Below are 54,732 nucleotides of genomic sequence, written 5' to 3' on the forward strand. Positions count from 1 at the left end.
CGGTCTTGCGCAGGTCGTGCGGCAGGCCGGTGGCGCGCAGGATCGGGCCGGTGGCGCCCAGGGCCAGGCAGCCGGCCAGGTCCAGGAAGCCGACGTCGACCAGTCGGGCCTTGAACACCGGGTTGCCGGTGGCGAGTTTGTCGTACTCGTGCATCCGGGAGCGGAAGGTGCGGACCGCCTCGCGGATCTGGTCGACGGCGCCGGGAGGCAGGTCCTGGGCCAGGCCGCCGGGGCGGACGTACGCGTGGTTCATGCGCAGGCCGGTGACCAGCTCGAAGACGTCCAGGATCAGCTCGCGGTCCCGGAAGCCGTAGATCATCAGGGTGGTGGAGCCGATCTCCATGCCGCCGGTGGCCAGGCAGACCAGGTGCGAGGCGATCCGGTTGAGCTCCATCATCATCACCCGGATGACGCCGGCCCGGTCCGGGACGTCCTCGGTGATGCCGAGCAGCTTCTCGACCGCCAGGCAGTAGGCGGTCTCGTTGAACAGCGGGGTCAGGTAGTCCATCCGGGTCACGAAGGTGGTGCCCTGGACCCAGCTGCGGAACTCCATGTTCTTCTCGATGCCGGTGTGGAGGTAGCCGATGCCGCAGCGGGCCTCCTTCACCGTCTCGCCGTCGATCTCCAGGATCAGCCGCAGCACGCCGTGGGTGGACGGGTGCTGGGGGCCCATGTTGACGATGATGCGCTCGTCGTCGGCCCGGCCGACCGCCTCGACCACCTCGCCCCAGTCGCCGCCGGTGACGGTGAAGACCCGGCCCTCGGTGGTCTCGCGGGCGTCTGCTTCCTCGTAGTGCTGAGTACTCATCAGCTGTACGACCTCCGCTGGTCGGGAGCCGGGATCTGGGCGCCCTTGTACTCGACGGGGATGCCGCCGAGCGGGTAGTCCTTGCGCTGCGGGTGGCCCAGCCAGTCGTCCGGCATCATGATCCGGGTGAGCGCCGGGTGGCCGTCGAAGACCAGGCCGAAGAAGTCGTAGGCCTCGCGCTCGTGCCAGTCGTTGGTCGGATAGACGCTCACCACGGAGGGGATCCGCGGGTCGGCGTCCGGCGCGGTGACCTCCACCCTGATCAGCCGGCCGTGGGTGATCGAGCGCAGGTGGTAGACCGCGTGCAGCTCGCGGCCCCGGTCGCCCGGGTAGTGCACCCCGCTCACGCCCAGGCACAGCTCGAAGCGCAGCGCCGGGTCGTCGCGCAGGATGCGCACCGCCTTCAACAGGTGGGTGCGGTCGAGGTGGAAGGTGAGCTCGCCGCGGTCGACCACGGTCTTCTCGACCACCTCGGCCGGGTCCAGGCCCTGCTCCTCCAGCGCGCCCTCGAACTCGTCGGCGACCTCGTCGAACCAGCCGCCGTACGGGCGTTCGCTCGGGCCGGGCAGCACGATCGGGGCGGCCAGGCCGCCGAAGCCGGAGGTGTCGCCGGTGCCCTCGGCACCGAACATGCCCTGCCGGCGGCCGACCACCTCGACCGGGATCTCCCGGGGCGGCTGCTCGCGGCGGGTCTCGGGTACCTGTTCGCTCATCGCAGCTGCCCCCGCATTTCGCTGATCGGGGTCGCCTTGAGAGCCAGGGCCTCGCCCAACTCCTCGGCGCGGCGCCGGTTCACGCCCAGCGGCTCGTGCTGGATCTTGTCGTGCAGCTTCAGGATGGCGTCCATCAGCATCTCCGGGCGGGGCGGGCAACCGGGCAGGTAGATGTCCACCGGGACGATGTGGTCGACGCCCTGCACGATCGCGTAGTTGTTGAACATCCCGCCGGAGGAGGCGCAGACGCCCATCGAGATGACCCACTTCGGATTGGGCATCTGGTCGTACACCTGGCGCAGCACCGGGGCCATCTTCTGACTCACCCGGCCCGCCACGATCATCAGATCGGCCTGCCGGGGGGAGCCCCGGAAGACCTCCATCCCGAACCGGGCCAGGTCGTAGCGGCCGGCACCGGTGGTCATCATCTCGATCGCGCAGCAGGCCAGACCGAAGGTGGCCGGGAAGAGTGACGCCTTGCGCACCCAGCCGGCGGCCGTCTCCACGGTCGTGAGCAGAAAGCCGCTCGGCAGCTTCTCCTCGATTCCCATCAGATCCCTCTCAATGCCCTCAAGTCCTCTGGTACGTCCGGCGATGCGCCCGCGGAGCGTCCGGGGGAACGTCCGGCCCGTCCGAGCTTGTCCGCTCGTTCACAAGGGCGGCGGCGCCACCCCTGCCTCAGTCCCACTCCAGGCCGCCGCGGCGCCAGACGTAGGCGTACGCGACGAAGACGGTGGCGATGAACAGGAGCATCTCGACCAGCCCGAAGAGCCCCAGGGAGTCGAAGGTCACCGCCCAGGGGTAGAGGAAGACGATCTCGATGTCGAAGACGATGAAGAGCATCGCCGTCAGGTAGTACTTGATCGGGAACCGACCGCCGCCCACGGGCTGCGGGGTCGGCTCGATGCCGCACTCGTACGCCTCCAACTTGGCCCGGTTGTAGCGCTTGGGGCCGGTGAGTGAGGCCATCACGACGGAACCGACCGCGAACGCCGCCGCGATGGCACCGAGTACGAGGATCGGCGCGTAGGCATTCATAGCCCCCGCTCCCTCCGTCCAGTCGTCCTTGACTGCAGATCGGAACCGGCGGGTCACACTGAGGTGAACCCGCGTTCCAGTTCCCGAGATCCACCTCATGTGAGGCAGTTCACAAAGCCTGGAACGAGCGCATCCTATGCCCGGTGGCTTGTGATCTGCGACACGCAGTTCAACGTCATCTTTGTGATCTACGACACCATGTGAATGGTGGCGAATGTGAACATGCCCAGAGTTGTCAACGCAAAGGAGTCAAATGGTCACAAGTAGTCGCATTTATCTTGGAAGCGGCTGGTCGGGGGCGCATTCCTATATCAACTATGCTCCGGGGATAGCAAATTTCGGGGAGTCATGTTGACGTGTTATAGCGGCTCACTCGGAGGGGTGGTGGGGGGAGGAACGCTTGCTTGACCCTTTGTTCACAAGCGCGCGATGTTGTCGTGGGGGTCTCCCCTCCCCCTCCCCCCCACCCGCCCACCGCCCGCCGCCCGCCGCCCGCCGCCCGCCGCCCGCCGCCCGCGCCAGGGTTGCCCACCTGCTGCCGGTGTCACCTGCGCTGGGCCGGCCGGTCCCCACGCGGGGCTGCTGCGCGCTCGCAGCCCTGGCAGCCTGTGGGCCCCTGGGGGCCTGCCCTCCTCCTCCGCCTCCGCTCAACCCGCCGCCCTCGCGGCTCCGCCTCCCGTGTAGGGCAGGCCCAACTTCCCGCTGCGGCCCTCGAATCCCTCGGCCCGCCTCCTCCTCTGCCCTGCCTCCCTCTCGCTCTCGGGCCGCGCCCTGGCTCAGGCCGCCTCCGTCGTTCCGCTCTCGCCCTTCGGGCCAGGGGCCGGCTACCGGTTGCCGACTGCCTGTTCCCACACCCAGGCCGCGATGCCCACCCGGTTACGGGCACCGAGCTTGCGCTGGATGTTGGCGAGGTGGTTCTTCACCGTTCCCGGTGAGATGAAGAGCCCGGCGCCGATCTCGGCGTTGGTCGCTCCATCGGCCACCAGCTCAGCGATCTCCTTTTCCCTCTCGGTCAGTTCTTCCACCGGGCCGGCTATCAAAGGGCCCGGCACGCCTGCCCCGCCCGCGGACCCCGGCACAGGGGCGGCACCCGGCAGCGCCATGTGCTGCAACAACCGCACAGTGACCTGCGGACTGATCAACGCGTCCCCGGCCATCGCCGCCCTGACCGCCTCGATCAGCAGAACCGGCCCCGAGCGCTTGAGCAGGAAGCCCGCCGCACCGTGCCGCAAGGCCGTGTGCACGTACTCGTCCAGGTCGAAGGTGGTCACCACGATCACCTTGCACTGGCCGGCGAGTTGCCGCGTGACCTCCAGGCCGTCGAGCTTCGGCATCCGGATGTCCGCGAGCACCACGTCCGGCCGCAGTCTCTTCGCCTCCTGTACCGCCGCGGCACCGTCCGAGGCCTCGGCCACCACCGTCATGTCCGGCTGGACGTCCAGGATCATCCTGAACGCACTGCGGATGTCCGCCTGGTCATCCGCGACCAGGATCCGGATCGGCTTTGCACTGCTGCTCATCCGCTCATCTCCCCTGCACCCGCACTCGTCCTCATCGGGGTCTCCGGCCGCTCCGGCTCCTCCCGACCTGCCAACGGCAGCCTCGCCGTCACCCGCCAGGCCTCCCGCTCATGCGCTCCCGCCTCGAAGGTGCCGCCGAGTGCCTCCACCCGCGCGGCCAGACCAGGCAGTCCGCTGCCGCCGCCCCGCCTGGGCCGACTGGCCGCCCCCGCCGGCCGACCGTCGTTCGTCACGGTCAGCTCCAGCCACTCACCGACGCGGCGCGCCCGGACGTCGACCCGTGCGGCGCCCTGGGCATGCCGTCGGACATTGGTCAGCGCCTCGACGACGATCCGGTGGACCGTCCCTCCCAGCTCCCTCGGTACCGGCTGCTCCGGCAGTTCCAGCCGGACCTCCGCGCCGCCCGCGGCGGTGAACCGCTCCGCCACCTCCGCGAGTTCCGAAAGCCCCGGCTGTGGGCCGCGCCCGGTCCCCTCCTCCGTGCGCAGCAGCTGGACCGTCCGGTCAAGTGATGCCAGGGCCCGCTGCCCGGCCTGCTCTATCCGTTCGAACATGGCGACCGCTCGGGCCGGGTCGACCGAGGCCAGGTAGGCGCCGGCCTGGGCCTGGGCCACCATGCCGCTGACGTCGTGCGCCACGAAGTCGTGCAGGTCGTGGGCCAGTTCGAGCCGCTGGGCCCGCTTGGCCTCGACCACCGCCTTGGTGCGCCCCTCGTCCAGGCCCCTCAGGTAGAGCCCGATCAGAACGGCCGGCAGGGAGAGCGCCGAGCCGAAGCCGAAGATCGTGAGGACGTCCCCGGGCCCCTCGACGAACGCGAACCTGGTCAGCCAGAGGGCGACCGCTCCGCATGCCGTCCAGGCCGCCACCGCGCACCGCGGGCCGTCCTCGGTGCGCAGGGTGATGACCACCGACAGCAGCAGGACGGCCAGTTCGACCAGGCCGAGCAGGCCGGCCCAGCGGTCGCCCTCCGCCCAGCGGCCGAGGATCCAGACGGCGGCCGTGACCACCGCCGAGGACACCCCGAGCGCCAAGGTCACGGCTGCCGCACCACGGCGGCCCCGCGCCGACCAAGCCGGCAGTGCCAGGACCAGGACGACCCCGGACAGGATCTGAGTCATCGCCATCACCTCTCCTCGACTCATCGACTGCCGTCACATTACGGCGCGGGAGGGACGGCACACCTGTGCCGATCGGCACATTTCAAAGGGCAGTTGAGCAGGAGGAACAGCCCGATCGGCATCTGCCGCCGGCCCTTCCCGGCCGCCAGTCTTGAGTCATCGCACCGGCCACGGGGCCGGAGCCGAAGGGAGTGCACGCCATGTCGAAGCTCGTGATCAACGCCCGCGTATCCGACCACCGGGTCGGGGCGGTCGACGCGGTCGCCCCGGACGTCCCGCCCGCCCCGCGTTGGGCCCGGATCGCCGCCACGGCCGCCGCGCTCAGCACGGTTCCCTCGGGGCTGTGGCGGATCGTCTTCGGCTTCGGCGTCCCGCTCGGTTTCAGCGGAGCGACGGCCGCGGCGTACGCGGAACACCAGCCGGGCTGGGGCACGGTCTACTGCGTGGCGCTGAGTGCGTTGGCGGAGGGGCTGGCGTTCCTGACCCTTGGCCTGGTCCGGCCCTGGGGGCACGTGGTTCCGCGCTGGATCCCGCTGATAGGCGGTCGACGGGTGCGCCCGCTGTTCGCCGTCGTTCCGTCCCTGTTGGGCGCGCTCGTCCTGACCTGGCTCGGGCTGTTCGCCCTGTTCGGCGGCTGGGCCGGGAACCTGGCCGAGGCGGACTCGCCGCACGGCCTCGGTGCCCTGGTGATGACTCTCGCCTACCTGCCCCTGGTCGCCTGGGGCCCGCTGCTGGGCGCGGTCACCATCGACTACGCCCGCCGGACTCTGTGGCGGCGCCAGTGACGAGGGCCGCCGGTCAGACCGAGGCCGGCTCCGGGCTCGGCTCCTCCGCCTCGGGTGCGCTCTCGCCCGCGTTCGCGGCCGGGCGCGGCGCAGGGGCGGTCCGCCGCCCCCACTCGGTCGCGATCAGCACCAGGGCTCCGCCGAGCAGGGCGAGCGGGCCCATCCGGTTCCCGGCCACGGTGAGGCCGAAGACGGCGGCCCACAGCGGTTCGGTGCCGAGCAGCAGGCTCACCCGGGACGGCGAGGTGGCCCGGACGGCCCACATCTGGACGAAGAAGGCGAACAGGGTGCAGAACAGGGACAGATGCAGCAGCCAGGCCCACTGGCCGGCCCCGTACGAGCGTGCGACCGTCCAGGGCGCCGGCCCGACGGACAGCGCCACCACGGCGAACACTCCGGTGGCCGAGGCGAGTTGGACCCAGGTGACGGCGAGCATGTCGGTGTCGCGGACGGCTCGGGTGCGGGCCATCGCCAGGACGTACGCCGAGCGGACGAGGGCGGCGCCCAGTACCAGCAGGTCACCGAGGGTCGGAGGGCGCAGCCCGCCGTCGCCGGTGAGCAGGGCTACGCCGAGCACGGCCAGCCCGGCGGCCGCGAGGAAGGCCCGCGGCGGTGCGGTCCGGCCGAGGGCGCTCTCGCCGAGCGGGGTGAGCACCATCGCGAGGCTGATGATCAGCCCGGCGTTGGTCGCGGAGGTGTGCACGGCACCGTAGGTCTCCAGCAGGAAGATCCCGCTGAGGACCAGGCCCAGCGCGGCGCCGCCGAGCCATTCGGCGCGGCTCAGCTTCCGCAGGGCCCGCCAGGCGACCACCCCGAGCAGCGGCAGCACCAGCCCGAAGCGCAGGACGAGCATCGCCACGACCGTCTCCGGGTCGGCCACCCGCTGGACGGCGAGGAAGCTCGACCCCCACACCACTGCCACGAGCAGGACCGGCAGATCGCGAAGGACCGATGAGGACGAGAACGAGGACAGGGAGGCACGCATGAGGAGGATCCCTCCGTACGAACGGAACCGGCGGGTGCGAGGACCGTACGGCGTCGGACGGACCCGGGAGCTGGGCGTGTGGCTCAGCGGGGGACGGGGCGAGGGGTGGAGCACGGGGGCGCCATCTTCGCGCACCGGGCTGCCGATGATCAATGCCCCTGCCGGGCGCCGGCGGGTCAGGAGGCGAGCAGGCCGTTCGTCTCGGCGATGTCCTCGATGTCGGCTGGAGTACCGGACATGATGGCGCGGACGTGCTCGGTGACGAGCTCGGCAGGCCAGTCCCACCAGGCGGCCCGGAGGAGGCGTTCGATGTCGGCGTCGTCGAAGCGGCGTCGGATCGGGCGGGCGGGGTTGCCGCCGACGATCGTGTAGGGCTCGACGTCGGCGGTGACCACCGCACCGGCCGCGATGATCGCTCCGTCGCCGATCCGGACGCCCGGCAGGACGGTGGCGCCGAAGCCGAACCAGACGTCGTTGCCGACCACGGTGTCGCCACGGCTGGGCAGGCCCGTGACGATGTCGAGGGTCTGCTCGGTCCAGCTGCCGCCGAACATCGTGAAGGGAAAGGTGGAGACGCCGATGGCCGGGTGGGCGGCCCCGGCCATCAGGAAGCGGGTGCCGGTGGCGATCGCGCAGTACTTGCCGATCACCAGTCGTTCGGGGCCGTAGGCGTAGAGGACGTTGCGTTCCTCGAAGCGGGTGGCTCCGTCGGGGTCGTCGAAGTACGTGTACTCGCCGACCTCGATCCTCGGGTCGGTGACGAGCGGGCGCAGCAGGACCACTCGGTCGTGGCCGGCGAGCGGGTGGAGGGCGGTCGGGTCGGGGACGGCGCGGGTGGTCACACAGGCTCCTCTCGTAATGCGACGTGAGTCGCATTAAGATGAGCATGGCACACCCGCCACCCCGCAGCAAGCCTTAATGCGACAGGAGTCGACTTTGAGCGAGGCCGCCACCCCCGACCAGCAGCCACCCCGCACGCCCACCCCGCGCCCGGGCGGGCGCAGCGCCCGGGTCCGCGCGGACGTGGTCGCCGCCACGCTCGCCGAGGTCACCGAGAAGGGGTACGACGGACTCACCGCTGAGGCGGTCGCGGCGCGGTCCGGCGTCCACAAGGCGACTCTCTACCGACGGTGGGGCGGAGTGGACGGCCTGATCGCCGACGCCCTGACCGCCTCCGCCGACCAACCCTGGCCACTGCCCGACACCGGAGACCTCCAGGAGGACCTCCGCCGAATCACCCAGGAGGTCTTCCACGTCTTCACCGACCCGGAGCTGGGTCCCACACCCACCGCGCTGATCTCCGCCGCCCAACGCTCCGACGCCGGCGCGGCCGCCCTTCGCGGGTTCTTCGCGGCCCGCCACCGCCAGGCCGCCGAGGTCGCCGAACGGGCCGTTGCCCGCGGCGACCTGCCGGCCGGGACGGACGGCGCCGAGGTGATCAGGGCGGCCACCGCCCCGCTCTACTACCGACTGTTCGTCACCGGCGAACCGCTGGATTCCGGCACCGCCGAGCGGGCCGCCGACGCCGCCGCCCTCGCCGCCCGAGCCGGACTGTTCACGCCCACCCCGAAGGAGAACTGACACCACGTCATCACCGACGGCCGAAGGAGCCTCAGTCGCCCCACCCCCTACCGAAGGCCCACTCGGCCGTGGATGATTCCTCCATGACAAGTACGCCGTCCACCACCCCCCGGAAGGCCCGTCACGTGAAGCGCACGCACTGGGCGCTGGTCGCCGCCGCCACCGTCCTCCCACTTGCGGCGAGCACCGGCACGGCCGTCGCGGCCCCCTCCGGCGCCACCCCAGCCCCGAGCGCGGCCTGCACCTACACACCCGCCGTCCCGGCCGACAACTTCAAGGGCATCCCGGTCTTCGACGCCGCGAAGGCAGCCCGCCCCTACCAGGCGACCCTGCGGACCAACCAGGGCCCGATCACCTTCGAGGCACTGACCGACAAGGCGCCCTGCACCACCTTCTCGTTCCGCTTCCTCGCCGAGCACGACTACTTCGACCGCAGCCACTGCCACCGACTCACCACCCAGCGGATCTACGTGTTGCAGTGCGGAGACCCGACCGGGACGGGCAGCGGCGGTCCGGGCTACTCCTTCCCGGACGAGAACCTGACCGGAGCCACCTATCCGGCCGGCACCGTGGCCATGGCCAACGCCGGCCCGAACACCAACGGAAGCCAGTTCTTCATCGTCTGGAAGGACACCAAGCTCTCCCCCGCCTACACCCCGTTCGGCCGCGTGACGGCCGGTCTGGACGTCCTGCAGAAGATCGCCGCCGCCGGCGAGGACGACCAGAACGGCCCGGGCGACGGATTCCCGAACGTCCCCGTGAACATCCGCCACGTGAACATCAGCAAGCGCTGATCCACCGGCCGGGCAGGGCGAACACCTGGGGTGGGCCGGACGGCAGCGGTCCGGGTGACAGCGGGCCGGACGGCAGCGGTCCGGCCCGCCCCCCTTGCCGCTCCCGTACGGTGGCAGCACCAACGACACCGCAGGGGAGCAGCGCCGCATGGACAGCCGGATCTGGGAGAGCGTCGACCAGCTGGTCGCGCGGCTGGACGAACAGAGCACCCAATCGCCGCAGGAGGAGCGCCTGCTGCGGCTGCTCAAGCTCTCCGAGGAGATCGGCGAGGTCGGCGCCGCGGTGATCGGCGCGACCGGTCAGAACCCGCGCAAGGGCGTCACCCACACCTGGGAGGACGTCCAGCACGAGCTCTGCGACGTCGTGTTCAGCGCCCTGGTCGCCCTGCGGACGCTCACCCCCGACGCGGCCCGGGTGTTCGACGAGCGCCTCGCCTACGTCGAACAGCGCTCCGCCGCCTCCCGTGACACGGCGGAGCAGGAGACGGCACCGAAGTCGCCCTGAACCGGGCCGCGCACCCGCACCCCAGGCGCGCCCCCACGCCAGGCGCGCCAACGCCCCAGACGGCCCAGGCACCCCGGTCGCTCCAATACCCCGGCACCCCGGTCGCCCCGAGCACCCCCGGGTGCCCCAAGCACCCCCAGGCACCCCGCCGCCTCAGGCGTTCGGCGCGACCCTCGCCAGCCCGTTGATCACGCGGTCCATCGCGTCGCCGCCCTGCGGGTCGGTGAGGTTGGCGAGCAGCTTGAGGGTGAAGCGCATCAGCAGCGGGCGCGGCAGGCCGTGCTGGGCGGCGAGCTGCATCACCTTGGGGTTGCCGATGAGCTTCACGAAGGCGCGGCCGAGCGTGTAGTAGCCGCCGTACACGTCCTTGAGGATGCGCGGGTAGGCCTGCAGGGCGCGCTCGCGGCCGCCCTCGGTGACGCGGGCGTGGGCCTGCACGATGACGCCGGCGGCGATCTGGCCGGATTCCATCGCGTAGGCGATGCCCTCGCCGTTGAACGGGTTGACCATGCCGCCCGCGTCGCCGACCAGCAGCAGGCCGCGGGTGTAGTGCGGCTGCCGGTTGAAGGCCATCGGCAGGGCGGCGCCGCGGATCGGCTCGGTCATGTTCTCGGGGGTGTAGCCCCACTCGGCCGGCATGCTCGCGCACCAGGCCTTGAGCACCTCGCGCCAGTCGAGTTCGCCGAAGGCGGGCGAGGAGTTGAGGATGCCGAGGCCGACGTTGGAGGTGCCGTCGCCCATGCCGAAGACCCAGCCGTAGCCGGGCAGCAGCTTGCGCTGGCCGCCGCGGGTGTCCCACAGCTCCAGCCAGGACTCCAGGTAGTCGTCGTCGTGGCGCGGCGAGTTGAAGTAGGTGCGGTAGGCGACGCCCATCGGGCGGTCCTCGCGGCGGTGCAGGCCCATGGCGAGGGAGAGCCGGGTGGAGTTGCCGTCGGCGGCGACGACCAGCGGGGCGCGGAAGGTGACCGGTCGCTTCTCCTCGCCGAGCTTGGCGGTGACGCCGACGATCCGGCCGGTGCGCTCGTCCAGGACCGGGCCGCTGACGTTGCAGCGCTCGTACAGCCGGGCGCCGGCCTTCTCGGCCTGGCGGGCGAGCAGTTCGTCGAAGTCGGCGCGCTTGCGGACCAGGCCGTAGTCGGGGAAGGAGGCCAGCTCGGGCCAGTCCAGCTCCAGCCGGACGCCGCCGCCGATGATGCGCAGGCCCTTGTTGTGCAGCCAGCCGTTCTCGGTGGAGACGTCGATGCCCATGTCCACCAGCTGCTTGGTGGCACGCGGGGTGAGGCCGTCGCCGCAGACCTTCTCGCGCGGGAAGGCGGTCTTCTCCAGCAGCAGGACGTCCAGCCCGGCCTGGGCGAGGTAGTACGCGGTGGTGGCGCCGGCCGGGCCCGCGCCGACCACGATGACGTCGGCGGTGCTCTCGACCGTGCTGTCCGGCTTCGTCAGATCGGCTGCGGTCTCGGACACGTGGACACACTCCTGGAGCTGCGGCGGGGGATGGCGGCTTTTGTCTCCGGCAGTCTAGTTCCGCTGACGCTGCCGGAGACGCCCCCTCCGGCTACGCCTGCTTGTACCCGCGGTGCAGCGCGACGATCCCGCCGGTCAGGTTCCGCCAGGCGACCTTCGACCAGCCGCTCTCCTGCATCCGGGCGGCCAGCGCGGGCTGGTCCGGCCAGACCCGGATGGACTCGGCGAGGTACACGTACGCGTCCGGGTTGCTGCTGACGGCGGTGGCCACGGGCGGCAGCGCGCGCATCAGGTACTCGGTGTAGACGGTCCGGAACGGCGTCCAGGTCGGCGTGGAGAACTCGCAGATCACCAGCTTGCCGCCGGGCTTGGTGACCCGGTGCATCTCGCGCAGCGCCGCGTCGGTCTCCTGGACGTTGCGCAGCGCGAAGGAGATCGTCACCGAGTCGAAGGTGTCGTCCGCGAAGGGCAGTCGGGTGGCGTCGCCGGCGGTGAGCGGCAGCTCGGGGTGGCGGCGCTTGCCCTCGGTGAGCATGCCGACCGAGAAGTCGCACGGGACGACGTCGGCCCCGGCCTCGGCGAAGGGCAGCGAGGAGGTGCCGGTGCCGGCTCCGAGGTCGAGCACGAGGTCCCCCGGTCCGGCGGCCACCGCCTCGGCCACCGCCCGGCGCCAGGCGCGGGCCTGGCCGAGGGAGAGCACGTCGTTGGTGAGGTCGTACTTGGCCGCGACGTCGTCGAACATGGCGGCGACTTCGTGCGGCTGCTTGTCCAGGGAGGCTCGGGTCACGCCCCCCATTGTTCACCCTGCGACGGCCGCCCCGACCAACGGGGCCTCAGTGCGATCCGCGCCGCCCGCCCGCGCGACGGCGGCGGCGCGAGCGCTTGCCCTGGGTTATCGCCGGCATCCCCTCGGCCAGGGCCCCGGTCGCCATGGCCAGGTTGGCGGCGATCCGGCCCTGGCCGCTGCGGACGGCGACGGCCCGCCGGTGGCGCCGGATGCGCAGCATGCAGATCACGAACAGCACGACGGCGACGGGCACGCTGAACCGGGCCAGGCCGACGCCGACGGGCTGCGGGTAGGTGTCGCCGCAGATCCGGACCGCGCCCGGGTCGTCGGCGGCGTGTTCGAGGCAGACGGCGTCGCCGAGCTTGATGCCGTCGGCGAGCGGCAGCGCGGCGGCGGTGTGCGGCTGGCCGCTGACCTTGTAGCTGACGGCGCTGTAGGTGCCGCCGCCGGTCGGCAGCTGGGTGACGACGCCCTCGACTCTCACCGGGTGGGCCGCGATCCGGTCGGCCTGGTCGGCCTGGCGCCAACCGAGCAGGCACATCCCGACGGCCAGCACGGCGCTGAGCACGGCGGCGAGGTACCAACCACGGCCCATCCGCGGGGTTCGCGGCGGGGGGACGGTCGCGGTTCGCATGGTTCCTGTCCTGGCTTGCCTCCGGGGCCTGGGCACGGCCCCGCCGCCCGCGGGTACGGGTGGTGGTGTGGTGAGGGTACGGAGTGAGCTGTCCGGGATCGTATCCGCTGGCGGGCCCTCAGGTCACGGTGAAGGGACAATCACCCCCCTGGGAGGGCACGGCAGTTCGAGTGCACACGAAGGAAGTCCCGTGCACCGCAAGGCAATCCGCCTACTGACGAGTACGTCACACCGGCGAGCTCACGCCCGCCTCCGCCCGCGGACGGTCACCTCCGCCGGTACACCAACCGCCCGGCCAGCACGGTCGCCAGGCACCCGCCGGCCGCCGGCCGGACCCCGCCCTCCTCCGCCACCACCGGGAACACCGCGAAGTCCGCCCGCCCACCGGCCGCGACCCGCCCGTGCACGGCCCGGGCGAGCGGCAGCACCGCCAAGGGGTCCAACGGGCCCGCCCCTTCGCCCAGCTCCCCCGCCCCCGGCAGCTCAGCAGCCTCCACAGCCCCAGCCAGTCCAGCAGCCCCAGACAGCCCCGCAGCACCAGACAGCCCGGCAGCCCCCGCAGCCCCCGGCAGCGGCACCAGCCCCGACCGCGCCACCGCCGTCCGCACCGCCGCCCGCGCGAACGGCCCGGCCACCGCCGTCACGCCGAACCCGAGCATCCGCTGCAGGCCGCGCCGCGCGCTGGCCCCGTACCGGGCCTCGTCGGTGCAGCCGACCAGCCCGTCCACGACCGGCTCGACGCCGATCTCCTCACGCGGGTCCGGGTGGTAGTCCCGCTCCAGCAACCGCTGCCCGCAGGGGTTGCGCAGGCCGGGCGCGAGCAGGGCCCGGCCCCAGTCCCGGACCCGGGCCGACGGGTGGGCCGCCGCCAGCTCCGCGTACGGGCCGACGGCCTCGACCAGTTCACCGCGCACCACCACCGCCCCGTCGGCGAAGGACGGGGCGGTGGGTTCGGCGGGGTCGGGCAGCAGGAACTCGGCCCGGTGCAGAGTCAGCACGGCGTCGACCGGAGCGGTCTCGGGTGTCCGTGGTCCTCGGTCGTCCGGGGCCTCAGTCGTTGTCCAGGATCTTGAGCTCGGGGTGGGCCGTGCCGCCCTCAATCGCCGTGGAGGCGATGTGCGAGGCGACCCGGGGGTCGACCGGGTCGTTGGCCGGGTCGTCCAGCACCCGCAGGTGCTCGTAGGTGGTGGAGCGCTGCGCCGGGACGCGGTCGGCGGCGCGGATGAGGTGGATCAGCTCGGTGAGGTTGGAGCGGTGCTTGGCACCGGCCGCCGAGACGACGTTCTCCTCCAGCATCACGGAGCCCAGGTCGTCGGCGCCGTAGTGCAGCGACAGCTGTCCCGCCTCCTTGCCGGTGGTGAGCCAGGAGCCCTGGATGTGGGCGACGTTGTCGAGGAACAGGCGGGCGATCGCGATCATCCGCAGGTACTCGAAGACGGTGGCCTGGGTCGAGCCCTTGAGGTGGTTGTTCTGCGGCTGGTAGGTGTAGGGGATGAAGGCGCGGAAGCCGCCGGTGCGGTCCTGCACCTCGCGGATCATCCGCAGGTGCTCGATCCGCTCGGCGTTGGTCTCGCCGGTGCCCATCAGCATGGTGGAGGTGGACTCCACGCCGAGGCCGTGCGCGGCCTCCATGATCTCCAGCCAGCGCTCGCCGGACTCCTTGAGCGGGGCGATCGCCTTGCGCGGCCGCTCCGGGAGCAGCTCGGCGCCGGCGCCGGCGAAGGAGTCCAGGCCCGCCTTGTGGATCCGGGTGATGGCCTCCTCGATGGAGACCCCCGAGATCCGGGACATGTGCTCGACCTCGGAGGCGCCCAGCGAGTGGATCACCAGCTGGGGGAAGTCGGCCTTGATCGCCGAGAAGGCGCGCTCGTAGTACTCGACGCCGTAGTCCGGGTGGTGGCCGCCCTGGAACATGATCTGGGTGCCGCCCAGCTCGACCGTCTCGGCGCAGCGGCGCAGGATCTCGTCGAGCTCGCGGGACCACCCCTTGTCGCTCTTCGGCGGCACGTAGAACGCGCAGAACTTGCACGCCGTCACGCAGACGTTGGTGTAGTTGATGTTGCGCTCGATGATGTACGTCGCGATGTGCTCGGTACCCGCGTAGCGGCGGCGGCGCACCGCGTCGGCGGCGGAGCCGAGCGCGTGCAGCGGCGCCGAGCGGTAGAGCTCCAGCGCCTCCTCCGGGGTGATCCGGCCGCCTGCGGCGGCCCGGTCGAGCACGGCCTGCAGGTCGGTGCTGGACGCATCGAGGGTGGTCGCTGCGAGCTCGGTCACCTGGCGGCCTTCTCTCTCTCAAGTGCAACTCGGGTACGGCCGAACCAGCCTACGCCAGGCCTTACGGGCGCCCGCGTCAGCCCGCTGAACTGCGCCTCGACCCGCCTCACCGGGCCGCCTCACCGCCCCGCCCCGCCGACCTGCCTCACCCACCCGCCCGCCTCACCGACCCGCCTCAGCCGCCCGTCCGGCGCAGCGTGCCGGCCGGGTTCCCGGCGGCCGGGTCGGCGGAGGTGAAGCGGATCGTCCCGTCGGACCGCAGGCTGAGGGTCTCCGTGTTGGAACCGCCAGTGCAGGCACCGGGGATGGAGGAGCGCACCAGCCGGGACCGGAACACCAGCTCGGTGTCGGAGACCGACTTGAGCGTCCAGGCGCCCTCGCAGCTGATCGAGATCAGCCCGGAGACGCCGTTGTGGCTGGTGGTGGCCTCCTGACCGATCGCCGCCTGGCGGACGGTGAGCGTGGTGGTGCCGCCGGGCAGCCCCTTGTCGGTGACCATGTCGCCGCTCCAGGTGCCCAGGAACGCCGCGGGCACCACCCCCGGCCCGCCCGTCCCGCTCGACGGCGCCGACCCGGCCGTCGACACGGGCGCCGCCGTGGACGGAGACACCGGTACGGAGGGCGACGCCCCCGCCGCCCCACCCGGCACGAAGGCCCCCGGCGACGCGGCGGCCTGGTCCGGGTCCACGGACGGCAGGGGCAGCGGCCCCACGGACGGCCCGGACACCGCCGGCCCAACCGGCCCGGTCATCGCGTACCAGGCGTACCCGGCACCCCCGAGCGCCGCGACCGCCAGCACCACCGCCAGCGCTGCCCCGACCCGCCGACGCCGCCGACGCTGACGGGCGAGCCCCTGCTCCTCCCCCGTCCCGGCCGGGTAACTGCACAGCGGTAGCGGCCCGTCCCCCTCCCCTTCTCCCGCCCCCGAGCCCGCCCCCGCTCCGGACACAACCCTGGGCACAACCCCGGGCACAGCCCCCGCCCCCGCTCCGGACACAGCCCCGGGCGCAGCCCCGGACACAGACGCCCCGCCCGGCCCCGACGCCTGCGTCGGCGCGTACGGCGGCGCCTCCCCCTGCGCCCCCTCCAGGTCCAGCAGCTCCACCGCACTGCGCCCCACCCCCGCCGCCAGCGCCGGCGGCAGCCAGTCGCCCCGCCCGAGCAGGTCGGCGGCCGCGCCGTCCGGGTCGAGGCGGGCGGCCAGTTGCCGCGGGGTGGGCCGGGCGGCCGGGTCCTTGGCGAGGCAGTCGAGGACGACCGTCCGCAGCGCCTCGGGCACTCCGCTGACGTCCGGTTCCTCGTGCAGCACCCGGTAGAGCAGGACGGCCGCGCTGACGTCCTCGCCGAAGGGGTGGACCCCGGTGGCGGCGAAGGCCAGGACGGCGCCGAGCGAGAAGACGTCCCCGGCCGGCCCGGACGGCTGCCCGTTCGCCTGTTCGGGCGACATGAAGCCGGGTGAGCCCACCACATAACCCGAACGAGTGAAACCACTGGTCGCGTCCAGGGCCCGAGCGATCCCGAAGTCGATCAGCCGCGGGCCGTCCAGGGTGAGCAGCACGTTGGAGGGTTTGACGTCGCGGTGCACCAGGCCGAGCCCGTGCACATGGGCGAGCGCCCCGGCGAGCCCGACGCCGAGGGCGCGGACGGCGGCCTCCGGCAGCGGGCCGTGCGCCCGGACAGCGGCGGCGAGTGCGGGGCCCGCGACGTAGCCGGTGGCGACCCAGGGCTGCTCGCCCTCGGTGTCGGCGTCCAGGACGGGGGCGGTCCAGGCGCCGCCGACCCGTCGGGCGGCGGCCACCTCCTGCCGGAACCGGGCGCGGAACTCGGCGTCGTCCGCGAGTTCGGCCCGGACCACCTTGACGGCGACGGTGCGCCCGCCGGCCGTCCGACCGAGGTAGACCCGGCCCATCCCGCCCGAGCCGAGCCGCCGCAACAGCCGGTAGGCGCCCACCTGGCGCGGATCGTCCGACCCCAGTGCCCGCATGTCCCGCACGCTCCCCTCGCCCGCCCCGCACCCGCGCGGGACCCCGCCGGACGCACCTCGGGAGCAGACCGTACCGGGCCGGACCGACCCACCGCCCGACCCACCGCCCGACCCACCCGCGGACGGCCTGGCGAAGGCGGCGCCCCTACGGCCCGACCGGCAGCGCCGCCGGCTCCAGCAGCCGCACCGTCACGTCCGGCGCGAAGCCGCTGTCGTGGGCGACCCGCCGGGCGAACTCGGCGACCCCGGCGAGCTGCCGCGCGCCGAGCGAGAAGTCGAGCGCCTCGCTGAAGTACCGCTCCAGCACGTCCGCCCCGAAGGTCTCCCAACGGGCGGCCTGCTCGGCCACCTTGGCGGCCTCGACCAGCGAGAGGTCCCGCGACTCCAGGAAGGCCCGGTGGACGGCCGCGGTGAGCTCGGGGCAGCGTTCGGCGAACTCGCGGCGCACGGCCCAGACCGCGAAGACGAACGGCAGTCCGGTCCACTCCTTCCACATCTCGCCGAGGTCGTGGACGGTCAGCCCGAGGTCGGCGGCCTGGCCGAGGTAGGCGCGCAGGGCCGGGTCGCCGATCAGGACGGCGGCGTCGGCCTCGGCGAGCATCGCGCTGAGGTCCGGGGGGCAGGTGAAGTAGTCCGGGCGCACGCCCTCCCGCTCCTCCAGGAGCAGCCGGGCGAGCCGGACGGACGTGCGGCTGGTGGAGCCGAGGGCGACCCGGCGGCCGTCGAGGTCGGCGAGCGGCACCTTGCTCACGATCAGGCAGGACATCACCGGGCCGTCGCTGCCGACCGCGATGTCGGGCAGGACCAGCAGGTCCTCGGCGTTGCGCAGGTACTCCACGCAGGTGATCGGGCCGATGTCGAGGGAGCCGCCGACGAGTCGGTCGCTCAGCTTCTCCGGGGTGTCCTTGGTGAGGTCGAGGTCGAGCAGGTTGCCGGTCCTGGCGAGGCCCCAGTAGAGGGGGACGCAGTTCAGGAACTGAATGTGGCCGACCCTGGGCCTGACCGGGGTGTTCTCCTGGTGCTCGGGCTCCCGCGTTTGTCCGTCCGGCACTGCCACTGCGGCGCTCCCTTGCTGTTCGTGCGCTTCCCCACGGCGCTGTTCGTGCGTTTCACCGCAGCGTATGCCTGCTGTTCGCGACGGCTCGCACCGGCCACCCGACACGCGCGCGGGCGCTGCCGGACAGGCGGCGCGGGCGCCTGTCCGCAGGCTCGTGCGCGCCCCCAACACGCCTGCCCGCGCCCGTAACCAGGCCGCTCCGGGGGTCTACGACACGCGCCGTCCGAAGGGCAAGTGACCCCTGGTCGTCACAGCGGCCGCATGCTAGCGTTGCCCTCAGTTGCAGTTTGATTCCCCTTGCAGTACTTGAAGCCTGCGGAGCATGTAACCGCGGGCTTTTTGTAGTTTTTCAGCAATATCGAAAAACTTCGGACTCGTCCGGAGGCAGGGCGATCAGCGCAGCGGACCGGGGACCACACGGTGTGGCCCCCGACACGCATCGCAAGGAGAACGGCATGGCTCAGGGAACCGTCAAGTGGTTCAACGCTGAGAAGGGCTTCGGCTTCATCGCCCAGGAGGGCGGCGGCCCCGACGTCTTCGTCCACTACTCCGCCATCAACGCGAACGGCTTCCGTTCGCTGGAGGAGAACCAGGCGGTCACCTTCGACGTCACCCAGGGTCCGAAGGGCCCGCAGGCGGAGAACGTCACCGCCGTCGTCTGACCATCCTCTGATGTTCTGATCGCTCGGGACCCTTCGGGTCCGTCGACGGCTCCCGACAGCCGTCACCATGAGCACAAGAGCAGCACCCAAGGGGGCCTGCCCATCGCGGCGGGCCCCCTGCCTTTTCCCGGCAGTCCCGGTGAGCCGGGGAAGGAGGGGAAAGCCGAAGGGCCCTCGCCCCGTGAACCGGGAGAGGGCCCTTCGCATCGCGCAAGCGATCGGGCAGCGTGCCGACCGTCGGGCGGCGTACCGACCGTCAGGCCGCGCGCCGAGCCGTCAGGCGGCGTACCGACCGTCAGGCGGCATACCGAGCTGTCAGGCGGCGACCGGAACCGCGACCTTCGGCGCGTCCTCCTCGTACAGGTCCCCGGAGGGGTTGTTGTACGCGGCCATGTCCAGGATCCGCTCCCGGGCCGCGACCACGACCGGCACGACCACCTGGCCGGCCACGTTGGTGGCGGTCCGCATCATGTCCAGGATCGGGTCGATGGCCAGCAGCAGGCCGACGCCCTCCAGCGGCAGGCCCAGGGTGGACAGGGTCAGCGTCAGCATGACGATCGCACCGGTGAGGCCCGCGGTGGCGGCCGAGCCGACGACCGAGACGAAGGCGATCAGGATGTAGTCCCTGATGCCCAGATCGATGTTGTAGACCTGGGCGACGAAGATCGCGGCGACGGCCGGGTAGATCGAGGCGCAGCCGTCCATCTTGGTGGTGGCGCCGAACGGCACGGAGAACGAGGCGTACTCGCTCGGGACGCCGAGGCGCTCGGTGACGCGGCGGGTGACCGGCAGGGTGCCGACCGAGGAGCGCGAGACGAAGGCCAGCTGGATGGCGGGCCAGGCGCCCTTGAAGAAGTGCAGCGGGTTGAGGCCCGCGGCGAAGCGCAGCACCAGCGAGTAGACGACGAACAGCACCAGGGCGCAGCCGACGTAGATGTCGAGGGTCAGCGTGGCGAAGGGCTTGAGCAGGTCCCAGCCGTACTTGGCGACGGACTTGCCGATCAGGCCGAGGGTGCCGAGCGGGGAGAGCCGGATGACCCACCACAGCGCGGTCTGGGTCAGCTCCAGCACGGTCTCGCTGAGCTTGAGGACCGGCTCGGCCTTGGTGCCGAGCTTGATGATCGCGGCGCCGACCACGACCGCCATGAAGACGATCTGCAGCACGTTCACCTTGACGAAGGCGTCGACGATGTTGGTCGGGAAGATCCCGGTCAGGAAGTCGATCCAGGTGCCCTTGGAGTCGAGCGCCTTGAGGCCGTCGGTCTTGAGGTTGGTGCCCTGGCCGGGGTTGGTCAGCAGGCCCAGGCCGAGGCCGATGCCGACCGCGATCAGCGAGGTGATCATGAACCAGAGCAGCGTGCGGGTGGCCAGGCGGGCCGCGTTGGTGACGTTGCGCAGGTTGGCGACGCTCACCACGATCGCGGTGAAGACCAGCGGCGGCACGGCCAGCTTGAGCAGCTGGACGAAGATCTTGCCGATCGTCTCCAGCGTGGTGGCCAGCCAGGAGATGTCGGCCGCGCGGGCCAGGTAGCCGAGGCCGACGCCGAGCACGAGGCCGGCGACGATCTGCACCCAGAACGGTGTCTTGCGGATGCGGGTGAGCAGGGACGGCGACGAGGTCGCCTCGGGCGCTGTGGACATGGGGGTGCGACTCCGGGGGAGGGCGTTGCTGGCGGTGGGGTGCGGGGCGGAGGAGGCGGCACGGCTCGGGGCCGGACGGGGAGAGGTCACGAACCCCGGTCAGGGGCGTGCCGCCGCGATACAGCTCATGGCTGCGCAGCTCATGGCGCGACAACGGCGCGGGCTGTCCACAGCACCGTTCAGCGCACCCGGGCGGGCGGCGCCGGGCAGCGGGCCCGGGCCGTGCATCCGCAGTGCGTCTGAGGTGGTCACGGCCGATACGTTAGCAGCAAAGGTTTGAGATGTTCAAAGTACTTGTTTGAGATCGAGCCACGGTCACCCTTCACCCAGTGGTGAGATCCGGACACGAACGAAGCTGACGCCCCATCAGCCCCACCCTCCGGTCGGATTGACCGAACGGCAGTTATACGTATAACTTTGACGACGTCCCCGCCCTCCCCTGCCCTGACCGGAGAAGACCACCGATGGGCTACCTCGCCCTGCTCCGCGCCCCGCACGTCTCCCGACTCCTGCTCGGCACCCTGCTCGGCCGCCTGCCCGCCGGTATGACCGCCCTGGTGATCGCCCTCGCCCTGCGCGAGGCCGGCGTCCCGTACGGCCGGATCGGACTGGCCACCTCCGTGTACGCGCTCGCCGCCGCCGTCGGCGGGCCGGTGCTCGGCCGGATCGTCGACCGCACCGGCCAGCCGCGCGTCCTGCTCGCCTCCGCCGTGGTGGCCGGCGGCGGGTACGCGCTGCTCGCCCTCGCCCCCGGCTCCCCGCTCGCCGCGCCGCTCGGCGCCGCCGTCGCCGGCCTGGCGATGCCGCCGCTGGAGCCCTGCCTGCGCTCGCTCTGGCCGGACGTGGTCGAGGAGGAGCAGCTCGACACCGCGTACGCCTTCGACTCCGCCTCCCAGCAGATCCTCTACGTGGCCGGGCCGCTGGCCGTGGCCGGGATCGCCGGCCTGTTCAGCCCGGTCGCCGCGCTCTGGGTGGCCGCCGGACTCGGACTGGCCGGCGCACTGGTGGTCGCCACCGCCGCACCCGCGCGGGCTTGGCGCGCCCCCGCCCGCGCACACTCCGCCGGACTGCTCGGCCCGCTGCGCTCCCCCGGCCTGGTGCTGCTGCTGGTCGGACTCGCCGGGGCCGGCTGGGCGGTCGGCGCGCAGAACGTGCTGTTCATCGCCTACGCCGAGCAGCACGCCGGCGGCCTGCCCGGCGGCGGGGGCACCCTGCTGGCACTGGCCGCGCTCGGCGGCCTGCTCGGCGCGCTCGCCTACGGCATGGTCAGCTGGCGGCAGAGCACCGCGACCCGCACCTGGCTGATGGCCCTCGCCATGGCCGCCTCCTACCTGCCGCTGGTCACCCTGCCCGGCCCGTACCCGATGGCCGCGCTGGCCTTCCTCTCCGGCGTCATGCTGGCCCCGCTGCTGGCGGCCGCCTTCGTCCTGGTCGCCGAACTGGCCCCGGCCGGGACGGTCACCGAGGCCTTCGCCTGGCTGGTGACCCTGTTCGCCACCGGCAACTCGCTCGGCTACGCGGTCTCCGGCCACCTCGCCGAGGGATCGCTGCGCCCGGTCGCGGTGTGCGCGGCCGGCGGGATCGCCCTGGGCGGCCTGGTGCTGTTCGGCGCCCGGCGCTGGTTCCGCGGCGCGCCGCTCGCGGCGCTCGCCGAGCCCGTCCCGGTGGGCTGACCCCCACCCCCACAGACGACTGCGCCCGCCGGGGTCTGGCCGGCGGGCGCAGTCATTTCCGCCGTTCACCTACGGCGATCAGCGGTGGCGGCCCCGACGGCCCCAGGCGATCACCGGGAACAGCACCCCGCTGCCGAGCGCACCGCTGCCGAGCGCACCGGCCGCGAGCAGCGCCGGGAGCAGCGCGTTGCCGCCGGTGCCGGGCATCGGCGGCGGCGCGGGCGGCGGGACGGGCGGCGGCGCGGGCCGTCGTCGAACGTCCGTCAGCCCCGGGCCGAGGCCGGGGCCGGGGCCGTCGAGGAGCGCAGCACCAGCGAGGTGGCCAGCGGCGCGACCGGTTCCACCCGCTCGCCGGCCAGCAGTCCGGCGAGCGCGGCCGCCCCCGCCCGGCCCAGCTCCTCGCCGGGCAGGTCCACGGTGGTCAGCGGCGGGGCGAGCAGCCCGGAGACGGCGACGTTGTCCATGCCGACCACCGACAGGTCGTCCGGCACCCGCAGCCCCCGCTCGGCGGCGGCCTGGTAGACCCCGGAGGCGACCACGTCGTCGTCGCAGATCACCGCGCGCGGACGGTCCGCCCGCTCCAGCAGCTCCCCCGCCACGCTCCGCGCGGCCGCGTGGCCGTCGTTCAGGCTCACGCCCAACTCCACCACGTCCAGGCCGAGTTCGCGGACCGCCTGCTCGAAGGCGGCCTGCCGGACCCGGAAGGTGTACGCGGCATGGGTGGACCGCAGGTGCCCGATCCGGCGGTGCCCCAGGGCGGCCAGGTGCTCGACGGCCGCCCGCATCCCGCCGGCCACGTCCAGTTCGACGGTCGGGCGCGCCCGGTCGGTGCCGGGGTCGGCGTCCAGGAAGACCGCGGGGGTGTCCGGCGGCAGCTCGCCGAGCTGGCTGTCGTCCGGGGAGCAGATCAGCAGGCCGTCGAAGCGGCCCGCGGTGGCGGCCTCGGCCAGGGTCGCGCTGCCCCAGCCGGAGCTGACCACGACGGCCAGACCGTGCCGGCCGGCCTCGTGGTGGACGCCCTCGAGCACCCGGCCGAAGAACGGGCCCTGGAGGTTGGGCACGGCCAGCATGATCATCCCGCTGCGGCCCAGCCGTAGCTGCCGGCCGGCGGCCTGCGGGCGGTAGCCGAGGCTGCGGGCGGCCTCGCGGACCCGTGCCCGGGTCGCCTCGGAGACCCGGCGCCCGGCCTCAGCGCCGGAGAAGACCAGCGACACGGTGGCCTGGGAGACCCCGGCCAGCCTGGCCACGTCCCGCCCGGTGGGCCTGCGCACCGGGGCCGGCCACGTCCCGGCGGCACGCCCGGTGTCGGTGCCGGTGCCGGTTTCAGCGCCGGTCTCGGCGCTCGGGTGCGGGTCGGCGGGTACCGCGGGCACGTTCGGCACGGCGGGCTGCGCCCCGGGTCAGCTCTGCCGGGAGGCCGCCGCGCGGACGGCGTCGTCCACGGCGTCCTCCTCGGCGTTCTGCGCGGCGATCCGGTCGGCGGTGCGGCTGCGCATCCCGGCGACCTTGGTGGTGATCTGGGAGGACATCTCGTCGCGCTGCTTGCTCAGCAGCACGTAGCTGAGCGGCGCGGAGGCGATCGCGGCCAGCAGGAACAGGAAGACCATCCCGGCCTCGCCGCTCACCGGGATGACCTGGAAGTGCCCGAGCAGCAGGGCCACCAGCAGGCAGCCGAGGAAGATGCTGGCTCGCATGGAGGTGTAGCGGAGCGTGGCGTGCGACTTCTGCGGGCCGTTGCTGCTCACTGGGACGCATCCTTCTGGTTCGAGCCGGGGCGGGTCTCCCAGTCAAGCATGCCTGACACCGGGCGCGGGCCAGGGGGCCGACGTCCCTCCTCGGCGGCCGGTCGGCGCAGGTCCAGCCACATGGTGATGTCGTCGCGGTCGTCCCCGGGGGCGACCCGGATCGCGGCCGGCACCCGGCCGACCTCCCGGTAGCCGCAACGGGCGTAGAAGCGCTCCAGCCCCAGGCCGCCGCGCGCGGTGAGCCGCAGCGACTCCAGGCCCCAGGCGCGGGCCACCCGCTCGGCCTCGGCGAGCAGCGCGGCGCCGTGGCCGAGGCCCTGGAAGTCGGGGTGCACCATGACCCGCTTGAGCATCCGCCAGTGCTCCATCGGTTCGAAGCGCATCGAGGCGAAGAACAGCACCCCGACCAGTCGGCCGGTCGCACTCTCGTGTGCGACCAGGAGGCGGTCGGGGCCGTCCGGGGCGAGCCCGGCGAACTGGCGGTCGGCAGTGTCCCAGACCTCGTCCTCGGTGACCGGGGCCACGAAGCCGACCGCGCCGCCGGCGTTCGTCACGTCCGTCCACAGCCGGACCACGGCGGTGCGCAGGTCGGGGTCGGGCTTCGGGTCGAGGGTGAAGGTGAGCGCCATGGATGCGGAGCCTAGTCCTCCGTTCCGACGGCCTGGACGGCCGTACCAGCAGTACCGGAGGTGCCGGAGGTGCCGGAGGTGCCGGAGGTGCCGGAGGTGCCGGAGGTGCCAGAGGTGCCAGAGGTGCCGGAGGTGCCGGAGGTGCCGGAGGTGCCGGAGGTGCCGGAGGTGCCGGAGGTGCCGGAGGTGCCGGAGGTGCCAGAGGTGCCGGAGGTGCCGGAGGTGCCGGAGGTGCCGGAGGTGCCGGAGGTGCCGGAGGTGCCGGAGGTGCCAGACATACGTCCGTCCCAGCCGACCGCCGCGACCCGCTCCGCTCAGGACAGGGCGGGCACCGCCCGGTCGCCCCGCCGCCCGGTGCGCAGCGCCAGGCAGAGGCCGACCGCGACCGCGCACAGCGCGCCGGCGCCGTACCAGGTGAGGTCGTAGTTCCCGAGCGCGTCGCGGGCCAGCCCGGCCAGCCCGGCGACGACGGCCGCGCCGATCTGGTGGGCGGCGAGCACCCAGCCGAAGACGATCGGGGCGTCGTCGCCGAACTGCCGACGGCAGAGCGCGACGGTCGGCGGCACGGTGGCCACCCAGTCCAGGCCGTAGAAGACGACGAAGGCGAGGATCGGCGGGTGCAGCGAGCCGGCCAGCAGCTGCGGCAGCAGGAGCAGGGAGACGCCGCGCAGCCCGTAGTAGACGGTGAGCAGCAGACGGGAGTCGACCCGGTCGGTGAGCCAGCCGCTGAACACGGTGCCGACCACGTCGAACACGCCGATCAGGGCGAGCAGGCTCGCGGCGGTGGTGACGGGCATGCCGTGGTCGTGCGCGGCCGGGATGAAGTGGGTGCCGACCAGGCCGGCGGTGGTGGCGCCGCAGATCGCGAAGGAGCCGGCCAGCAGCCAGAACGGCCGGGTGCGGGCGGCGTCGCGCAGCACCCGCAGCGTGCGGGCCAGGGCGCGGCCGTCCCGGGTCGGCTCGGGCGGGGCCTCGGTGGCGCCGTACGGGAGCAGGCCGAGGTCGGCGGGGCGCTCGCGCATCAGCAGCAGGACGGGCACGGCGACGGCGCTGGCGGCGAGCGAGACCACGACCACGGCCGAGCGCCAGCCGTGCTGCTCGACCAGCCAGGCGCCGACCGGCAGGAAGACGAGGTTCCCGGCTGCCCCGGCGGCGGTGAGCACCCCGGTGACCAGGCCCTGGCGGGCCTGGAACCAGCGGCCGGTGATGGTGGTGGCGAAGGCGCCGGCCATCGAGCCGCTGCCGAGGCCGACCAGCACGCCCCAGCAGAGGATCAGCTGCCAGGGCTGGCGCATCAGCATGGTGAGGCCGGCGCCGACCGAGATGGTGAGCAGCGCGCAGACCACCACCAGGCGCACGCCGAAACGGTCCATCAGGGCGGCGGCGAAGGGGGCGGTGAGGCCGTAGAGGGTGAGGTTGACGGAGGTGGCGCCGGCGATCGTCCCGAGCGACCAGCCGAACTCGTTGTGCAGGGCGTCCATCATCAGGCTCGGCGTGGAGCGGAAGCCGGCCGAGCCGAGCAGGACCAGCAGGGCGACCCCGGCCACCACCCAGGCGTAGTGCACCCGGCCACGCCTGGCGGGGGCGGGCCGCTCGGAGGCGATCGGAGCGGAGGCGATCGGAGCGGAGGCGGTCGGATCGGAGGCGGTCGGATCGGGGACGGGTGTGGGGGTGAGGGCGCTGCGTTCGGTCACGCGAACGAGTGTTCCGGGCGGCCGGGGCCCCGACGAGTGGCCTGAATGACAGCTTTCGCAAGATTCGGGCCACGACCGGGCGTACGCTGGCCCGGACCCCCACCGACACCCGAGGGGAGCCCATGGCACACCTGGTCGCGGTACTCGCCCTGGACGGCGTGATCGCCTTCGAACTCGGCATCCCCGCCCGCATCTTCGGCGGCGCCAAGGGCCCGGCCGGGCAACCCCTCTACGAGGTGGCCACCTGCACCCTGGACGGCCGACCGGTCGCCACCAGCGCCGACTTCAGGGTCATGGTCGACCACGGGCCCGAACTGCTGGCGCGGGCCGACACGGTGGTGATCCCGGCCTCCGCCGACTCCGCCCCGGCCGTCGCCGACGCCCGCTTCACCCCGGAGCTGGCCGCCGCGCTGGCCCGGATCCGGCCCGGCACCCGGCTGGTGTCGATCTGCACCGGCTCCTTCATCCTGGCCGCTGCCGGCCTGCTGGACGGCCGCCCGGCCACCACCCACTGGCGCTACACCGAGCGCTTCGCCCGGCTGTTCCCCCAGGTGCTGCTCGACCCCGACGTGCTCTACACCGACGACGGCGACGTCCTCACCTCCGGCGGGGTGGCCGCCGGGGTGGACCTCTGCCTGCACGTGGTGCGCCGCGACCACGGCAGCGCGGTGGCCAACGCGGTGGCCCGCAACTGCCTGGTGCCGCCCTGGCGCGACGGCGGCCAGAAGCAGTACGTCGAGGCCCCGAGCCCGGTGGAGACCGGGGGCGCCGGCACCGCCGCCGTGCGCGCCTGGGCGCTGGAACACCTGGACGGGCCGCTGCCGTTGAACCGGCTCGCCGAGCGGGCGGGCATGAGCGTACGGACCTTCACCCGGCGCTTCCGCGAGGAGACCGGCGCCAGCCCGGGCCAGTGGATCACCACCCAGCGCACCGAGCGGGCACGGCAGTTGCTGGAACGCACCGACCTGTCTATCGACCAGGTCGCCCGGGAGTCCGGCTTCGGCACCGCCGCCTCACTGCGGTTGCAGCTGCGCGGCCGGCTGGACGTGGCCCCGAGCGCCTACCGGCGCACCTTCCGGACCGCCCCGCTCTGAGCAACGGCAGCACTACCGCGGGCGGGTAGGGCCGGGACAGGGGGAACAGGGCGACCGACGCCCGGAAGGAGCCGGACGCGTGGCCGGAATTCGATCGTCCGGAGCGGCACCACGGACGACGGCCGGCCACCTGCGCACCGAGCGCAGCGTGCCGGGCCGCCGTCCGATCACGGCACGCGGGCCCTGAACCCGCGCCGGGCCCTCCGCACTCGCCGAGGATCCGTCCGCGACCGGCAGTCCACGATCCCCCCTGCTGACGCGATCCCCCTGGACAGCAGCACCGTGACGGCGGACGGACGTTCCCTCGGCGTCCCCTCGCAACGGGAGCCGCACCCAAGCGTGATCAGTCGGATACGTCACGTCAATGGGTAGTCGGAAATTCGGAATGGTTGCGTCAGCTTTCGGCCGGTGATCACCGCCGGAGGCCGCTACTGCGCCAGCGCCGCCCAGTCCACGCCCGCCATCGGATCGACCGGCCGCGCCCCGGCGCCGATCTCGCACCAGACCCGCTTGCCCGAACCGTCCGGGTACCAGCCCCAGCGGTCGCAGAGCAGCTCGACCAGTTCCAGTCCGCGGCCGTTGGTGGCGTCCTCGTCCGCCCCTGCGTGCCGGGGGGCCGGGGCAGCCTGGCTCGCGTCGGCCACCTCCACCCGCAGCGGGCCGGGCGGAGCGTCCTGCGCCGGGCCCTCGGCCACCGGCAGACAGAGTCTCAGCACGGCCGGACAGCCGGTGTGCACCACGGCGTTGGTCACCAGTTCCGAGACCACCAGCACCACCGTCTCGGACATCGGCGCGTCCGGGTCCACCCCGTGGTTCAGCAGCCGCGAGCGCACCCACCGCCGGGCCCGGCCGACCTCGGCGGGGTCCGCCTGCACCGCAAGCTGTACCTGAAGAACCTGCACCGCTCCACCACCTGCACTCGCAGTTCGGCCAACGTCCCGATCGGGCCGGATCAGCCGGCCGGCGGGGCCCTCGCACTTCGCCCGGTGCCACCCGGGGCCCACCCGGGCGCTCGCCGACCCGTCCGCCCGCCCGCGCCACTCGCCCGCGTCAACTCGTCAGTCGCACAACGGCCGCGACACGAATACGCCTCAGGATGGGTGGGCGGACGGACCGCAGCAAGCGCTTCGGGCATATTCCGGCGATCGGGGGACAGGGCAGTGCATACTGTCCCGTTCACTCTCGCGAGCCTCGCACCGGCACTCGTCCGGCCCGGGCCGACGCCGGTCCCGCGGGGCCTGTTCGGACCCGCCCTGGGCGGGAACCTACCGCCGGACACTCCCGCCGCCCCGCCCGCCACTCGCGAACCACCCGTGCGACATATGTCCAGCGGTTCTCGAACAGCGGCAGCGGCGACGAACCACGAGGCCGGGTTCCGTTCTTGCCCGAATCCCTCCCGCCGCGGACCGGCCAGGGGATACCGTTGGGTAACGCCAGCGAACCGGGCAGGAGGGTGGTTCTCGATGGCCGCCCCGGACCGGATCCCGCGCTGGGACGAGCAGTTGCAGCGACGCCTCGCCCGCGGCGAGGAGACCGCGCTCGGCGAACTGTACGACCGGCTCGCCCCGATGGTGCACGGCCTGGCCGGCCGGATACTCGCCGACCAGGCGGCCGCCGCCCAGCTCACCAGGGAGGTCTTCGCCCACGTCTGGGAGCACCCCGAGGACTTCGACCCCGACCGGGGCTCGCTGCGCTCCTGGCTGGGCGCGCTCACCCACCGCCGCGCGGTCGAACGGCTGCGGGCGCGGCGCGGCTCCGAACTGGCGCCGGACCCGGCGGGGCGGCCGAGCAGGAGATCCGGGCCGTCGCCACCGCCGCGCGCATGCAGTACGTGGTCGACTCCCTGCCCCAACCCCTGCGTGAGACCATCGCGGTGACGTACTACGACGGCCGCACCTACCAGGAGACGGCCCGACTGCTCGGCATCAGCGAGCAGGCCGCCAAGCAGCGGATGCGGCTCGGGCTGGAGCTGCTGGCCACCGAACTGGCCGACGAACGCGCCCGCCAGGAGCACGCGGACGGGAACGGGAACGAGGGCAGGTGAAGGTGAGCGTGCGAACCGTCGAGAGGTGCGCGGGCGGATGAGCGAGGAGCGGCACGACGCCCTGCGCTCGCTGCTCGGCGCCTGGTCCCTGGGTGCCTGCCCGCCGCGCGAGGCCGCCGAGTTGGAGCAGCACCTGCCGGCCTGCCCGGAGTGCGCCGACGAGGCGGACCGACTGCGCGAGGCGGCCGGCTGGCTGTCCCTGGACGAGCCACTGGACCAGCCCGGTTCGCTGCGCCAGCAGGTGCTGGACTGGTGCCTGGCCCGCCGCCCGGCCGAACTGCCCGTCCCCGCCTGGGGGATGCCGTACACCGCGGAGACCGCCAAGCTGGACGCCCTGCTGCGCGACCTCGGCCCGGAGGAGTGGCAGGAGGTGGCCGAACTGCCGTGGCACGGCGGCACCGAACTGCTGCGCCCGGCCGAGGTGCTGGGCCGGCTGACCGCGGCGGACGGCTTCCTGGCGCTCGCCCTCGGCCTGCCCGACCCGGTGCCGGCCGCCGCCGGGCCCGGGCCGGTGCCGGCCGCGGAGCGGCGGGTACCGCCGCAGGAGGCGGCCGTCCCGGTGCCGCGGGTGCCCCCGCAGGGCGGCCGGTACGCGGCGGACGCGGCGCGGACCGCCCGGCTGCTCGCCGACCAGGCCGGTCTGCCGCCCCGGTCGGTACGCGCCCGGTGGCGGCAGCAGACCCACGATCTGGTGCGCAGCGCCGCGCTGGCCCCGCAGGGCAGCACCCCGGTCGACCTCGGTTTCGCGGTGCTGCCGCTGCGCGACGCCTTCGTGGAGCGCGCCCTGGAGTGCTTCGTGCACGGCGAGGACGTGGCCCGCGCGGTGGCCTACCCGTACGCTCCGCCGGCGCCGCAGCACCTGCGGCAGATGGTGGAGCTGGTGGTCCGGCTGCTGCCGCGGGCGCTGGCGGGGCTGCGCGCGGCGCAGCCCGCGTCCGCCGGGGCGCCGTCCGGGGACGGTCGGACCGTTCGGCGGGTGCGGCTGGTGGTGGACGGTCCGGCGGCCGGTGAGTGGCTGGTGCCGCTGGACGGCGGACCGAGCGGACCGGCCGGACCTGCCGGACCGGCCTGGCCGAGCGGGCCGAGCGGGCCCGCCGCCGGGGAGCCGGTGGCCTCGATGGTGCTGGACGGCCTGGAGCTGTGCCAGTTGGCGGCCGCGCACCGGGACCCGGACCGGCTGCCGGTGGGCGAGCACGGCGACCGGGCCGCGGTGCGCCAGGTGCTGCACGCGCTGCCGCTGCTGGCGCGGCCGTAACGCTCCTGCAGCGCCTGCGCGCGGACCACAGTTGCTCGCGCGCGGACGACCGTCGCTTACGCGAAGACGACCGTCCTGGTCCCGTCCAGCAGCACCCGGTGCTCGCTGTGCCACTTGACCGCGCGGGCCAGCGCCTGGCACTCGACGTCCCGGCCGAGCGCGACCAGCTGGTCCGGGCTGACGTCGTGGGTGACCCGGGCCACCTCCTGCTCGATGATCGGGCCCTCGTCGAGGTCGGCGGTGACGTAGTGCGCGGTCGCGCCGATCAGCTTCACGCCGCGGGCGTGCGCCTGGTGGTACGGCTTGGCGCCCTTGAAGCTCGGCAGGAAGGAGTGGTGGATGTTGATCACACGGCCGGACAGCTCGGTGCACAGCTGGTCGGAGAGCACCTGCATGTAGCGGGCCAGCACGACCAGTTCGACGTTCTCCTTCTCGACCAGGTCGAGCAGCTGCCGCTCCGCCTCGGCCTTGGTGTCCCGGGTGACCGGGATGTGGTGGAAGGGGATGCCGTAGCTCTCGGTGAGGTCCTGGAGGTCGGTGTGGTTGGAGACCACCGCGGCGATCTCCACCGGCAGGGCGCCGATCCGGGTGCGGTAGAGCAGGTCGTTCAGGCAGTGCCCGAACTTGCTGACCATGAGGACGATCCGCATCCGCTGCTCGGTCGGGTGGATCTGCCAGTCCATCCCGAAGGAGGCGCCGATCGCGGCGAAGCTGGCCCGCAGCTTGTCGGCGGTGACCGGCTCGGGGGCGGAGAAGTGCACCCGCATGAAGAACAGTCCGGTGTCCCCGTCCCCGAACTGCTGGCTGTCGATGATGTTGCAGCCGGTCATGAAGAGGTAGCTGGAGACAGCGTGGACGATGCCCTGCTTGTCGGGGCAGGACAGCGTGAGGACGTACTGGGCGCTGGCCGGCTGCTGTTCCACTGCGGGTATCCCGTTCTGAGCTCGTACGAATGCGTGACGCGCGTGCGTGAATGGTCCAGCGTGTCACATCCTGGACAGTCGCCGCCCCGCTGCCCGTACTGCGGGACGGCGCCGACCGGCGGTACGCTCGGGCCCCGGGTAGGGCCACGCCTCGGGCCCCGCCTCGGACCTGGGTCAGACCTGGGTCAGGATCCGCAGCACGTCGAGGGACTTGGGCGCCGCGTCCGGGTCGTCCCCGTCCCCGACGGCGAGGGCGACGTGCGCCTCACGGGCGGCCCGGACGGTCTCCGGCCAGCCGGGGTGGCCGAGGTAGGCGGAGGCCGGGGCGTCGGCGCCGACCTCGTGCAGCATCTGGACCGCGCGCAGCACCGCGACGTCGACCAGGGCGGCCTCGGCGGAGTCGCGGAAGATGGTGCCCACGTACTTCTCGGCGGACCAGCGGTCCAGCCAGGTGTCCTCGACCAGCCGGTAGACGGCGTCGGTCACGTCCCCGTAGCCCTCCCGGCCGGTGAGCCAGGCCTCGTGCTGGAAACCGGGGTCGGACAGCATGTGCAGCGCCGAGCGGAGTCGGGCTCGCCAGCGCCACCAGGGCAGGTCGTTGAGCGGCATGCCGCCCATCGTGCTGGAGCGGTGGCCCGGACGAGAAGGGTTTCGGGCGGACCGGTGCGAAGAATCTGTGCTGGCGGACATGGTGAACGATCGTACGTTCCCCGTCTGTTCGTGCTCCACTCGCGATCTACACGCGTACCGACCCGGATTTCGGTGTCCGTTGGCCGGGCGTTCACATTTCGTCCCTCTCGGCTTGCGGCTCCGGGGCTTGGCTGTCCCCCGGTGCGCCGGATGGCGCCCCAGAGAGGGAAGACCGATGACCAGCCGAAGGGACTCGTCCCGGGCCCGTCCCACGATCAGCGGACGCCGCCCGCGCCGTCCGATCACCGCCGCGGTGACCGCCGCGGTGCTGTTCCCCACCCTCTTCTCGGCCTCCGCGTGCGGCGGACCGGCCGGGGCCTCCACCGCCGCCGACGAGCTGACCGTGATGACCTGGGCCCCGTCCGGCACCGGCTCCGCGGACCGTCCCGGCATGACCGCGCTCGCCGAGTCGATCGGCCGGGACGTCAACGTCAAGGGCGGTCTGAGCGGTCACCGGCTGCACGTGATCACCTGCAACGAGCACAACACCGCCGACGGCGCCAAGTCCTGCGCCCAGCAGGCGGTGGACGCCAAGGCGGTGGCCGTGCTCGGCTCCTACAGCCAGTGGGGCGACGCCTTCATGCCGGTGCTGGAGCGGGCCGGCATCCCGCTGATCGGCGGCTACGGCCTCTCCCAACCGGAGTTCTCCAGCCCGCTGTCCTACCCGGTGGACGGCGGCATGCCCGCGCTGATCGCGGGCAGCGGCCGCCAGTTGGTCGACGCCGGCTGCAAGGCCGTCTCGCTGATCCGCCCGGACACCCCGGCCGGTGACAACCTGCTCGGCTACCTGGGCAACGCGCTCAAGCCGGCCGGCATCAAGCTGCTGGACGTCAAGGCGCCCGAGCAGTCCTCCGACTACAGCCAGGTGGTCCGCAAGGCGATCGGCAGGGACGACCCTGGCAACTGCGTCACCAGCGCCCTGACCTCCGAGCCGACGGGCAACCTGCTGGACGCCTACCGGCGGCAGAACGTGCGGAACACCCGGATCGCCTCGGTGATCGGCAGCGTCCAGCAGTCGGTGGTCGACTCCACCGGCGGCGACTCCGGCCCGCTGGCCGGCGCGTTCGTCACCAGCTGGTACCCGCCGGAGTCGGCCAAGACCTGGGACGGGCTGCGCGCGGTGGTCCGCTCCCAGGCCACCGACGGGCACTCCGTCGACGTCTCCGACCCGGGCGTGCAGACCACCTGGGTCGCCTACGAGGTGTTCCGGGTGGTGGTGGAGAAGCTCACCGCGGCTGGCAAGCCGGTCGAGGCGAAGTCCGTCGACGCCCTGCTGGACAGCGGCGAGGGCATCGACGTCGGCCTCACCCCGCCGCTGAACTGGGGCACCACCAACATGCTGCCCAGCACCGAGTCGCCCCGGCTGGTCAACACCTGGGTCACCTACCAGGTGGTCAGGAACGGTCGGATGACCTTGCAGCAGCCGGGCTTCGTGGACGTCCGCTGGGTCCTCACCGGGGCCCGCTCCCCGTCCTGATCCACCCCGCTCCCCGCACCGCACTCGGACGGGCGGGCCCTGCGCGGGCCCGCCCTCCGGCGTTCCGCGGTCCGCTACAGGTCGCCGTCGCCGCGGCTGGGCAGGCCGGCCTGGGTGGCGATCGTGTTCCACAGGGTCGAGGCCTGCTTCTTCGCGGTGGTCGCCGTGCCGCTGGCCTGCACGGCGTTCTTGTAGTGCTGGTTGCCGGTGTCCGGCTTCTTCGGGTCGCAGGAGGACTGGGCGTCGCCCGCCCAGGCCGCGTACTCGTCGTCGGCCTGGGCCGAGGCCGTCCAGGCGGCGTTCAGCTGCTCGACCAGCTGCTGGCCGCCGGGCAGCTTGTCGGTCTTCAACTGGCCGAGCTTGGTCTGCAGCTCGCGCCGCTTGCCGGCCGCGGCGGCCAGCGCCTGCTGCGAGTCGGGGAGCTTGTCGCACTTCTGCACCGAGGCGACCGCCGAGACCACCGCGCTGCGGCTGTCGCTCGCGGTGCCCAGCAGGTCGGACAGCGGCTGGGCCTGTGCCTTGACCTCCGGGTCGACGGCGGCGCCGGAGCCGCTCGCGCTCGCCGCGCCGGTGGCGGTGCCGCCGGTGGCCGCGACCGGGGCGGTCTTCTGGCCGCCCTTGGTGGTGTCGTCGCCGCCGCTCATCAGCACGGCGACCAGCACACCGGCCGCCGCGAAGCCCGCGACCACGCCGCCGATGACCAGCTTGTTGGAGGACCGGCCGCCGCGGCCGCTGCGCCCCGCCTGGGTGGCGTCCTGGTCCGGCCGGTAGCCGTCCGATCCGTAGCCGTCGGCCCCGTACCCGTCCTGGGCATACCCGTCCTGGGCGTAGCCCTGCGCCGGGTAGCCCGGCTGGTGCGACTGCTGCTGCTGGTGCGGCTGCGGTTGCTGCTGCGCGGCCTGCGGGTAGCCCTGGTAGCCGGGCGCGGCCTGCGGCGGGACGCCGTAGCCGGGCTGCGGCGCCGGGTAGCCGCCCTGCGGGTCGCCGGCCGGGTACGGCGGCAGGTGCTGGGTCTCGGGGGCCGGCTGGGCCTGCGGCGGGGCGCCGTAACCGGCCTGCGGCGGAGCGCCCCAGGCGGGCTGCTGGGGGGGCATCGCCTGGGTGGGCGGCGCCTGCGCGCCCTCGCCCAGGTACTCGGGCTGCCCGGACGGCCGGCCCACCGGCGGCACGGCCGTGGGGCCCTGCTGCTGGCCCGGCTGGCCCTGGGGCTGGCCGGGCTCGGGGCGGAACAGGTCGTCCAGGTTGAAGTCACCCGAGTTGTACGAGCGGCGCTGACTCAACGCGATTCCTCACCTGTGCAGGACCGCGCACTGGCGGCGGACCACATCTCGTCGGTTCTTGGGAGCATCACAGTTCCTTGGACGTCGCGCCCACGCTACCGGTTCGCCCCATCGGGTGACCACGCGGGCGGGACATTCCCACACGCTCCCTGCACGGACGACGGTCAGGCCGCCTCCGCGTCCGCCCTGGCGTGGAACTCGCGCACCACCCGCTGCTCCCGGTAGGGCTCCAGCCGGCGCCGGAACTCGTCCAGGTACTCCACACCCCGGTTGGAGCGCAGCCCGCTGAGCAGCCGCACCGCCTGGGTGCCCGTCTCGCAGGCGCGTTCCAGGTCGCGCTGCTGGAGCTGGGCGGTGGCGAGCAGCACGAGGTCCACCGCGCGGCGGCGGACCCGGGTCGGCGGGTGCAGGTCGAGCGCCCGGCGGGCGTAGTGCTCGGCCGGCCCGGCCTGTTCGAGGTCCCGGTGGCAGTGGGCGAGTTCGTCGGCGAGGTAGGCGTCGTCGAAGTGGGCGATCCAGTCCGGGTCGTCCTCGGGGCGGCGCTTCTCCATCATCTCCAGCGCCTTGGCCGACACCGCCTCGCAGGAGCGGGCGTCGCCGAGCAGGGCGTGGCCGCGGGCCTCGGCGGCGTAGAACATCGCCATCGCCGTCGGGGTGGCCACCGTACGGGCGCCCTCCTGGGCGGCGCGGGCGAGCTGGGCGATCTCCCGCGGGTTGCCGAGGGTGGCCGCCAAGTGGCTCATCGAGGCGGCCAGCACGTAGCCGCCGTAGCCGCGGTCGTCGGCGGCCTGGGCGAGCCGCAGGGCCTGGATGTAGTAGCGCTGGGCGAGTCCGGGCTGCCCGGTGTCCACCGCCATGTAGCCGGCCAGTTCGGTCAACCGGGCCACCGCGGCGAAGAGTTGGCGGCCGGTCTCCTCCCGGTAGGCGCCGCCGAGCAGGCCGGAGACCACCGAGTTGAGGTAGTGCACGACCACCGGGCGCACATGGCCGCTGCCGAAGCGGTGGTCCAGGTCGACCAGCATCGCGGTGGTCGCCTTGATCGCAGCCACGTCCGTGGGGCCGACCCGGGGGCCGCCGGTGCGGGCCACCACCGGGTCGGGCGGGGTGATCAGCCAGTCCCGGCTGGGCTCCACCAGCGCGGAGGCGGCGACCGTCGCCCCGGTGAGGAAGTCCCGCCGGCCGACGTCACTGCGCCACAGCTCGCACACCTGCTCCAGGGCCGCGTTCAGGGTCGGCGCGAACTGCAGCCCGATGCCGGAGCTGAGGTTCTTGCCGTCGGCCATGCCGATCTCCTCGACCGACACGCTGCGGCCGAGCTTGCGCCCGAGCGCCTCGGCGATCACGGCCGGCGCCTGACCGCGCGGCTGCTGCCCGCGCAGCCAGCGGGCGACGGAGGTCTTGTCGTAGCGCAGGTCCAGTCCGTGCTCCGCGCCGCACAGGTTGACCCTGCGGGCCAGGCCGGCGTTGGAGCAACTGGCCTCCTGGATCAGTTGCTGCAGGCGCTCGTTGGGCTGTCGTGCGACGAGTGGTCTCGCGGCCATTGGGCTTCGCCTCCCCACACCCTCCGGTCCCGGCCGGCGGGCGACGATGTGCTGATCTGTTGCCGACTGTCCGACCGTCCAAGGAATCTGACACCAGGTTAGCGATCAGCAACGCCAGCGGGATACCCACGGTGACGAACCGCACCCCCCACGCGCCCTGGGGAATGCTTCCGTGCGCCCCCGCTGCGCCTGCCTCCGCCCGCCCCAACTCGCTTGAGTCACCGGTTCGGGTGACATTGCCGGGATGCGGCCGACCGGGGCCCCTCGGGCCGTAACCAGCCTCACGCACGGTAGTTGAGCAGCCCGTGGAAGACATCCCCGACGCCCCCGGCCAGGACAAGAACGCCGGCCTGCCCCCGCTGCTGATCGAAGCCGTCAACTACGCCGAGAACCGCCACTGGGAGGTGGCCCCGGGCGCCTGGCTGATCGACGGCGACGGACCCTCCCACTGCTCCTGCGGCGACCAGCGCTGCACCCAGCCGGGCGCCCACCCGCTGGACGCGGACTGGGCCCGCAAGGCGAGCGCCGGGCCGGGTGCGGTGCGGCGCTGGTGGACCGAACGGCCCAAGGCCTCGATCCTGCTGCCCACCGGCCGGTCCTTCGACGTCCTGGACGTGCCGGAGACCGCCGGGTGCCTGGCGCTGGCCCGGATGGAGCGGATGGACCTCCAGCTCGGCCCGGTCGTGGTGCTGCCCAGCTCGCCCGGCCGGCTCGGGCGGCGGCTGCACTTCCTGGTGCTGCCCGGGGTCGCGGCCAAGCTGCCGGAGATGCTCCGCAAGCTCGGCTGGCCGCCCGGGCGGCTGGACCTGGTCGCCCGCGGCGAGGGGGACTGGACGGTCGCCCCGCCCTCGCGGATCGGCTCCACCGGCTACGCCCAGTGGGCCCGCTCCCCCTCCGAGTCCAACCGCTGGCTGCCGGACGCCGCCGAGCTGATCAGCCCGCTCGCCTACGCCTGCGGCCGCGAGGCGCCCGCCCAGCCGCTCCAGGCCGCCCAGCCGGCGGGCGTCTGAACGGCCGAAAGCCTGCCGCCCTGCGCCGATCGGGTGAGGGCGTGCACCGCGCGACACAACGCGCGCGAGTGACGGGCCTTGTCTCCCACCGGAGGCGGGGCCCGTCACACGCATGTGCGGATAAGGCCTCGGTCTACCCGCTGGTCAACCGGGAAAGCCCCTCGTACGAGTGACAGCGCTCAAGGATTGCCATGATCGGCCGAGGGGAGGAATTGCGGTGTGTGGGGTCGCCGGAAGGGTCGCTCGGACGGGGAAGCCGGGCGAGGCGGTGGAGGGGCGGGAGGGAACGGGAGGGGCCGGAGGGGACAGGGAGGGAGCCGGGGAGGGACGGGAAGGGCCCGCTGCACGGGGAGCAGCGGGCCCCGACCGTCACCCGGAGCTCCCAGGCCGTCACGCGGAGCCTCCGGACCGCCGTACGGAGCGGGGTGACCGGGCCCGGGCGGGCGCGAGGTCAGGCCTGGGCGACGAAGACGTGCTGGGCGATGTCCTTGCCCAGCTCCGCCGCGTTGTCCCCGGTGCCGACCAGCACGCCGCCGGCGCCGGTGCCGACGGTCACCTTGATCGTGGAGCCCGGCCGGACGCCGGCCCGGCGCAGGGTGCTCATCAGCTCGCTGTCGGTCTGGATCGGCTCGCCGATCCGGCGGACCACCACGTCCGCCCCGGCCTCGCCCGGCTTGACGGCGTCCAGCGGGACGAGCGCGGCGTCGAAGCCCTCGCCCTCGGCCTTGGTGTCGCCCAGCTCGTCCAGCCCCGGGATCGGGTTGCCGTACGGGGACTGGGTCGGGTGGCCGAGCATGGCGAGCACCTTGCGCTCGACCGTCTCGCTCATCACGTGCTCCCAGCGGCAGGCCTCCTCGTGCACCTGCTCCCACTCCAGGCCGATCACGTCGACCAGCAGGCACTCGGCGATGCGGTGCTTGCGCATGACGCGCACCGCAAGCCGGCGGCCCTCCTCGGTCAGTTCGAGGTGGCGGTCCCCGGCGACCTGGAGCAGCCCGTCGCGCTCCATCCGGCCGACCGTCTGGCTGACCGTGGGGCCGCTCTGCTCCAGGCGCTCCGCGATCCGGGCCCGCATCGGGACGATGCCCTCTTCCTCCAGTTCCAGGATGGTGCGAAGGTACATCTCAGTGGTGTCGATCAGCCCAGACATCGCCGCTGGCTCCGTTCTTCGGTGTCCTCACCGCCAATTCTGACGTACCGCACCGACAACCGGGCCCGCCCCGGGGTTTCCGGGACTGCTTTTCGTTCCTGTTGACAGCGGTGCCGCCGGGGCGCGACCGTGCTCGCCGTAGCTTTCTCCACTGGCGGTCCGGGCCATCCAGGCCGCCCCACCCGGCCGGCGCCCCCACCGGCAGAGAGCGAAGGCAACCGATGAACGACCTGGTCGGCCGGTACTTCGACGCCGCGATCGCCCACCTGAACCGGGTCCGCGCGGAGGAGTCCGACACCATCGAGGCGGCGGCCGCCCTGCTGGCCGAGGCGATCACCGAGGGCCGCCGGGTGTTCACCTTCGGCGCCGGGCACTCCTCGCTGCCGGCCCAGGACGTGGTCTACCGGGCCGGCGGGCTGGTCCCGATGAACCTGCTGAACGTGCCCGGGATGGCCGGGGTGACGATGATGCCCGCACCACTGGCCAGCGCGCTGGAGCGGGTGTCCGGGCTGGCCACCTCGACCCTGGACCTGACTCCGGCGACCAGCGGGGACCTGCTGTTCCTGATCTCGCTCTCCGGCCGCCAGGTGATGCCGGTCGAGCTGGCCCGGTACGCCCGGGACCGCGGCCTCAAGGTGATCGGGGTGACCTCGCTGGCCTACCCCGACGAGGTGCCCTCGGCGCACCCCTCCGGCACGTACCTCAAGGACCACTGCGACGTGGTGCTGGACAGCAAGGTCGCGGTGGGCGACGGCGAGCTGACCCACCCGGGCGCCGAGACCTCCTTCGGCCCGGTCTCCACCATCGTCACCAGCGCGCTGATGCAGGCCGTGGTCGCCTCCGCGGTCGGCCGGCTGGCCGACCGGGCGGCCGCCGGGGACGCCGCCGCGCCGCCGCTGTTCCGCTCCGGCAACGTCCCGGGGGGCACCGAGTGGAACGCCAAGCAGATGGCCGACAACGCCGAGCGCATCCTCTACACCTACTGACGACCGCACCCACCGACGGCCACACCCACCGACGACCGCAGCTACTGGCGACCACAGCCACTGGCGACCACTCCTACCGGCGACGCCTTGCTGACGGCCCGCGACCGTCCGACCACGGGGCGTACCGGACAATCCACCGGGCCTTCCCGGCCATTGCGCGGCGCCCCGGCCACGGCCAGGCGTACCGGCGACCCGCCCGGGGCAGGAGAGCGGAGGGACCGGAGCGACGGGTGGGGGCCGAGCATGGCGTCTGGTGCGGGACGGACCGGGTGGGTGCGCGAGCGGGAGCTGCTGCCCGAGTTCTTCTGGGCCGCCGACGCGGCCTCGCTGCGCGGCCAGCGCCGTTCGGTGCTGCTCTGCGCCTGGGAGCTGCTCCTGCTGCTGGTCGCGGCCGCGACCGGCTCGGCCGACGGCGAGCCCTGGGCCTGGCCGGCCGCCGCGGCCTACCTGGGCGCGATGGCACTGGCCGTGGTGATCGGCCGGCAGAACCCGCAGGGCCTCTGGTACGAGGGCCGGGCGGCCGCCGAGTCGGTGAAGACGCTGGCCTGGAAGTTCGCCGTCCGGGCGGACGCCTACCAGCCGCCGCCGCACAGCCTGCCGGACGCCGAGGGCCTGTACCGCTTCCAACTCGCCCGGGTGCTGGCCGCGTTCCGGGACGGCCCGGTGGCGGTGCCGGCGACCGGGGTGGACATCACCCCGGCCATGCGCGACCTGCGCGGGCAGCCGCTGGCGGTGCGCCGCGAGGTGTACCTGAACGAGCGGATCCGGGTGCAGCACGACTGGTACCGCGAGAAGGCCCGCTACTGCGCCCGCGCCGGCTACTGGACCGGCGTGCTGGGGGTGCTGCTGCCGGCGCTGGGCCTGGCGCTGGCGGTGCTGCGGGCGCTCGGCGCCTTCACCTACGACGCGCTGGGCACGGTGTCGGCGGTGGCCGCCTCGGTCACCGCCTGGGCGCAGCTGCGCCAGTACCGCCCGCTGGCCGCCGCGTACGGGCTGGCCGCCGAGGAGCTGGAGCTGATCCGCCTGCAACTCGCCCGGCTGGACCTGGAGTCGATGGACGCCGAGGAGATCTGGGCCCGGCTGGCCCGGGACGCCGAGGACGCGGTGTCCCGCGAGCACACCACCTGGCAGGCCCGCCGGGAGGTGCGCACCACCACCGACCGGGAGCACTGAGGAGGAACGCGTGGCGTTACGGATGGTCAAAGCGGCGGACGGTCGCGCCCTCGCCGTGGAGTCCCTCGGCGACCCGCGCGGCCGTCCGGTGTTCCTGCTGCACGGCATGCCGGGCAGCCGGGTCGGACCGCATCCGCGCAGCACCGTGCTGTACCGGCTGGGGGTGCGGCTGATCTCCTACGACCGGCCGGGCTACGGCGACTCGACCCGGCTGTTCGGCCGCCGGGTGTCGCACGCGGCGGCCGACGTGCGCACCATCGCCGACGAGTTGGGGCTGGGCGACTTCGCGGTGCTGGGCCGCTCCGGCGGCGGCCCGCACGCGCTCGCCTGCGCGGCGATGCTGCCGGGGCGGGTCAGCCGGGTGGCGGTGCTGGTGGGGCTGGCGCCGCGGAACGCGACCGGCCTGGACTGGTACGCGGGGATGACCCCGTCCAACGTCCGGGCCTACCGGGAGGCGGAACGCGGGCACGGCCGGATCGCCGACGCGATGGAGTTCCGCTCCCGGCAGATCAAGGACGACCCGGTCCGGCTGCTGAACGGGCTGCGCACCGAACTCTCCCCCGCCGACCGGGAGGTGGTGGCGGACAGCGGGCTGCGGCGGATGCTGCAGAGCAACTACCGGGAGGCGTTCCGGCACGGCGCGGACGGCTGGATCGACGACGTGCTGGCCTTCACCGCCGACTGGGGCTTCGACGTCGGGTCGATCGGGGTGCCGACCTGGCTGTGGCACGGCGCGGACGACCAGTTCTCGCCGGTGGACCACTCGCGCTGGCTGGCCGACCACATCCCGGGCGCCGAGCTCTTCCTGGAGCCCGGCGCGGCGCACTTCGGGGCGTTCCGGGTGATGACCACGGCGCTGGCCTGGGCGGCCGGGTAGCGGCTCCGAACAAGCCGGTAGCGGCTCCGAACGAACCGGTAGCGTCGCCGAACGAACCGGGTAGCGGCTCCGGACGCCCGGCCGGTCAGGCCTTGACCGGGGTCAGCGGCTCGGAACCGCCCAGCACCGCAAGGATGTTGTCCACCGCCAGGCCGCCCATCGCCTGCCGGGTCCGCACGGTGGCGCTGCCCAGGTGCGGGACCAGCACCGCGCGCTCCTGGGCGAGCAGCGCGGACGGGACCTCCGGCTCGTGCTCGAAGTTGTCCACGGCGGCGGCGAACAGCGCGCCGGACTCCAGGGCGGCGGCCAGCGCCTCCTCGTCCACCACGCCGGCGGTCATGCTGACCACCACCGCCCCGGGCGGCAGCAGGGCCAGCCGGCGGGCGTCCAGCAGGTGCCGGGTCTCCTCGGTGCACGGGCAGGTGACGACCAGCACGGTGGAGGTGGCGAGCAGTTCCTCCAGCGGCTTCCACTCGGCGCCGTGGGCCTGCTCGGGCGGCAGGGCGCGGCGGTTGTGGTAGCTGACCGGCATGTCGAAGGCGGCGGCCCGGCGGGCCACCGACTGCCCGATCCGGCCCATCCCGAGCACGCCGAGCGGGGTGCCGGCCAGTTCCAGGCCGAGCAGGAAGTTCGGGCTCCAGGTCCAGGGCGTGCCGGAGCGCAGCAGCCGCTCGCCCTCGCCGAGCCGGCGGACGGCGGCCAGCAGCAGCGCCCAGGCGGTCTCGGCGGTGGCGTTGGTGAGCACGCCGGGGGTGTTGGTGACGATGACGCCGCGTTCGGCGCAGGCCGCCAGGTCGATGTTGTGGTAGCCGACGGCGTGGTTGGCGACGATCTCCAGCTGGGGGCCGGCGGCGTCCAGGAACTCGGCGTCCACCCGGTTGTTCAGGGTGGTGAGCACGGCCCGGCGGCCGCGGACGGCGGCGAGCAGTTCGGCCCGGTCCAGCTCCTCGTCGGTCTCGCGCACGGTGACGGCGTACCGGTCGGTGAGCCGTTCCAGGACGCCGGGCGCCGGGTGCCGGGTGACCAGGACGGGGGGCAGGGTACTCATGGCTCGGCAGCGTACCCCGCCCCTCCCCCGGTCACACCGGCTGCGGCTCCAGGTCGCGGTTGATCCGCTTCCAGCCGCGCGCGGAGACGGTGTTGGGGTGCTCCTCGCCGAACTGCCGGATCAGCTCGGAGATCGCCCGGGCGCGCAGTTCGGCGGCCTGGGTGTGCCGGCCGGCCGAGCGCAGGGTGATCGCCAGGTTGGCCTCGCAGGCGACCGCGTCCGGGTGCTGCGGCGTGTAGCGCGCGCACAGTCCCGCGTAGGCGGCCCGGCCGAGCTGTTCGGCGAGGTCGGTCTGCCCGTCGTCGCCGTAGGCGTTGGCCAGGTTGATCACCGCGTTGAGGGTGTACGGGTGCTCCGCCCCGACCGAGCGGGTCAGTCCGTCGACGGTGAGCCGCCCGCGCTCGATGGCGCCCTGGACGTCGCCGCTGCCGCGCAGGTAGATGCCCAGGTTGTTGGCGCAGGCCAGGGTGAACGGGTGCTCGTCGCCGAACAGCCGCCGGTGGCCCTCGAAGACGGTGGCGCAGAGGTCGCGGGCGGCCTCCTTGTCGCCGGAGGCGCTGTGGTCGGCGGCCAGGTTGAGCGCGCAGGCGAGCGCGTCGGGGGCGTCGGCGCCGTAGCGCTCCAGGTAGCGCTCGTAGGTCTCCTTGGTGATCCGGCGGGCCTCGGCGAGCTGGCCGATCCGGCGCAGCGAGACGGCCAGCGACTTGGCGTTGCGCAGGTTCTCCGGGAGGTCCGGGTCGAGGACGTCGCCGAGGTCGGCGGTGACCTCCTGGAGGAGGTCCACCGAGCCGCGGTAGTCGCCGAGTTCGCGCAGGTCGCGGGCCAGGTTGGACTTGGTGGACAGGGTGTAGGGGTGCTTGGGGCCGAGGACGGCGGTGCGCCGGTCGAGGGTCTCCTGGTCGAGTTCGCGGGCGGCCTCGCTGTTGCCGACCAGCCGGTAGTCGATGGCCAGGTTGTTGGCCATCGACAGGGTGCGCGGGTTGTCGTCGCCGAACAGTTCGCGGAACTGCTCCAGGATCTCCTGGTCGAGGTCGAGCGCGGCCTGGAAGCGGCCGAGCGCCCGCCGGTCGGCGCCGAGCGAGCCGGCCGTCATCAGGGTGTACGGGTGGTGTTCGCCGAGCAGCACCCGCTGGCGCTCCAGGGTGGCCTCGTCCAGGGCCAGTGCCTCGGCGTAGTTGCCCTGGGAGCGCAGCACGTTGGCGAGCTGGAAGCGCAGCAGCAGGGTCTGCCGGTCGTCCTCGCCGAGCTTGCTGGTCCACTCGGCGTCGAGGGCGTGGCCGAGGTCGCGGGCGCGGTCGAGTTCGCCGCGCTTCCACAGGTAGCGGACCCGGTCGATGAGCAGCTGGCGGGTGTCGGCCTCGTCGCAGTTGTGCGCCTTGGAGGGCGACAGGTGCGGCCAGATCTCGTCGAAGGCGGGCCAGTTGGCCGGGTCGTCGGTGTCGCCGAGGACGGGCCGGGCGCCGGTGAGGATGCGGTGCACCTCGTGGACGGCGATCTCCTGCTCGTCGTCGGTCATCCCGGCCCGGATCACCGCCTGGACGAGCCGGTGCACCTGGAAGCTGTTGCTGCCGGCGTCGACCTTGGCCAGCGCGTACCGGCCGATCGCCTGGATGACCTTGCCGAGCATGAACTTGTCGCTGAGGTCGGCGTCGTACTTCACCAGCGCCCGGATCATCTGGTCGCTGTAGAAGAGGTTCATCGAGATCGGCTCGGGCGCGAAGAAGGCGCACAGCTGGAGCAGCCGGACGGCCGCCGGGGACTGCTGGCGCAGCCGGCCGATCGAGACGTTCCAGGTCGCGGCGACCGGGGTGGGGTAGTCGGTGGGGTGGTCGACGGCGAGGGCGCGGGCGGCCTCGGCGTGCAGCTGGGCGACGTAGGTCTCCACCGGGGTGCCGGTGGTGTCCAGCCAGGCGGCGGCCACCTCGACGGCCAGCGGCAGGTCGCCGACGGCCTCGGCGACCCGGTCCGCATCCGCGCGGGAGAGGCTGCGGGCGCGCCGGCACAGGTGCTCGACGCTCTCGCCGCGGGTGAAGACGTCGACCTCCAGCGCCTCGGCGTGGCCGGTCCAGGCCTGGTTGCGGGAGGTGACCAGGATGTGGCCGGAGCCGCCGGGGAAGAACCGGCGGATCTCGGAGGGCTCGTCGGCGTTGTCGAAGATCAGCAGCCAGCGGGAGGTGGGCACGCCGCGGCGCAGCGCCTCCCGGGCGGCCTCGGCGGCCTCGGTGACCGAGTCGCCGACCCGCAGGCCGAGGCGGCGGGCGAGTTCGGCGAGGGCCGGGGCGACCAGTTCGGTCTGCTCGGCGTCGATCCACCAGACCAGGTCGTAGTCGGACATGAACCGGTGGGCGTACTCCAGCGCGACCTGGGTCTTGCCGACGCCGCCGAGCCCGTACAGGGTCTGCGGGGTGGGCAGGACGGCCGCCATGCCGCCGCGCAGCTGGTTGCGCAGCTGTTCCAGGACGGCGGCGCGGCCGGTGAAGGAGGGGTTGCGCGGCGGGACGTCCCACACCGAGGGCTTGCTGCCGGGGAAGCGCGGGCCGCCGGCGGGGGCGTCGCCGAGCACGGCGTCGCCGCGGCCGAGGGCGCGCAGCAGGCTCTGGATGGACTGGTTCTCGTCGCGGCCGACCAGGTCGACCGGGTTGCGGTTGCTGAACGGCGCGGTGAGCCGGACGTCGCCGACGCGCACCGGCAGCAGCTGGCGCCGGGTGCCGGAGGGGTCGGAGTTGACCACCGACTCCCACAGCGCCCGGGCCTGCGGGGAGCGCTGGTAGGCGGGCGAGAGGACGGCGACCGTGCGGTAGGCGGAGTCGATGCCGCGCTCGGTCTCCTCGCGCGGGTCGGTGCCGGCGCTGAGGTCGCGCGGCAGCACCCGGAAGCCGGCCCTGGTCAGCACGGACTCGATCCAGTCCGCCCACATCCGGTCCTCGGGCACGTAGGACAGGTAGAGGTCGGCGGGCACGGACGGGCGGCGGCGGGTGAAGGCGTCCACGTAGCGCAGCCGCACCTCCTCGTCCATCGGCGGCAGTCCGGTGACCCGGCCCTCGGTGATCATCGAGGTGAGGCGCTCGCAGGCGGCCAGCATCGAGGTGGGGGTGCCGGTCTGGTCGCCGAAGGTGGCGAGGATCTCCTCGTAGGCGTAGAACGGCCGGTACGGGATCTCCACCGAGCCCCAGTAGCCGGCGAGTTCCTCGCCGCCGAAGCCGGCGGGCAGGCCGTCGAAGCGCACCCGGGCCAGGGCGCGGCCGGCGTCGGCCTTCTCCTTCTCGCCCTCGTCGATGCGCATCGGGACGGGCAGGATGCGGATGCCGCGGTCGCGGTAGCGGTCGTGGATGTGCTGGGCGATCCGGGAGGCGCCGTCGATGGACTGGTCGCTGAGGGTGAAGCAGACCACCAGGTCGTCGGGCATCTGCACGGTGCAGATCTCGGCGATGTCGGACAGGCCGGTGCGGGAGTCGATCAGCACGTAGTCGTAGCGCTTGGCCATGTCGGCCTTGAGCGCGTCGAAGAACTGCCCGCCGTCGAAGCGGTCGTAGAAGATGTCCCAGTCGAGGTGGGTGACGGCCTCGGAGTAGTCCCGGTTGAACTGGCCGGCGGAGAGGAAGTCCAGGCTGCCGCCGGCCGGGAAGTGCGGCCAGGAGAGCGAGAGGGCGTGCGGGTGCACCCGGGCGAAGTCCAGGTGCCAGCCCTCGGCGTGCTCGACCGGGCGCAGCGCCTCCTCGCGGTACTCGGCGATCAGGTCCATCATCCCGGTGGTGCCGGCCAGCGAGGCCGGGTCCAGGAACGGGTGGAAGAACTTGGCGAGGCCGGGCGCCTCCAGGTCCCAGTCGACAGTGAGCACCCGGAAGCCGTTGGCGGCCAGGATCCAGGCGGTGTTGGCGAGGGCCATGGTGCGGCCGGTGCCGCCCTTGTACGAGTAGAAGGTGATGATCCGGCCCTGGCGGTCCTGTTCGGCGGCCTGCCGGGCGGCCTCGCGGGCGGCGGCCAGTTCGGCGGCGCCGAGGCGCAGGTTCCTGGTGGTGTTGTCGCTCATCGGTGCGGTCCTCCCAAGGGCGCCATCCCAGCATCGGGGTCATCGCCGTCGTCACGGTCGTTGCGGTAGGGGCGATCGTTGTCACGGGCGGTGCGGTCGTCACGGGCGGTGCGGATGGTGCGGTCGGTACGGTCGTTGGGGGCGCCGTAGTCCTCGCGGGAGAGCCGGACGGTGCGTTCCTCGGGGGCGGCGTAGTCCGCACGGGAGAGCCGGACGGTGCGTTCCTCGGGGGCGGCACGGTGATCGCGCTCGTCCCGGTCGTCCCGGGCGTCCCGGTCCTCCCGGTCCTCCCGGTCGGGGTCGTGGTCGCGGTCGAAGGGGTCCGGCCCGAAGGGTTCGGTGCGGTGCCCGCCGAAGCCGTCCGGCCCGTACGCCCCGGGGCCGCGGCGGAAGGCCTCGCGCAGGCTCGGCCGGGGTGCCGGGGGCTCCTCCGGTTCGGCCCTGGTCCGGCTCTCGAAGGCGTACTTGGCCTTCATCGCGGCGCGGGGCAGCGCGTCGTCGAAGTCCTCCAGGCTGTTCAGCCCGGTCGGGCCGGTCACGCCGAGGAAGCTCGGGCGCCCGGCCCGCCGGGTCTTGCGCAGCGTCTGGTCGCTCAGTCCACTGAACTCGCCGTCCCGTTCGAGGCACTCCCGGTCCTCGGTGTTCCACGGTTCGAGGACACTGACCCAAGTGGCGTCGGAGCGGTCGAAGCGGCGGACCAGCTCCCGGCGGCGCGGGTCGCGCAGCGCCCACCGGTCCAGCAGCAGCAGTCCGGGGGCCTCGGCGTTGCCCTCGATGATGGACTCCACCTCGTCGTCGAACTCGTGCACGGTCGGCTGGAAGCCCAACTGCCGCGCCAGCCGTACGGCGTGCTGCGCGATGGGGGAGCCGGCCGGCCGGTACGGGTGCCAGTCGGTGCGCCGGGCACCGTAGAAGTCGGGGTTGCGGTCCTGCGGCAACTCGCCCTGGTGGTAGGTGAGTACCGAGATCCGCAGCTGCTTGGTCGGGGCGGACACGTTGAAGGCGCTGGGCAGCCCGTTGAACTCCAGCCGCCGCCCGACCGGGATCACCGTCTCCTCCGCCACCTGCACGATCCGCGCCGCCAGCCGGTGCACGGCCAGTTCGTAGGCGGCGCGGAAGTAGCTGAGCTTCATCAGCGCGTACAGGCCCTCGGTGGCGTAGTCGGGCCCGAACCCCGCGTGGTTGAACTGGAGTTCGCTGGCCACCTTGGGCAGCCGGTAACGGCTCATCGGCGCCCAGAGCACCGGGACGATGCCGCTGGTGCGCTCCACGTCCATGGTCGCCGGGTAGACCGGTCGGCGGGTGAAGGCGTGCCACTCCTGGCCGCACGGCACGCTGTTGAAGTAACGGGGGGAGTACAGCGGTACGAACACCCGGCAGGTCGCCAGTTCCTCGGACAGCCGTTCGGCCCACAACTCGCCCTGGTGCATGGACTCGTCCATGAAGCCGACCGGCACCCCGGCCGGGACGGTGGTGAGCTGGAGCACCGCCTCGCAGAGGTCCCGGTACAGCTGGCGCACCCAGTGGTTCGGGTCGCCGGCGCCCCGCGCGCCGGACTTCGGCGTGTGCGCGTAGGAGAGGAAGAAGTACGGCCGGGTCTCGTCCTCGTCCCAGCCCCGGTCAGTCACACGTGCCTCCCCCGGGCCCGTCGGCAACCTGGCTCCCGCAGCCCCCGTGCGGCGGGGTCTCAGTGTAGGAACGACTGACACCCCAATGGAATAGCACAGCGACCCGTACGAATTGACATGACCGAAACGATGTCGCTGCCCTCTTGCGTGGAGCAGTACCCTCGTTGCGGCTGTTGTGAACGATCAGGAGGAGCACTCATGGACCAGCTCAACTGGCAGCGGTCGAGCTTCAGCGTCGGTGAGGCCAACTACCTGGAGATCGCCTCCGCCGGGGACCTCGTCTACATCCGCGAGTCCGACCACCCCGACCTGGTCGTCACCACCACCCGGGTCAAGCTCAACGCCTGGATCCTGGGCGCCAAGGACGGCGAGTTCGACCACTTCGTCGGCCTCTGAGCCCTCACCCCTCCTCCGCCGTGCTCCCGTAGCGGGTGGCCAGCGCCCGTACCGTCGCCGCGATCCGCTCGCGGAGTTCGGCCGGTTCCAGCACCTCGATCTCGGCGCCCAGCCGCAGGAACTCCCCGTGAGCGTGGTCCACCGACTCGATCGGCACCCGGGCCCGCGTCCAGCCGCCCTCCCCCGGCGGCACGCCGAGCCGCCGGGCGCCCGCGAGGTGCACGCCACCGTCTGCCACCCCGGCCCCGGCCCCGCCTCCGCCGACTTCCCCGCCCTCCCCGTCCGCACCGGCGAGGACGTCCGGGTCTGGTTCGGCCGGGCGGAGCAGGCGCCGCCCTGGCCCCACCAACGCCTCCGCCTGGAGCCGGTCACCGGTTGACGGCGCTCGCCCAGCGGACCGACGCGTTCCTCGCTCCAGGCTCCAGACTCCAGGCTCCGAATCCGCGCAGGAAGTCGGCCCGTCCGACTTCCTGCGCCGCCGGGTGCGCCGCCGGATATCCGGTGGCACACCCGTTCGCGCGCAGACAGGATCACGCCATGCATGTCTTCCTTGAGACCGAGCGACTCGTCCTGCGTCCGTTCACCGAAGCCGACGCCGACCAGCTCCTCGCGCTGGACAACGACCCCGAGGTCATGCGTTTCATCAACGGCGGTGCGCCGACCAGCCGGCAGACGGTCGAGGCGAAGGTCCTCCCCCGCCTCCTCCACGACCACCCGTGCACCGGCACCCGCGGCTTCTGGGCCGCCGAGGAGAAGGCCACCGGGACCTTCCTCGGCTGGTTCGAGTTCCGCCCCCTCGACGACCACGACCCCGCCGTCGTCGAGCTCGGCTACCGGCTCAACCAGGCCTCCTGGGGCAAGGGTTACGCCACCGAGGGTTCGCGGGCGCTGATCGACAAGGGCTTCACCGAGCTCGGGGTGGAGCGGGTCACCGCGAACACCATGGCGGTCAACTCCCGCTCCCGGCGCGTGATGGAGAAGTCCGGCCTGACGTTCCTGCGGAACTTCACCGCCGACTGGCCCGACGCGATCCCCGGCTCCGAACACGGCGAGGTCGAGTACGAGCTCACCCGCGCCCAGTGGCAGCAGCGCCACTGACCGCACCCTGGCCGCACCCCGAACGGGTCACGGGCCGAGTCACGGGCCGGGTCACGGGCCGACGAGCCGCGCGAGCTCGTCGGCCGACTCGGGGGTCAGTCGGTAGAAGCCCTGGAGGCTGACGGAGCGTTCGAGGCGGCCGTCCACCAGGTACTTCAACCCCCGCACCTTTCCCCGCTGGTTGCGCCAGGTGAGTTGTCCCAGCAGCTCGCCCGGTATCCGCTGGTCGAAGCGCACGGGCGTCCCGTCCACGTGGACGGCCTCCGCACCGCAGCCGCCCGCGCCGAGCATCCACCAGGCATCGTGCCCCGGGAAAGCCGGGTCCTGCCAGGTCGCTGGGGCAGTGCCGCAGCACTCGCCGCGCTCCCGGTCCACGATCCGCATCCGGCTCACCACGAACACCTCGCACCGACTGACGTGCAGCGCGTACACCTCGTCCCCGGTTTTGGCCGTCGACCAGGCAGGCAGCGACTGGTGCACCCCGCTGTAGGCGACGGGCGGCCGTTCACCCACTCGGCCCTCCCTACGGAGGAAACGGCAGGTGTCGTGGGTCCACAGGACGGTGAAGGCATCGGGCATGGCGCCGATCCTAGGATCGGGGTCGGACAGCCGGGCTCCGGGTGCTCACTGGTGCCAGGCCTGCCCGCCGGTGTTGTGGACGAACCGCTGCAGGACTTTCAGCGTGGTCAGGTACTCCTCGTCGGAGATGCCCGCATGGCGCTCGGCCCACAGCTCGCCCTGGAGGGCGGCGGCCCGGTCGAAGAACTCCCGGCCTTCGGAGGTCAGTACCAGCGGGCCTCCGGCCGACTCGGCGACCCAGCCGCGCTCGACCGTCGCATCGATCTCGGCGTCGAGAGCGTCCCGCCCGGTGTCGAGGTAGTCACGCAGCACGGCGGAGACGTCCTCGCGGGTCCTCGGCCCCTCGGCCCGGGCGAGCTGGGCGAGCACCCACCACTGCGGCTGGGTGGTGCCGAGCTCGGCCAGAGCGCCGCGGGTGCGGCTGACCACGGCCTTGTACGCGGCCCAACTCCAGTAGCCGATGGGCTGCTTGATCAATTCGGCATCGCTGTGCGAGTACTCCACGGCCGGGCCCCTCCCCTTGCTGTCGGTCACTTCGGCAGGACCGACGCTAGGAGGTGAAGTCGGCTTGAGGTCAAGCCTCCCGATCACACCTCCTCGCCGGTAGCGAACCTGGACGGGCGACCGCGGCCGGCTCAGCAGAAGACCGCCTTGATCAGCCGGTCCAGGGCGGGCGGGAAGGTCTGGGCCGGGTCGGCATCGGAGTCGCCGGTGGTGAGGCCGGCGGTGAGCACCCTGGCGCCGTCCGGGGTGGCGATCATCAGGGCGCCGTAGCCGCCGGGGGCGCCGCCGTTGTGGTGGACGATGGTGACGTCGCCGTTCTCCGGCCCCAACTCCTGGACGAACAGGCCGAGTCCGTAACCGAGCATCCCGTGCGGGGTCCGCATCTGCTCCAGCAGTTCGCCCGGCAGGAGCCGACCGCCGAGCAGGGCGGCGAAGAACACCTGGAGGTCGCGGGTGGTGGAGATCATGTCCCCGGAGCCGCACAGCAGCGAGAGGTTCTGCCGGGAGACGTCGACCACCTTCCACTCCTCGCCGTCCTGGTAGCGGTAGTAGCCGTGGGCGTGCGGGCCGGGGAGCTCGGAGAGGCTGCCCGGCACCAGGGTGTCGCCCAGGCCGAGCGGCCGCAGGATCCGCCGCTGCATCTCCTCGGCGTACGAGTGCCCGGTGAGCGCCTCGACCAGCAGCACGGCCAGCGTGTAGTTGGTGTTGGAGTAGCTCTGGTCCGCGCCCGGTTCGAACCGGGCCGGCTTCGTCAGCGCGAACTCGACCAGCTCGTCGGGCCGGTAGTCGTGGAAGCGGTTGTCGACCCACGCCTTGCCGATGGACGGCAGCCCGGGCACGAACTCCCCCTTCTCGTCCAGCTCGCCGGTGCAGTTGTGGACGCCGCTGGTGTGCTGGAGCAGCATCCGTACGGTGATCCGCCCGTCGAGGCCGCCGAAGCGGGGCAGGTGCTCGGCGACGGGGGCGTCCAGTTCGATCAGGCCGTCGGCGACCAGGTGCAGCACCAGGGCGGCGACGAAGGTCTTGGTGGTGCTGCCGATCCAGAACTGCCCGTCCGTGGCGGGCTTCGCGCTCCCGCCGAGTTCGTGCACCCCGGCGCTGCCGGTCCACTCGCCGCGTTCGTCGCGGACCCGCAGCTGGACGCCCGCGAAGCCGGCGTCGACGAAGTCCTGGGCGGCCTTCTGGAGTTCGGGGCGGTCCTGCTCGATGGTGCTGCTCATGGTGGTTCCTGCTTCCGGTAGGAGTGCGGATCGGCGGATCAGAGGCTGCGGGCGGTGATGTCGCCGTAGGCGGTGGTGGCGTGGATGGTGAGGCCGGGAGTGCCGTCGGCGTTCCGCAGCGCGTTGCGGATCCGGCCGTGGGCGGTGCCCGCGTCGAGGGCGGCGGAGACCCCGCGGGCGGCGCCGACCTCGATCTGCCCGCACTCGGTGCGCAGGGTGACGGCGCCCTGCACGGCCTCGGTGATCCGCAGGTCGCCCTTGCGGGTGCGGATCTCGGCGGGGCCGCCGAGCCGGCCGACCGCGATGTCCCCGGCCTGGAGGTCGAGGCGGGCGCCGGCGGTCTCGTCGAGCTTGACGGTGCCCTGCGCGGCCTCGATGGCGACGTCGCCGAGGCGGCCGACACCCCGGAACTCGGCCAGCGCGGCCGTCGCGTCGACCCGGGAGCCGGCGGGCAGTTGGACGGTGACCTCGACGGAGCCGGAGTTGCCGAGGAGGCGGTTCGCGGCCTCCGGGGTCTCGACCCGCAGCACGCCGTCGGCGTAGCCGACCTCGACCCGCTCGGCGGCCTTCACGTCGCGGCTCTTGCCGGCGTCGGCGGGCCGGACCTCGACCACGGTGTCGGCCCGGTCGGCGGCGATGAGCCGGATGCGGCCGGCGGGGATGTCCAGGACGGCCGAGACCGGGGCGGGGGTGGCGAACTTCTGCATCGTGCTCTCCTTCTTCTCCGCGGTGCGGGCCCGGTGGCCCGCCGCTTTCTGATGAAGGAAACGCTACGTTGCGTTCTGGACTCCGGCAACAGCCAAACCCCGTTGCAGGCCAATCACTGCAGCTCAACGGCCATAAATCATTGCAACGATTCTGCCGGGAATGCAACGACCCTCGGCCCATTCATTGCAATGGACTGAGGGTGAACGCTATCCGTGACTGTTGCGAAGGGGCTCAACCCCGGAGGGCTCGACCCCGGAGGACTCAACCCCAGCGGGCTCAGCCCTCGGCCCGGGCCCGGAGCAGCCCGTCGGCCAGGTCGACCGCCTCCCGGACCGGGACGAGCCGGCAGTCCGCGCCGCCGATCCGGCCGGTGGTGACGCCCTCGGCCGCGGCGAGCACCTCCGCGCCGAGGTCGGCGAAGTGCAGGTCGTCCAGGTCGGGGGCCCGGAAGCTGGTCCAGCCGTCCGCCGTGACGCAGCCGTACTCGCGGATCCGTACGTCGGGCTGGCGCAGGTCGGCGAGGTGGAAGGCGGTGAACCGGGCCATGTCGACGCCGAGCATCAGCACCCGGGCGTCCAGCTCGTACAGCCGGCCGAGCGGGGAGTCGGGGCCGAGGTGGGAGGTGAGCGGGTGCCGGGAGGTGATCTCCTCCGCCCGGGGGCCCAGAGCCGCCCAGGAGGTCTGCGGGTGGCTGCTGCGCAGGGCGCCGGACCGGGTGCGGACGGCTTCGGAGAGCGCGCCCAGGGTCGGGGAGGCCGGGGTGGTGGCCGGGTCGAAGCGCGGCATCCGGGCCCGGTGCTCCGCGATCTCGGCCGGGGTCAGCCCGGCGATCGCGGCCTGGTGGATCCGTGAGGTCGAGGAGTTCTCGGGGGTGCTGGTGAAGGCCACCAACGTCCCTTCCGCGCCCAGGACTTCAAGCAGGGCGTCGACCACCCCGGCCGCCCCGCCCTGGACCGGCCCGAGGGTCCGCAGCGACGCCTGGACGTGCAGCACCATGCCCGGCCGCACGCCCAGCCGGGCGAAGCGGTCGGCCAGCTCAACGGTGGTGATCATCCGACACCCCTTCGTTTCAGGCCTCGACGAAACGGAGCCGACTCCGCTCCTCCCGCGCCCGCTCCGCGTCCCGTTCCGCCGCCGCGGGCAGCGGTACGGCGAGCCACGGCGCGACGCTCTCCCCCATCCCGGCCGCGAACCGGGCCCCCAGCCCGGTCAGCGCCCCGGATCCGGCCAGCCGCTCGACGGCCTCGGCGGTGTACCGCCGCCAGAGCGCGAACTGCGCCCGCGCCCGGTCGGCGGCCTCCCCCGCCAGGCCGTCGTACGCGGCGGTCCGGGTGCCCCAGTACTCGGTGACCGCGAGGTGGGCGTAGGTGCCCTGGAGCAGGCCCTCCAGCGGGCGCGGGTCGGGCCGCCAGGGGGCGAAGTACAGCCGGTCGTCGGCCCGGTCGTACAGGTCGTACAGGTCCAGCACCGCGCCGAGCTTCACGTGCTGGAACTCGTGGGCGAGCAGCAGTGCCAGCGTGGGCGCGGTCGCGGGCCGGGCGATGCCGACCGCGCCGTACGCCTGTCGGGCCGCCGAGCTGACGTCGCGTCCGGCCGGGCCGGGCCGCAGCGGGGTGATCGTCGTCAGCCCGGCCCGGATGCCCTCCGCGTAGTCGGGCAGGTCGCGCCCGAGCAGCTCCCAGCACTCGCGCAACGCGCCCGTCCAGCCGAGCAGTTCGGCCTCGGGCAGCCGGTCGGCCACCGGGTGGTCGTGGCTGTCGCGCAGCGGGTCGAGGTCCTCCAGGGCGACCGTCCAGCCGCCGGCCAGCCGGACCCGTCGCAGCGGGTCGTCCAGTTCCGTGAACACCATCCCGTCGGCGGCCCGCACCTCGAAGCCGTCGGCGCGCCCGGTGACCACCGCCTCGCCGTCCGGCAGCGCGATCCGCCCCAG

57 protein-coding genes (1 of these 57 only partly in view) are annotated in these 54,732 nt (G+C 73.2%); 18 read left to right on the forward strand and 39 right to left on the reverse strand.

Annotated features, from left to right (window positions below; all coding sequences use genetic code 11):
* From ACZ4W5_RS22830 to ACZ4W5_RS22855, 6 genes are all read right to left on the reverse strand, one after another.
* A partial coding sequence (locus tag ACZ4W5_RS22830) for an NADH-quinone oxidoreductase subunit D-related protein (RefSeq protein WP_465656527.1) occupies positions 1-808 on the reverse strand: 808 nt, incomplete at its 3' end.
* Entirely contained in the window at positions 808-1,521 is a 714-nt protein-coding gene (locus ACZ4W5_RS22835) for an NADH-quinone oxidoreductase subunit C (protein ID WP_360239129.1), read from the reverse strand. The genes ACZ4W5_RS22830 and ACZ4W5_RS22835, both read right to left, overlap by 1 nt.
* The gene (locus ACZ4W5_RS22840; protein WP_074005520.1) at positions 1,518-2,072 is read right to left on the reverse strand and encodes a NuoB/complex I 20 kDa subunit family protein; all 555 of its coding nucleotides are present in this window, start codon (positions 2,070-2,072) and stop codon (positions 1,518-1,520) included. Before ACZ4W5_RS22840 ends, ACZ4W5_RS22835 begins: the two co-directional genes overlap by 4 nt.
* Positions 2,073-2,199: 127 nt before the next feature.
* Entirely contained in the window at positions 2,200-2,559 is a 360-nt protein-coding gene (locus ACZ4W5_RS22845) for an NADH-quinone oxidoreductase subunit A (RefSeq protein WP_360239135.1), read from the reverse strand.
* 824 nt (positions 2,560-3,383) lie between these two features.
* Positions 3,384-4,079 carry a response regulator transcription factor gene (locus ACZ4W5_RS22850; RefSeq protein ID WP_360239138.1) on the reverse strand — a complete coding sequence of 232 codons (696 nt, stop codon included), beginning with the start codon at positions 4,077-4,079 and terminating at the stop codon, positions 3,384-3,386.
* Positions 4,076-5,203, reverse strand: a complete 1,128-nt coding sequence (locus tag ACZ4W5_RS22855) for a sensor histidine kinase (protein ID WP_465656531.1) — start codon at positions 5,201-5,203, stop codon at positions 4,076-4,078. Before ACZ4W5_RS22855 ends, ACZ4W5_RS22850 begins: the two co-directional genes overlap by 4 nt.
* Positions 5,204-5,397: 194 nt before the next feature.
* On the opposite strand from ACZ4W5_RS22855, the gene ACZ4W5_RS22860 reads away from it, so the two are divergent.
* A complete protein-coding gene (locus ACZ4W5_RS22860; RefSeq protein ID WP_465656532.1) occupies positions 5,398-5,982 on the forward strand; it encodes a hypothetical protein in 585 nt (194 codons plus the stop codon).
* 13 nt (positions 5,983-5,995) lie between these two features.
* On the opposite strand, the gene ACZ4W5_RS22865 is transcribed toward ACZ4W5_RS22860, so the two are convergent.
* Together ACZ4W5_RS22865 and ACZ4W5_RS22870 are read right to left on the reverse strand one after the other, a co-directional pair.
* A complete protein-coding gene (locus ACZ4W5_RS22865; RefSeq protein ID WP_465656534.1) occupies positions 5,996-6,967 on the reverse strand; it encodes a DMT family transporter in 972 nt (323 codons plus the stop codon).
* 176 nt (positions 6,968-7,143) lie between these two features.
* A complete protein-coding gene (locus ACZ4W5_RS22870) occupies positions 7,144-7,809 on the reverse strand; it encodes a CatB-related O-acetyltransferase (RefSeq protein ID WP_360239151.1) in 666 nt (221 codons plus the stop codon).
* A gap of 94 nt (positions 7,810-7,903) precedes the next feature.
* On the opposite strand from ACZ4W5_RS22870, the gene ACZ4W5_RS22875 reads away from it, so the two are divergent.
* From ACZ4W5_RS22875 to ACZ4W5_RS22885, 3 genes are all read left to right on the forward strand, one after another.
* Positions 7,904-8,548, forward strand: a complete 645-nt coding sequence (locus tag ACZ4W5_RS22875) for a TetR/AcrR family transcriptional regulator (protein WP_465656537.1) — start codon at positions 7,904-7,906, stop codon at positions 8,546-8,548.
* 83 nt (positions 8,549-8,631) lie between these two features.
* Positions 8,632-9,342 carry a peptidylprolyl isomerase gene (locus tag ACZ4W5_RS22880; protein WP_465656539.1) on the forward strand — a complete coding sequence of 237 codons (711 nt, stop codon included), beginning with the start codon at positions 8,632-8,634 and terminating at the stop codon, positions 9,340-9,342.
* A 148-nt stretch (positions 9,343-9,490) separates the two neighbouring features.
* Entirely contained in the window at positions 9,491-9,847 is a 357-nt protein-coding gene (locus tag ACZ4W5_RS22885; protein ID WP_360239160.1) for a MazG-like family protein, read from the forward strand.
* A 153-nt stretch (positions 9,848-10,000) separates the two neighbouring features.
* On the opposite strand, the gene ACZ4W5_RS22890 is transcribed toward ACZ4W5_RS22885, so the two are convergent.
* From ACZ4W5_RS22890 to ACZ4W5_RS22920, 7 genes are all read right to left on the reverse strand, one after another.
* A complete protein-coding gene (locus tag ACZ4W5_RS22890; protein ID WP_360239377.1) occupies positions 10,001-11,290 on the reverse strand; it encodes a geranylgeranyl reductase family protein in 1,290 nt (429 codons plus the stop codon).
* 112 nt (positions 11,291-11,402) lie between these two features.
* On the reverse strand, positions 11,403-12,098 hold the full coding sequence (locus tag ACZ4W5_RS22895; protein WP_360239163.1) for a demethylmenaquinone methyltransferase: 696 nt from the start codon (positions 12,096-12,098) through the stop codon (positions 11,403-11,405).
* A 46-nt stretch (positions 12,099-12,144) separates the two neighbouring features.
* Positions 12,145-12,732 carry a hypothetical protein gene (locus tag ACZ4W5_RS22900; protein ID WP_360239166.1) on the reverse strand — a complete coding sequence of 196 codons (588 nt, stop codon included), beginning with the start codon at positions 12,730-12,732 and terminating at the stop codon, positions 12,145-12,147.
* Between the two features lie 266 nt (positions 12,733-12,998).
* Positions 12,999-13,730 (reverse strand): imidazolonepropionase-like domain-containing protein, encoded by a 732-nt coding sequence (locus ACZ4W5_RS22905; protein WP_465656542.1) that lies wholly within the window; start codon positions 13,728-13,730, stop codon positions 12,999-13,001.
* Positions 13,731-13,782: 52 nt separating this feature from the next.
* Positions 13,783-15,006: a cyclic dehypoxanthinyl futalosine synthase gene (gene mqnC, locus ACZ4W5_RS22910; RefSeq protein WP_360239172.1), complete on the reverse strand. Its 1,224-nt coding sequence runs from the start codon at positions 15,004-15,006 to the stop codon at positions 13,783-13,785.
* A gap of 175 nt (positions 15,007-15,181) precedes the next feature.
* A complete protein-coding gene (locus ACZ4W5_RS22915) occupies positions 15,182-16,990 on the reverse strand; it encodes a serine/threonine-protein kinase (protein WP_465656544.1) in 1,809 nt (602 codons plus the stop codon).
* 145 nt (positions 16,991-17,135) lie between these two features.
* Positions 17,136-18,047 (reverse strand): menaquinone biosynthetic enzyme MqnA/MqnD family protein, encoded by a 912-nt coding sequence (locus ACZ4W5_RS22920; RefSeq protein WP_360239178.1) that lies wholly within the window; start codon positions 18,045-18,047, stop codon positions 17,136-17,138.
* 455 nt (positions 18,048-18,502) lie between these two features.
* Here ACZ4W5_RS22920 and ACZ4W5_RS22925 point away from each other — a divergent pair, with 455 nt between their 5' ends.
* The gene (locus tag ACZ4W5_RS22925) at positions 18,503-18,709 is read left to right on the forward strand and encodes a cold-shock protein (RefSeq protein ID WP_360239181.1); all 207 of its coding nucleotides are present in this window, start codon (positions 18,503-18,505) and stop codon (positions 18,707-18,709) included.
* Positions 18,710-19,024: 315 nt separating this feature from the next.
* Here ACZ4W5_RS22925 and ACZ4W5_RS22930 read toward each other — a convergent pair whose 3' ends face one another.
* Together ACZ4W5_RS22930 and ACZ4W5_RS22935 are read right to left on the reverse strand one after the other, a co-directional pair.
* Complete coding sequence (locus ACZ4W5_RS22930) at positions 19,025-20,350, reverse strand: dicarboxylate/amino acid:cation symporter (RefSeq protein WP_465656547.1); 1,326 nt, start codon at positions 20,348-20,350, stop codon at positions 19,025-19,027.
* 99 nt (positions 20,351-20,449) lie between these two features.
* Positions 20,450-20,602 carry a hypothetical protein gene (locus ACZ4W5_RS22935; RefSeq protein ID WP_360239186.1) on the reverse strand — a complete coding sequence of 51 codons (153 nt, stop codon included), beginning with the start codon at positions 20,600-20,602 and terminating at the stop codon, positions 20,450-20,452.
* 212 nt (positions 20,603-20,814) lie between these two features.
* On the opposite strand from ACZ4W5_RS22935, the gene ACZ4W5_RS22940 reads away from it, so the two are divergent.
* On the forward strand, positions 20,815-22,023 hold the full coding sequence (locus ACZ4W5_RS22940) for an MFS transporter (RefSeq protein WP_465656549.1): 1,209 nt from the start codon (positions 20,815-20,817) through the stop codon (positions 22,021-22,023).
* Positions 22,024-22,101: 78 nt separating this feature from the next.
* On the opposite strand, the gene ACZ4W5_RS22945 is transcribed toward ACZ4W5_RS22940, so the two are convergent.
* From ACZ4W5_RS22945 to ACZ4W5_RS22970, 6 genes are read right to left on the reverse strand one after another with little or no spacing between them, the layout of a single operon-like run.
* The gene (locus ACZ4W5_RS22945; RefSeq protein WP_465656550.1) at positions 22,102-22,230 is read right to left on the reverse strand and encodes a hypothetical protein; all 129 of its coding nucleotides are present in this window, start codon (positions 22,228-22,230) and stop codon (positions 22,102-22,104) included.
* Between the two features lie 56 nt (positions 22,231-22,286).
* Positions 22,287-23,396 carry a LacI family DNA-binding transcriptional regulator gene (locus ACZ4W5_RS22950; RefSeq protein WP_465656551.1) on the reverse strand — a complete coding sequence of 370 codons (1,110 nt, stop codon included), beginning with the start codon at positions 23,394-23,396 and terminating at the stop codon, positions 22,287-22,289.
* 27 nt (positions 23,397-23,423) lie between these two features.
* Positions 23,424-23,768, reverse strand: a complete 345-nt coding sequence (locus ACZ4W5_RS22955) for a DUF4229 domain-containing protein (protein ID WP_360239198.1) — start codon at positions 23,766-23,768, stop codon at positions 23,424-23,426.
* On the reverse strand, positions 23,765-24,397 hold the full coding sequence (locus ACZ4W5_RS22960) for a GNAT family N-acetyltransferase (RefSeq protein WP_465656553.1): 633 nt from the start codon (positions 24,395-24,397) through the stop codon (positions 23,765-23,767). Before ACZ4W5_RS22960 ends, ACZ4W5_RS22955 begins: the two co-directional genes overlap by 4 nt.
* A gap of 11 nt (positions 24,398-24,408) precedes the next feature.
* Complete coding sequence (locus ACZ4W5_RS22965; protein ID WP_465656555.1) at positions 24,409-24,675, reverse strand: hypothetical protein; 267 nt, start codon at positions 24,673-24,675, stop codon at positions 24,409-24,411.
* 36 nt (positions 24,676-24,711) lie between these two features.
* Positions 24,712-26,091 (reverse strand): MFS transporter, encoded by a 1,380-nt coding sequence (locus ACZ4W5_RS22970; RefSeq protein ID WP_465656556.1) that lies wholly within the window; start codon positions 26,089-26,091, stop codon positions 24,712-24,714.
* A gap of 122 nt (positions 26,092-26,213) precedes the next feature.
* Between ACZ4W5_RS22970 and ACZ4W5_RS22975 the strand changes: the two genes are divergently transcribed.
* On the forward strand, positions 26,214-27,185 hold the full coding sequence (locus ACZ4W5_RS22975) for a GlxA family transcriptional regulator (protein ID WP_465656558.1): 972 nt from the start codon (positions 26,214-26,216) through the stop codon (positions 27,183-27,185).
* A gap of 428 nt (positions 27,186-27,613) precedes the next feature.
* On the opposite strand, the gene ACZ4W5_RS22980 is transcribed toward ACZ4W5_RS22975, so the two are convergent.
* Positions 27,614-28,087: an ATP-binding protein gene (locus tag ACZ4W5_RS22980; RefSeq protein WP_360239207.1), complete on the reverse strand. Its 474-nt coding sequence runs from the start codon at positions 28,085-28,087 to the stop codon at positions 27,614-27,616.
* Positions 28,088-28,648: 561 nt separating this feature from the next.
* Between ACZ4W5_RS22980 and ACZ4W5_RS22985 the strand changes: the two genes are divergently transcribed.
* From ACZ4W5_RS22985 to ACZ4W5_RS22995, 3 genes are read left to right on the forward strand one after another with little or no spacing between them, the layout of a single operon-like run.
* Positions 28,649-29,062: a sigma factor gene (locus ACZ4W5_RS22985; RefSeq protein WP_465656560.1), complete on the forward strand. Its 414-nt coding sequence runs from the start codon at positions 28,649-28,651 to the stop codon at positions 29,060-29,062.
* A complete protein-coding gene (locus tag ACZ4W5_RS22990; protein WP_465656562.1) occupies positions 29,059-29,229 on the forward strand; it encodes a sigma factor-like helix-turn-helix DNA-binding protein in 171 nt (56 codons plus the stop codon). The genes ACZ4W5_RS22985 and ACZ4W5_RS22990 overlap by 4 nt, the downstream gene beginning before the upstream one ends.
* 37 nt (positions 29,230-29,266) lie before the next feature.
* A complete protein-coding gene (locus tag ACZ4W5_RS22995) occupies positions 29,267-30,484 on the forward strand; it encodes a zf-HC2 domain-containing protein (protein ID WP_465656563.1) in 1,218 nt (405 codons plus the stop codon).
* 56 nt (positions 30,485-30,540) lie between these two features.
* On the opposite strand, the gene purU is transcribed toward ACZ4W5_RS22995, so the two are convergent.
* Together purU and ACZ4W5_RS23005 are read right to left on the reverse strand one after the other, a co-directional pair.
* Positions 30,541-31,407 (reverse strand): formyltetrahydrofolate deformylase, encoded by an 867-nt coding sequence (purU, locus tag ACZ4W5_RS23000; protein WP_360239216.1) that lies wholly within the window; start codon positions 31,405-31,407, stop codon positions 30,541-30,543.
* Positions 31,408-31,581: 174 nt separating this feature from the next.
* Positions 31,582-32,016 (reverse strand): SCO4402 family protein, encoded by a 435-nt coding sequence (locus tag ACZ4W5_RS23005; protein WP_465656565.1) that lies wholly within the window; start codon positions 32,014-32,016, stop codon positions 31,582-31,584.
* A 256-nt stretch (positions 32,017-32,272) separates the two neighbouring features.
* Here ACZ4W5_RS23005 and ACZ4W5_RS23010 point away from each other — a divergent pair, with 256 nt between their 5' ends.
* The gene (locus ACZ4W5_RS23010; RefSeq protein ID WP_465656567.1) at positions 32,273-33,574 is read left to right on the forward strand and encodes an ABC transporter substrate-binding protein; all 1,302 of its coding nucleotides are present in this window, start codon (positions 32,273-32,275) and stop codon (positions 33,572-33,574) included.
* A gap of 74 nt (positions 33,575-33,648) precedes the next feature.
* Here ACZ4W5_RS23010 and ACZ4W5_RS23015 read toward each other — a convergent pair whose 3' ends face one another.
* Positions 33,649-34,854, reverse strand: a complete 1,206-nt coding sequence (locus tag ACZ4W5_RS23015) for a hypothetical protein (RefSeq protein ID WP_465656569.1) — start codon at positions 34,852-34,854, stop codon at positions 33,649-33,651.
* A 164-nt stretch (positions 34,855-35,018) separates the two neighbouring features.
* Positions 35,019-36,395 carry a transcriptional regulator gene (locus tag ACZ4W5_RS23020; RefSeq protein ID WP_360239228.1) on the reverse strand — a complete coding sequence of 459 codons (1,377 nt, stop codon included), beginning with the start codon at positions 36,393-36,395 and terminating at the stop codon, positions 35,019-35,021.
* Positions 36,396-36,700: 305 nt separating this feature from the next.
* Here ACZ4W5_RS23020 and ACZ4W5_RS23025 point away from each other — a divergent pair, with 305 nt between their 5' ends.
* Entirely contained in the window at positions 36,701-37,405 is a 705-nt protein-coding gene (locus tag ACZ4W5_RS23025) for a bifunctional DNA primase/polymerase (protein WP_465656571.1), read from the forward strand.
* 451 nt (positions 37,406-37,856) lie between these two features.
* Here the strand turns inward: ACZ4W5_RS23025 and ACZ4W5_RS23030 are convergent, their stop codons facing one another.
* Entirely contained in the window at positions 37,857-38,555 is a 699-nt protein-coding gene (locus ACZ4W5_RS23030) for a metal-dependent transcriptional regulator (protein WP_360239234.1), read from the reverse strand.
* A gap of 221 nt (positions 38,556-38,776) precedes the next feature.
* On the opposite strand from ACZ4W5_RS23030, the gene ACZ4W5_RS23035 reads away from it, so the two are divergent.
* From ACZ4W5_RS23035 to ACZ4W5_RS23045, 3 genes are all read left to right on the forward strand, one after another.
* Entirely contained in the window at positions 38,777-39,541 is a 765-nt protein-coding gene (locus ACZ4W5_RS23035; RefSeq protein ID WP_360239237.1) for an SIS domain-containing protein, read from the forward strand.
* Positions 39,542-39,814: 273 nt separating this feature from the next.
* On the forward strand, positions 39,815-40,714 hold the full coding sequence (locus tag ACZ4W5_RS23040) for a DUF4231 domain-containing protein (protein ID WP_360239240.1): 900 nt from the start codon (positions 39,815-39,817) through the stop codon (positions 40,712-40,714).
* Between the two features lie 22 nt (positions 40,715-40,736).
* Positions 40,737-41,591: an alpha/beta fold hydrolase gene (locus tag ACZ4W5_RS23045; RefSeq protein WP_402489232.1), complete on the forward strand. Its 855-nt coding sequence runs from the start codon at positions 40,737-40,739 to the stop codon at positions 41,589-41,591.
* An 85-nt stretch (positions 41,592-41,676) separates the two neighbouring features.
* Here the strand turns inward: ACZ4W5_RS23045 and ACZ4W5_RS23050 are convergent, their stop codons facing one another.
* The 3 genes from ACZ4W5_RS23050 to ACZ4W5_RS23060 are packed head-to-tail and all read right to left on the reverse strand — an operon-like array spanning position 41,677 to position 48,297.
* On the reverse strand, positions 41,677-42,639 hold the full coding sequence (locus tag ACZ4W5_RS23050; RefSeq protein WP_360239243.1) for a 2-hydroxyacid dehydrogenase: 963 nt from the start codon (positions 42,637-42,639) through the stop codon (positions 41,677-41,679).
* Positions 42,640-42,670: 31 nt separating this feature from the next.
* On the reverse strand, positions 42,671-46,669 hold the full coding sequence (gene fxsT, locus ACZ4W5_RS23055; RefSeq protein WP_402489031.1) for an FxSxx-COOH system tetratricopeptide repeat protein: 3,999 nt from the start codon (positions 46,667-46,669) through the stop codon (positions 42,671-42,673).
* A complete protein-coding gene (locus tag ACZ4W5_RS23060; RefSeq protein ID WP_465656574.1) occupies positions 46,666-48,297 on the reverse strand; it encodes a TIR-like protein FxsC in 1,632 nt (543 codons plus the stop codon). Before ACZ4W5_RS23060 ends, fxsT begins: the two co-directional genes overlap by 4 nt.
* Positions 48,298-48,495: 198 nt before the next feature.
* Between ACZ4W5_RS23060 and ACZ4W5_RS23065 the strand changes: the two genes are divergently transcribed.
* Positions 48,496-48,693, forward strand: coding sequence for a DUF397 domain-containing protein (locus ACZ4W5_RS23065; protein ID WP_360239249.1), 198 nt, complete (start codon positions 48,496-48,498; stop codon positions 48,691-48,693).
* Positions 48,694-48,697: 4 nt separating this feature from the next.
* Here the strand turns inward: ACZ4W5_RS23065 and ACZ4W5_RS23070 are convergent, their stop codons facing one another.
* Positions 48,698-48,916, reverse strand: a complete 219-nt coding sequence (locus ACZ4W5_RS23070; protein WP_465656576.1) for a WYL domain-containing protein — start codon at positions 48,914-48,916, stop codon at positions 48,698-48,700.
* Between ACZ4W5_RS23070 and ACZ4W5_RS23075 the strand changes: the two genes are divergently transcribed.
* Entirely contained in the window at positions 48,911-49,072 is a 162-nt protein-coding gene (locus ACZ4W5_RS23075) for a hypothetical protein (RefSeq protein ID WP_465656578.1), read from the forward strand. The genes ACZ4W5_RS23070 and ACZ4W5_RS23075 overlap by 6 nt on opposite strands.
* Before the next feature lie 158 nt (positions 49,073-49,230).
* Positions 49,231-49,791, forward strand: a complete 561-nt coding sequence (locus ACZ4W5_RS23080) for a GNAT family N-acetyltransferase (RefSeq protein ID WP_465656579.1) — start codon at positions 49,231-49,233, stop codon at positions 49,789-49,791.
* 51 nt (positions 49,792-49,842) lie between these two features.
* On the opposite strand, the gene ACZ4W5_RS23085 is transcribed toward ACZ4W5_RS23080, so the two are convergent.
* The 6 genes from ACZ4W5_RS23085 to ACZ4W5_RS23110 all read right to left on the reverse strand — a co-directional run.
* On the reverse strand, positions 49,843-50,370 hold the full coding sequence (locus ACZ4W5_RS23085) for a hypothetical protein (RefSeq protein ID WP_465656581.1): 528 nt from the start codon (positions 50,368-50,370) through the stop codon (positions 49,843-49,845).
* Between the two features lie 45 nt (positions 50,371-50,415).
* A complete protein-coding gene (locus ACZ4W5_RS23090; protein ID WP_465656597.1) occupies positions 50,416-50,874 on the reverse strand; it encodes a MarR family winged helix-turn-helix transcriptional regulator in 459 nt (152 codons plus the stop codon).
* A 131-nt stretch (positions 50,875-51,005) separates the two neighbouring features.
* Positions 51,006-52,094: a serine hydrolase domain-containing protein gene (locus tag ACZ4W5_RS23095; RefSeq protein ID WP_465656583.1), complete on the reverse strand. Its 1,089-nt coding sequence runs from the start codon at positions 52,092-52,094 to the stop codon at positions 51,006-51,008.
* Between the two features lie 38 nt (positions 52,095-52,132).
* Positions 52,133-52,801 carry a DUF4097 family beta strand repeat-containing protein gene (locus ACZ4W5_RS23100; protein ID WP_465656585.1) on the reverse strand — a complete coding sequence of 223 codons (669 nt, stop codon included), beginning with the start codon at positions 52,799-52,801 and terminating at the stop codon, positions 52,133-52,135.
* Positions 52,802-53,078: 277 nt separating this feature from the next.
* Complete coding sequence (locus tag ACZ4W5_RS23105) at positions 53,079-53,855, reverse strand: AAC(3) family N-acetyltransferase (RefSeq protein ID WP_465656586.1); 777 nt, start codon at positions 53,853-53,855, stop codon at positions 53,079-53,081.
* Between the two features lie 16 nt (positions 53,856-53,871).
* Positions 53,872-54,732, reverse strand: partial view of an FxsB family cyclophane-forming radical SAM/SPASM peptide maturase gene (locus tag ACZ4W5_RS23110; RefSeq protein ID WP_465656588.1) — the 3' end only. Its footprint extends 1,542 nt past the window's final position; the window shows 861 of its 2,403 coding nt (coding positions 1,543-2,403); its start codon lies beyond the right edge, outside the window — the gene reads right to left on this strand; it ends in the stop codon at positions 53,872-53,874.

The organism is Kitasatospora sp. NPDC029367 (assembly GCF_055569135.1).

Excerpts from the sequence above, each read along its gene's own strand:
- ACZ4W5_RS22835 (WP_360239129.1), bottom strand. The coding sequence starts at position 1,521 with ATGAGCGAACAGGTACCCGAGACCCGCCGCGAGCAGCCGCCCCGGGAG.
- ACZ4W5_RS22840 (WP_074005520.1), bottom strand. The coding sequence starts at position 2,072 with ATGGGAATCGAGGAGAAGCTGCCGAGCGGCTTTCTGCTCACGACCGTG.
- ACZ4W5_RS22845 (WP_360239135.1), bottom strand. The coding sequence starts at position 2,559 with ATGAATGCCTACGCGCCGATCCTCGTACTCGGTGCCATCGCGGCGGCG.
- ACZ4W5_RS22850 (WP_360239138.1), bottom strand. The coding sequence starts at position 4,079 with ATGAGCAGCAGTGCAAAGCCGATCCGGATCCTGGTCGCGGATGACCAG.
- ACZ4W5_RS22855 (WP_465656531.1), bottom strand. The coding sequence starts at position 5,203 with ATGGCGATGACTCAGATCCTGTCCGGGGTCGTCCTGGTCCTGGCACTG.
- ACZ4W5_RS22860 (WP_465656532.1), top strand. The coding sequence starts at position 5,398 with ATGTCGAAGCTCGTGATCAACGCCCGCGTATCCGACCACCGGGTCGGG.
- ACZ4W5_RS22865 (WP_465656534.1), bottom strand. The coding sequence starts at position 6,967 with ATGCGTGCCTCCCTGTCCTCGTTCTCGTCCTCATCGGTCCTTCGCGAT.
- ACZ4W5_RS22880 (WP_465656539.1), top strand. The coding sequence starts at position 8,632 with ATGACAAGTACGCCGTCCACCACCCCCCGGAAGGCCCGTCACGTGAAG.
- ACZ4W5_RS22885 (WP_360239160.1), top strand. The coding sequence starts at position 9,491 with ATGGACAGCCGGATCTGGGAGAGCGTCGACCAGCTGGTCGCGCGGCTG.
- ACZ4W5_RS22900 (WP_360239166.1), bottom strand. The coding sequence starts at position 12,732 with ATGCGAACCGCGACCGTCCCCCCGCCGCGAACCCCGCGGATGGGCCGT.
- ACZ4W5_RS22915 (WP_465656544.1), bottom strand. The coding sequence starts at position 16,990 with ATGCGGGCACTGGGGTCGGACGATCCGCGCCAGGTGGGCGCCTACCGG.
- ACZ4W5_RS22925 (WP_360239181.1), top strand. The coding sequence starts at position 18,503 with ATGGCTCAGGGAACCGTCAAGTGGTTCAACGCTGAGAAGGGCTTCGGC.
- ACZ4W5_RS22930 (WP_465656547.1), bottom strand. The coding sequence starts at position 20,350 with ATGTCCACAGCGCCCGAGGCGACCTCGTCGCCGTCCCTGCTCACCCGC.
- ACZ4W5_RS22940 (WP_465656549.1), top strand. The coding sequence starts at position 20,815 with ATGGGCTACCTCGCCCTGCTCCGCGCCCCGCACGTCTCCCGACTCCTG.
- ACZ4W5_RS22945 (WP_465656550.1), bottom strand. The coding sequence starts at position 22,230 with ATGCCCGGCACCGGCGGCAACGCGCTGCTCCCGGCGCTGCTCGCGGCC.
- ACZ4W5_RS22960 (WP_465656553.1), bottom strand. The coding sequence starts at position 24,397 with ATGGCGCTCACCTTCACCCTCGACCCGAAGCCCGACCCCGACCTGCGC.
- ACZ4W5_RS22965 (WP_465656555.1), bottom strand. The coding sequence starts at position 24,675 with ATGTCTGGCACCTCCGGCACCTCCGGCACCTCCGGCACCTCCGGCACC.
- ACZ4W5_RS22975 (WP_465656558.1), top strand. The coding sequence starts at position 26,214 with ATGGCACACCTGGTCGCGGTACTCGCCCTGGACGGCGTGATCGCCTTC.
- ACZ4W5_RS22985 (WP_465656560.1), top strand. The coding sequence starts at position 28,649 with ATGGCCGCCCCGGACCGGATCCCGCGCTGGGACGAGCAGTTGCAGCGA.
- ACZ4W5_RS22995 (WP_465656563.1), top strand. The coding sequence starts at position 29,267 with ATGAGCGAGGAGCGGCACGACGCCCTGCGCTCGCTGCTCGGCGCCTGG.
- ACZ4W5_RS23005 (WP_465656565.1), bottom strand. The coding sequence starts at position 32,016 with ATGCCGCTCAACGACCTGCCCTGGTGGCGCTGGCGAGCCCGACTCCGC.
- ACZ4W5_RS23010 (WP_465656567.1), top strand. The coding sequence starts at position 32,273 with ATGACCAGCCGAAGGGACTCGTCCCGGGCCCGTCCCACGATCAGCGGA.
- ACZ4W5_RS23020 (WP_360239228.1), bottom strand. The coding sequence starts at position 36,395 with ATGGCCGCGAGACCACTCGTCGCACGACAGCCCAACGAGCGCCTGCAG.
- ACZ4W5_RS23030 (WP_360239234.1), bottom strand. The coding sequence starts at position 38,555 with ATGTCTGGGCTGATCGACACCACTGAGATGTACCTTCGCACCATCCTG.
- ACZ4W5_RS23035 (WP_360239237.1), top strand. The coding sequence starts at position 38,777 with ATGAACGACCTGGTCGGCCGGTACTTCGACGCCGCGATCGCCCACCTG.
- ACZ4W5_RS23045 (WP_402489232.1), top strand. The coding sequence starts at position 40,737 with ATGGTCAAAGCGGCGGACGGTCGCGCCCTCGCCGTGGAGTCCCTCGGC.
- ACZ4W5_RS23050 (WP_360239243.1), bottom strand. The coding sequence starts at position 42,639 with ATGAGTACCCTGCCCCCCGTCCTGGTCACCCGGCACCCGGCGCCCGGC.
- fxsT (WP_402489031.1), bottom strand. The coding sequence starts at position 46,669 with ATGAGCGACAACACCACCAGGAACCTGCGCCTCGGCGCCGCCGAACTG.
- ACZ4W5_RS23065 (WP_360239249.1), top strand. The coding sequence starts at position 48,496 with ATGGACCAGCTCAACTGGCAGCGGTCGAGCTTCAGCGTCGGTGAGGCC.
- ACZ4W5_RS23080 (WP_465656579.1), top strand. The coding sequence starts at position 49,231 with ATGCATGTCTTCCTTGAGACCGAGCGACTCGTCCTGCGTCCGTTCACC.
- ACZ4W5_RS23085 (WP_465656581.1), bottom strand. The coding sequence starts at position 50,370 with ATGCCCGATGCCTTCACCGTCCTGTGGACCCACGACACCTGCCGTTTC.
- ACZ4W5_RS23095 (WP_465656583.1), bottom strand. The coding sequence starts at position 52,094 with ATGAGCAGCACCATCGAGCAGGACCGCCCCGAACTCCAGAAGGCCGCC.
- ACZ4W5_RS23100 (WP_465656585.1), bottom strand. The coding sequence starts at position 52,801 with ATGCAGAAGTTCGCCACCCCCGCCCCGGTCTCGGCCGTCCTGGACATC.
- ACZ4W5_RS23105 (WP_465656586.1), bottom strand. The coding sequence starts at position 53,855 with ATGATCACCACCGTTGAGCTGGCCGACCGCTTCGCCCGGCTGGGCGTG.